The organism is Actinomadura chibensis NBRC 106107 (assembly GCF_001552135.1).
GTDB lineage: Bacteria > Actinomycetota > Actinomycetes > Streptosporangiales > Streptosporangiaceae > Spirillospora > Spirillospora chibensis.
The window spans coordinates 1-57,311 of record NZ_BCQP01000008.1; the positions used below are offsets into that span (position 1 = coordinate 1).

Annotated in this window: 52 protein-coding genes and 1 pseudogene (1 of these 53 running past the window's edge); 29 read left to right on the plus strand and 24 right to left on the minus strand. The window is 72.9% G+C overall.

Translation table 11 applies throughout. The features are described from left to right. Nucleotides 1-277: 277 nt before the first annotated feature. The 6 genes from ACH01S_RS03900 (at nt 278) to ACH01S_RS03925 (ending at nt 6,716) form a co-directional block, all read left to right on the plus strand. Nucleotides 278-1,240, plus strand: coding sequence for a polysaccharide deacetylase family protein (locus ACH01S_RS03900; RefSeq protein ID WP_246236765.1), 963 nt, complete (start codon nt 278-280; stop codon nt 1,238-1,240). 236 nt (nt 1,241-1,476) lie between these two features. Then, nucleotides 1,477-2,964 carry a 30S ribosomal protein S1 gene (gene rpsA / locus ACH01S_RS03905; protein WP_067885424.1) on the plus strand — a complete coding sequence of 496 codons (1,488 nt, stop codon included), beginning with the start codon at nt 1,477-1,479 and terminating at the stop codon, nt 2,962-2,964. A 186-nt stretch (nt 2,965-3,150) separates the two neighbouring features. Next, nucleotides 3,151-5,109 (plus strand): endonuclease/exonuclease/phosphatase family protein, encoded by a 1,959-nt coding sequence (locus ACH01S_RS03910; RefSeq protein WP_067885426.1) that lies wholly within the window; start codon nt 3,151-3,153, stop codon nt 5,107-5,109. Between the two features lie 36 nt (nt 5,110-5,145). Beyond that, entirely contained in the window at nt 5,146-5,637 is a 492-nt protein-coding gene (locus ACH01S_RS03915) for a GNAT family N-acetyltransferase (protein WP_067885428.1), read from the plus strand. Between the two features lie 16 nt (nt 5,638-5,653). Next, nucleotides 5,654-6,247: a dephospho-CoA kinase gene (gene coaE, locus ACH01S_RS03920; protein WP_067885430.1), complete on the plus strand. Its 594-nt coding sequence runs from the start codon at nt 5,654-5,656 to the stop codon at nt 6,245-6,247. Nucleotides 6,248-6,320: 73 nt separating this feature from the next. Beyond that, a complete protein-coding gene (locus ACH01S_RS03925; protein WP_083980301.1) occupies nt 6,321-6,716 on the plus strand; it encodes an SSI family serine proteinase inhibitor in 396 nt (131 codons plus the stop codon). Between the two features lie 9 nt (nt 6,717-6,725). Here the strand turns inward: ACH01S_RS03925 and ACH01S_RS03930 are convergent, their stop codons facing one another. The 4 genes from ACH01S_RS03930 to ACH01S_RS03945 all read right to left on the minus strand — a co-directional run bounded on the left by ACH01S_RS03930 (nt 6,726) and on the right by ACH01S_RS03945 (nt 14,895). Continuing rightward, complete coding sequence (locus ACH01S_RS03930; RefSeq protein ID WP_067885431.1) at nt 6,726-7,322, minus strand: type VII secretion system-associated protein; 597 nt, start codon at nt 7,320-7,322, stop codon at nt 6,726-6,728. Next, a complete protein-coding gene (locus tag ACH01S_RS44280) occupies nt 7,306-7,740 on the minus strand; it encodes a hypothetical protein (RefSeq protein ID WP_067885433.1) in 435 nt (144 codons plus the stop codon). The genes ACH01S_RS03930 and ACH01S_RS44280 overlap by 17 nt, the downstream gene beginning before the upstream one ends. A gap of 1 nt (nt 7,741) precedes the next feature. Then, nucleotides 7,742-8,524, minus strand: a complete 783-nt coding sequence (locus ACH01S_RS43185) for a scabin-related ADP-ribosyltransferase (protein ID WP_148344443.1) — start codon at nt 8,522-8,524, stop codon at nt 7,742-7,744. 506 nt (nt 8,525-9,030) lie between these two features. Then, on the minus strand, nt 9,031-14,895 hold the full coding sequence (locus ACH01S_RS03945) for a WD40 domain-containing protein (RefSeq protein WP_067885437.1): 5,865 nt from the start codon (nt 14,893-14,895) through the stop codon (nt 9,031-9,033). A 67-nt stretch (nt 14,896-14,962) separates the two neighbouring features. On the opposite strand from ACH01S_RS03945, the gene ACH01S_RS03950 reads away from it, so the two are divergent. Next, nucleotides 14,963-16,186 (plus strand): ArsB/NhaD family transporter, encoded by a 1,224-nt coding sequence (locus ACH01S_RS03950; RefSeq protein ID WP_246236767.1) that lies wholly within the window; start codon nt 14,963-14,965, stop codon nt 16,184-16,186. Nucleotides 16,187-16,237: 51 nt separating this feature from the next. On the opposite strand, the pseudogene ACH01S_RS46605 reads toward ACH01S_RS03950, so the two are convergent. Together ACH01S_RS46605 and ACH01S_RS03955 are read right to left on the minus strand one after the other, a co-directional pair. After that, nucleotides 16,238-17,719: pseudogene (locus tag ACH01S_RS46605) on the minus strand (inositol monophosphatase family protein); the annotation flags it as partial. Nucleotides 17,720-17,887: 168 nt separating this feature from the next. Beyond that, entirely contained in the window at nt 17,888-18,901 is a 1,014-nt protein-coding gene (locus ACH01S_RS03955; RefSeq protein ID WP_067885441.1) for a hypothetical protein, read from the minus strand. 252 nt (nt 18,902-19,153) lie between these two features. Between ACH01S_RS03955 and ACH01S_RS03960 the strand changes: the two genes are divergently transcribed. Further along, entirely contained in the window at nt 19,154-20,305 is a 1,152-nt protein-coding gene (locus tag ACH01S_RS03960; RefSeq protein WP_067885581.1) for a sensor histidine kinase, read from the plus strand. 104 nt (nt 20,306-20,409) lie between these two features. After that, nucleotides 20,410-22,527: an excinuclease ABC subunit UvrB gene (gene uvrB / locus ACH01S_RS03965; RefSeq protein WP_067885443.1), complete on the plus strand. Its 2,118-nt coding sequence runs from the start codon at nt 20,410-20,412 to the stop codon at nt 22,525-22,527. Nucleotides 22,528-22,542: 15 nt separating this feature from the next. Here the strand turns inward: uvrB and ACH01S_RS45710 are convergent, their stop codons facing one another. Beyond that, entirely contained in the window at nt 22,543-23,376 is an 834-nt protein-coding gene (locus ACH01S_RS45710; RefSeq protein ID WP_067885445.1) for a GNAT family N-acetyltransferase, read from the minus strand. Nucleotides 23,377-23,590: 214 nt separating this feature from the next. Next, on the minus strand, nt 23,591-24,418 hold the full coding sequence (locus tag ACH01S_RS45715) for a GNAT family N-acetyltransferase (protein WP_067885447.1): 828 nt from the start codon (nt 24,416-24,418) through the stop codon (nt 23,591-23,593). Nucleotides 24,419-24,588: 170 nt separating this feature from the next. Here ACH01S_RS45715 and ACH01S_RS03980 point away from each other — a divergent pair, with 170 nt between their 5' ends. Continuing rightward, nucleotides 24,589-25,095 (plus strand): GNAT family N-acetyltransferase, encoded by a 507-nt coding sequence (locus ACH01S_RS03980; protein WP_067885450.1) that lies wholly within the window; start codon nt 24,589-24,591, stop codon nt 25,093-25,095. A 58-nt stretch (nt 25,096-25,153) separates the two neighbouring features. After that, nucleotides 25,154-26,200 carry an SGNH/GDSL hydrolase family protein gene (locus ACH01S_RS03985; RefSeq protein ID WP_246236769.1) on the plus strand — a complete coding sequence of 349 codons (1,047 nt, stop codon included), beginning with the start codon at nt 25,154-25,156 and terminating at the stop codon, nt 26,198-26,200. A 21-nt stretch (nt 26,201-26,221) separates the two neighbouring features. Here the strand turns inward: ACH01S_RS03985 and ACH01S_RS03990 are convergent, their stop codons facing one another. Continuing rightward, nucleotides 26,222-26,794, minus strand: a complete 573-nt coding sequence (locus tag ACH01S_RS03990; protein ID WP_067885454.1) for a TetR/AcrR family transcriptional regulator — start codon at nt 26,792-26,794, stop codon at nt 26,222-26,224. Nucleotides 26,795-26,867: 73 nt separating this feature from the next. Here ACH01S_RS03990 and ACH01S_RS03995 point away from each other — a divergent pair, with 73 nt between their 5' ends. Both ACH01S_RS03995 and ACH01S_RS04000 read left to right on the plus strand, forming a co-directional pair. Beyond that, on the plus strand, nt 26,868-27,443 hold the full coding sequence (locus ACH01S_RS03995) for a dihydrofolate reductase family protein (RefSeq protein WP_067885456.1): 576 nt from the start codon (nt 26,868-26,870) through the stop codon (nt 27,441-27,443). A gap of 35 nt (nt 27,444-27,478) precedes the next feature. After that, entirely contained in the window at nt 27,479-28,459 is a 981-nt protein-coding gene (locus ACH01S_RS04000; RefSeq protein ID WP_067885458.1) for a CapA family protein, read from the plus strand. Nucleotide 28,460: 1 nt separating this feature from the next. Here the strand turns inward: ACH01S_RS04000 and ACH01S_RS04005 are convergent, their stop codons facing one another. The 14 genes from ACH01S_RS04005 to pip form a co-directional block, all read right to left on the minus strand. After that, nucleotides 28,461-29,360 carry an SDR family oxidoreductase gene (locus ACH01S_RS04005; protein WP_067885460.1) on the minus strand — a complete coding sequence of 300 codons (900 nt, stop codon included), beginning with the start codon at nt 29,358-29,360 and terminating at the stop codon, nt 28,461-28,463. Between the two features lie 10 nt (nt 29,361-29,370). Further along, nucleotides 29,371-29,952, minus strand: coding sequence for a TetR/AcrR family transcriptional regulator (locus tag ACH01S_RS04010; RefSeq protein ID WP_067885462.1), 582 nt, complete (start codon nt 29,950-29,952; stop codon nt 29,371-29,373). Between the two features lie 100 nt (nt 29,953-30,052). Continuing rightward, nucleotides 30,053-31,189, minus strand: a complete 1,137-nt coding sequence (locus tag ACH01S_RS04015) for an NAD(P)H-dependent flavin oxidoreductase (protein WP_067885464.1) — start codon at nt 31,187-31,189, stop codon at nt 30,053-30,055. A gap of 43 nt (nt 31,190-31,232) precedes the next feature. Beyond that, a complete protein-coding gene (locus ACH01S_RS04020) occupies nt 31,233-31,607 on the minus strand; it encodes a Zn-ribbon domain-containing OB-fold protein (protein WP_067885466.1) in 375 nt (124 codons plus the stop codon). Nucleotides 31,608-31,609: 2 nt separating this feature from the next. After that, the gene (locus ACH01S_RS04025) at nt 31,610-32,773 is read right to left on the minus strand and encodes a thiolase family protein (protein ID WP_067885584.1); all 1,164 of its coding nucleotides are present in this window, start codon (nt 32,771-32,773) and stop codon (nt 31,610-31,612) included. Nucleotides 32,774-32,916: 143 nt separating this feature from the next. Continuing rightward, nucleotides 32,917-33,792 (minus strand): ectoine/hydroxyectoine ABC transporter ATP-binding protein EhuA, encoded by an 876-nt coding sequence (gene ehuA / locus ACH01S_RS04030; protein ID WP_083980303.1) that lies wholly within the window; start codon nt 33,790-33,792, stop codon nt 32,917-32,919. Further along, entirely contained in the window at nt 33,779-34,432 is a 654-nt protein-coding gene (gene ehuD, locus ACH01S_RS04035) for an ectoine/hydroxyectoine ABC transporter permease subunit EhuD (RefSeq protein WP_174564855.1), read from the minus strand. The genes ehuA and ehuD overlap by 14 nt, the downstream gene beginning before the upstream one ends. Next, on the minus strand, nt 34,432-35,148 hold the full coding sequence (gene ehuC, locus ACH01S_RS04040) for an ectoine/hydroxyectoine ABC transporter permease subunit EhuC (RefSeq protein WP_067885471.1): 717 nt from the start codon (nt 35,146-35,148) through the stop codon (nt 34,432-34,434). The genes ehuD and ehuC overlap by 1 nt, the downstream gene beginning before the upstream one ends. Nucleotides 35,149-35,151: 3 nt before the next feature. Continuing rightward, nucleotides 35,152-36,045, minus strand: coding sequence for an ectoine/hydroxyectoine ABC transporter substrate-binding protein EhuB (gene ehuB / locus ACH01S_RS04045; protein ID WP_067885588.1), 894 nt, complete (start codon nt 36,043-36,045; stop codon nt 35,152-35,154). Between the two features lie 104 nt (nt 36,046-36,149). After that, nucleotides 36,150-37,115, minus strand: a complete 966-nt coding sequence (thpD, locus tag ACH01S_RS04050; protein ID WP_067885473.1) for an ectoine hydroxylase — start codon at nt 37,113-37,115, stop codon at nt 36,150-36,152. Beyond that, the gene (locus ACH01S_RS04055) at nt 37,112-37,507 is read right to left on the minus strand and encodes an ectoine synthase (protein ID WP_067885475.1); all 396 of its coding nucleotides are present in this window, start codon (nt 37,505-37,507) and stop codon (nt 37,112-37,114) included. The genes thpD and ACH01S_RS04055 overlap by 4 nt, the downstream gene beginning before the upstream one ends. Before the next feature lie 99 nt (nt 37,508-37,606). Continuing rightward, the gene (gene ectB, locus ACH01S_RS04060; protein WP_067885477.1) at nt 37,607-38,869 is read right to left on the minus strand and encodes a diaminobutyrate--2-oxoglutarate transaminase; all 1,263 of its coding nucleotides are present in this window, start codon (nt 38,867-38,869) and stop codon (nt 37,607-37,609) included. Between the two features lie 49 nt (nt 38,870-38,918). Further along, nucleotides 38,919-39,479, minus strand: coding sequence for a diaminobutyrate acetyltransferase (ectA, locus tag ACH01S_RS04065; RefSeq protein WP_083980305.1), 561 nt, complete (start codon nt 39,477-39,479; stop codon nt 38,919-38,921). 661 nt (nt 39,480-40,140) lie between these two features. Next, nucleotides 40,141-41,109 (minus strand): prolyl aminopeptidase, encoded by a 969-nt coding sequence (gene pip / locus ACH01S_RS04070; RefSeq protein WP_067885482.1) that lies wholly within the window; start codon nt 41,107-41,109, stop codon nt 40,141-40,143. A gap of 371 nt (nt 41,110-41,480) precedes the next feature. Here pip and ACH01S_RS04075 point away from each other — a divergent pair, with 371 nt between their 5' ends. The 14 genes from ACH01S_RS04075 (at nt 41,481) to ACH01S_RS04140 (ending at nt 54,978) form a co-directional block, all read left to right on the plus strand. Continuing rightward, nucleotides 41,481-43,217, plus strand: coding sequence for a coiled-coil domain-containing protein (locus ACH01S_RS04075; RefSeq protein WP_067885484.1), 1,737 nt, complete (start codon nt 41,481-41,483; stop codon nt 43,215-43,217). 151 nt (nt 43,218-43,368) lie between these two features. Further along, complete coding sequence (pyrG, locus tag ACH01S_RS04080; protein WP_067885486.1) at nt 43,369-45,060, plus strand: CTP synthase; 1,692 nt, start codon at nt 43,369-43,371, stop codon at nt 45,058-45,060. Then, a complete protein-coding gene (locus ACH01S_RS04085) occupies nt 45,057-45,686 on the plus strand; it encodes an NUDIX domain-containing protein (protein ID WP_067885489.1) in 630 nt (209 codons plus the stop codon). Before pyrG ends, ACH01S_RS04085 begins: the two co-directional genes overlap by 4 nt. A 255-nt stretch (nt 45,687-45,941) precedes the next feature. Next, on the plus strand, nt 45,942-46,856 hold the full coding sequence (locus tag ACH01S_RS04090) for a site-specific tyrosine recombinase XerD (RefSeq protein WP_246236771.1): 915 nt from the start codon (nt 45,942-45,944) through the stop codon (nt 46,854-46,856). A 200-nt stretch (nt 46,857-47,056) separates the two neighbouring features. Then, a complete protein-coding gene (locus tag ACH01S_RS04095) occupies nt 47,057-47,923 on the plus strand; it encodes a ParA family protein (RefSeq protein WP_246236803.1) in 867 nt (288 codons plus the stop codon). Between the two features lie 7 nt (nt 47,924-47,930). Beyond that, a complete protein-coding gene (locus ACH01S_RS04100; RefSeq protein WP_148344444.1) occupies nt 47,931-48,575 on the plus strand; it encodes a hypothetical protein in 645 nt (214 codons plus the stop codon). Nucleotides 48,576-48,687: 112 nt separating this feature from the next. Beyond that, nucleotides 48,688-49,584, plus strand: a complete 897-nt coding sequence (locus ACH01S_RS04105) for a segregation and condensation protein A (protein ID WP_067885589.1) — start codon at nt 48,688-48,690, stop codon at nt 49,582-49,584. Beyond that, nucleotides 49,577-50,191 (plus strand): SMC-Scp complex subunit ScpB, encoded by a 615-nt coding sequence (scpB, locus tag ACH01S_RS04110; RefSeq protein ID WP_083980309.1) that lies wholly within the window; start codon nt 49,577-49,579, stop codon nt 50,189-50,191. Before ACH01S_RS04105 ends, scpB begins: the two co-directional genes overlap by 8 nt. Then, entirely contained in the window at nt 50,188-50,919 is a 732-nt protein-coding gene (locus tag ACH01S_RS04115; protein WP_067885496.1) for a pseudouridine synthase, read from the plus strand. The genes scpB and ACH01S_RS04115 overlap by 4 nt, the downstream gene beginning before the upstream one ends. A 47-nt stretch (nt 50,920-50,966) precedes the next feature. Next, nucleotides 50,967-51,329 (plus strand): chorismate mutase, encoded by a 363-nt coding sequence (aroH, locus tag ACH01S_RS04120; RefSeq protein ID WP_067885498.1) that lies wholly within the window; start codon nt 50,967-50,969, stop codon nt 51,327-51,329. Nucleotides 51,330-51,354: 25 nt separating this feature from the next. Further along, nucleotides 51,355-52,446, plus strand: coding sequence for a prephenate dehydrogenase (locus tag ACH01S_RS04125; RefSeq protein WP_067885593.1), 1,092 nt, complete (start codon nt 51,355-51,357; stop codon nt 52,444-52,446). A gap of 85 nt (nt 52,447-52,531) precedes the next feature. Then, nucleotides 52,532-53,194 carry a (d)CMP kinase gene (gene cmk, locus ACH01S_RS04130; protein WP_067885500.1) on the plus strand — a complete coding sequence of 221 codons (663 nt, stop codon included), beginning with the start codon at nt 52,532-52,534 and terminating at the stop codon, nt 53,192-53,194. A 35-nt stretch (nt 53,195-53,229) separates the two neighbouring features. Further along, nucleotides 53,230-54,615 carry a ribosome biogenesis GTPase Der gene (gene der / locus ACH01S_RS04135; RefSeq protein ID WP_083980311.1) on the plus strand — a complete coding sequence of 462 codons (1,386 nt, stop codon included), beginning with the start codon at nt 53,230-53,232 and terminating at the stop codon, nt 54,613-54,615. 162 nt (nt 54,616-54,777) lie between these two features. Further along, nucleotides 54,778-54,978 (plus strand): hypothetical protein, encoded by a 201-nt coding sequence (locus ACH01S_RS04140; protein ID WP_067885504.1) that lies wholly within the window; start codon nt 54,778-54,780, stop codon nt 54,976-54,978. A 27-nt stretch (nt 54,979-55,005) separates the two neighbouring features. Here the strand turns inward: ACH01S_RS04140 and ACH01S_RS04145 are convergent, their stop codons facing one another. Beyond that, nucleotides 55,006-55,623, minus strand: coding sequence for a hypothetical protein (locus tag ACH01S_RS04145; protein ID WP_148344445.1), 618 nt, complete (start codon nt 55,621-55,623; stop codon nt 55,006-55,008). A 101-nt stretch (nt 55,624-55,724) separates the two neighbouring features. Between ACH01S_RS04145 and ACH01S_RS04150 the strand changes: the two genes are divergently transcribed. Together ACH01S_RS04150 and ACH01S_RS04155 are read left to right on the plus strand one after the other, a co-directional pair. Beyond that, nucleotides 55,725-56,906 carry a nucleoside 2-deoxyribosyltransferase domain-containing protein gene (locus ACH01S_RS04150; RefSeq protein ID WP_067885508.1) on the plus strand — a complete coding sequence of 394 codons (1,182 nt, stop codon included), beginning with the start codon at nt 55,725-55,727 and terminating at the stop codon, nt 56,904-56,906. Nucleotides 56,907-56,965: 59 nt separating this feature from the next. Next, nucleotides 56,966-57,311 carry the 5' portion of a TOBE domain-containing protein gene (locus ACH01S_RS04155; protein ID WP_067885510.1) on the plus strand. The gene runs 65 nt beyond the window's last position, so the window shows 346 of its 411 coding nt (coding positions 1-346); the start codon lies at nt 56,966-56,968; the stop codon falls past the right edge of the window.

A 57,311-nucleotide genomic window follows, 5' to 3' on the forward strand; every position in this document is an offset into this window, starting at 1 on the left:
GGGGGGAAGGGATAAATGCCCTTCTTAGGGGTAGGCGATCGGGTGTCCGTGGATGTCCGGAGGGTCGTACGCTGTCCACCGGGTCCTGTCAGGTCGCACGGCGGGGGGTAGCGTGCCTCTGCTTCACAAGATCGCTGGAGTCGTGGTCGTCTGCGCCGTGATCCTGGGGCTCACCCTTCCGGGGCATAAGCGCGACAGGGAGCAGAACGCTCAGCGGGCCGGAGCGGCCGTGCGGGCGCCGGCCGATGCCCATGCCGCGAAGGCGACGGGGAGGCCCGTGCCGGGCGCCTCAGGGACGCGGGGGAGTCCTTCGCCGTCCGCGACGCCGACCGCGCCGATCCCGGCGGCGGCGCCCGGGGCGGTGGCGGTCAAGGCGAACGAGCTGGGGCAGGTCCCGGTGCTGATGTACCACCGGATCGTCCCGAAGCCGGAGATGTCGCTCGACCGGTCGACGAAGGAGCTGTACGACGAGCTGACGGGGCTGGCCAAGGGCGGGTACGTGCCGGTCACGGCGGCGGAGTTCGTCACCGGGGTGTTCAACGTCCCGGCGGGCAGGCATCCCGTGGTGTTGACCTTCGACGACAGCACGCCGGGGCACTTCGCGCTCGACGCGGCGGGCAACCCGAAGCCGGACACGGCGGTCGCGATCATCCTGCGTGTCGCGCGGGAGAACCCGGGGTTCCGTCCGACGGCGACGTTCTACCTGAACAAGGAGCTGTTCGGGATGGACGACGCGCAGGCGCCGGCGGGGCTGAACTGGCTGCGCCAGCACGGGTTCGAGCTGGGCAACCACACGGTGTCCCATCCGAGCCTCGCCGGGATGCCGGAGAAGCGGGTGCGGGACGAGATCGGCGGCATGGAGGACCGGATCGTCCGGCTGACGGGGGCGCACACGACGACGTTCGCGTACCCGTTCGGGGCCGTCCCGAAGAAGAAGGCGTGGGCCGAGAAGCAGGGCGGCCGGTACGACTTCCAGGGGATCTTCCTCGCCGGGTGGCGGCCGTCCATCTCGCCGTTCGACGAGGACTTCGACCGGTGGAACATCGACCGGGTCCGCTCCGAGGGCAAGATCAAGGAGAACGACTGCACCCGGTACTGCTCTACCGCCTGGTTGGAATATCTGGACAAGAACCCGGATGAGCGGTACACATCTGACGGCGATCCGAACACCGTGACGTTTCCGAGGACGGCCGAGGACCGGCTGGCCACGGCTTACCGCGGCCGGGCGCGCGCCTACTGATCCGGCGCGCTCGGAACCGGATTGACCACGCGCGGCCAGTCCCATATCCTGATCGCTGCGCTGTGGGCCTGCGCGCCTCGGACGGAGCAGGCTCGCGCTCGGTCAGGTCGGCGACCTCGGTTCGGTTCACTGACGCGGCAGCGACCGCGTCCCATTCCGGTCTTCGGCAGGGCGGATACCGGCCCTCCGCGCACAACCCATACGACTTCCATGTCCGTACCGGAGCCAGCCGACACATGACGAGCAGCACCGAGGCCACCTCGACCACCCCGCAGGTAGCGGTCAACGACATCGGGTCCGAGGAAGCCTTCCTCGCCGCGATCGACGAGACCATCAAGTACTTCAACGACGGCGACATTGTCGAAGGCACTGTCGTCAAGGTCGATCGTGACGAGGTCCTCCTCGACATCGGCTACAAGACCGAGGGCGTCATCCCCTCGCGCGAGCTGTCCATCAAGCACGATGTCGACCCCAACGAGGTCGTCTCCGTGGGAGACCACGTCGAGGCGCTCGTCCTCCAGAAGGAGGACAAGGAGGGGCGGCTGATCCTGTCCAAGAAGCGGGCTCAGTACGAGCGCGCCTGGGGCACGATCGAGAAGATCAAGGACGAGGACGGCATCGTCACGGGCACGGTCATCGAGGTCGTCAAGGGCGGCCTCATCCTCGACATCGGGCTGCGCGGCTTCCTGCCGGCGTCCCTGGTCGAGATGCGCCGCGTCCGCGACCTGCAGCCCTACGTGGGCCGCGAGCTCGAAGCCAAGATCATCGAGCTGGACAAGAACCGCAACAACGTGGTCCTGTCCCGCCGCGCCTGGCTGGAGCAGACGCAGAGCGAGGTCCGCCAGACCTTCCTCAACACCCTCCAGAAGGGCCAGGTCCGCAAGGGCGTCGTGTCCTCGATCGTCAACTTCGGCGCGTTCGTCGACCTCGGCGGCGTGGACGGGCTCGTGCACGTCTCCGAGCTGTCCTGGAAGCACATCGACCACCCGTCCGAGGTGGTCGAGGTCGGCCAGGAGGTCACGGTCGAGGTCCTGGACGTCGACATGGAGCGCGAGCGGGTCTCGCTGTCGCTCAAGGCGACGCAGGAAGACCCGTGGCAGCAGTTCGCCCGCACCCACCAGATCGGGCAGGTCGTGCCGGGACGCGTCACCAAGCTGGTGCCGTTCGGCGCGTTCGTCCGCGTCGAGGAGGGCATCGAGGGCCTGGTGCACATCTCCGAGCTGGCCGAGCGGCACGTGGAGATCCCCGAGCAGGTCGTCCAGGTCGGCGACGAGATCTTCGTGAAGATCATCGACATCGACCTCGACCGGCGCCGGATCAGCCTGTCGCTCAAGCAGGCCAACGAGGGCGCCGCCGGGATCGAGGAAGAGGACTTCGACCCGACCCTGTACGGCATGCCCGCCGAGTACGACGAGCAGGGCAACTACAAGTACCCCGAGGGCTTCGACGCCGAGACCGGCGAGTGGCTGCCGGGCTTCGACGAGCAGCGCGAGACCTGGGAGCGGCAGTACGCCGAGGCCCGGTCCCGCTTCGACGCCCACCGGCGGCAGATCGAGGAGGCCCGCAAGGCCGAGGCCGAGGCGGGCGCCGAGCCCGCGTCCGGCGGCGGCGGCGGGGGCGAGACCTCCTACTCCGGCGGCGGGGAGAGCGAGTCCGGCGGCGGCGCCCTCGCCACCGACGAGGCGCTCGCCGCGCTGCGGGAGAAGCTCTCCGGCGGCCAGTGACGGAACCGTCGACCACCGCCGCGCGGAGCCTCCGCGCGGCGGTGGTGACGTTCCGCCGGTGATCCAGCGGACACGGCCGGAGGACGATCCCACCGGATCGCGCTCCGGCCGTGCTCGGCTGCGCCGGGTCCGATAGCTTTGCCGTCGTCCCCGAAGGTCCGCCCGTCCCCCGGAGCTCTCGTTCAATTGGCCAGCACAGACGCCGACGTCGGCACGAGGACCGGCGGCCCCGCCGCGGCCGGGCCGTCCATCGTTCCGCAGGGGCCGGCGCGGCTCGCGCTGATCGCGGTCACCGTCGCGGTCCTCGCGCAGACCCTGCGGTTCTCCCTGCCCCAGTTCGACCACTTCGCCGACGACGCCGGGGTCGGCGCCGCCGGCGCCGCCATTTTCGCGGTGTACCTGGTGGGGTTCGCCGCGCCGCTGATCCGCCGCGCCGCGGGCCCGCGCGGGCTGCTGGCCACCGGGATCGGCGGGCTGCTCGCCGTCCGGCTGCTGGCGCAGGCGATCGACCCGCGCACCTGGCTGGCGTTCGCGGGCACCGCGGTCGGGATGATCGCGATCGCGGCGCTGTACGAGGGCGCCCGCGGCCTGTCCGGCGTCGGGTTCGCCACGGCGACCGTCGCCGGGCTCTCGGTCGACACGGCGGTGCGGATGTGCTTCGCCACCTGGGACCCGGTCTGGCGGGACGGCCTCGGCCCGTGGCTCGCGTGCCTGGCGTTCGTCGGCCTCGGCGCCGCCGCGCTGTACCGCGAGCTCGCGTCCGGCCCGGTCGCCGCGCCCGGGATCTCCTGGCGGGACGCGCTCGGCGCCGCCGCGTTCGGGCCGTTCCTCGCCCTCCAGGTGCTGGTGCTGTCCAGCCCGGCGTTCGTGGCGTCGTCCGGCTGGCAGTCGCTGACCGGGGCGCACGTCGCGATCGTCATCGGGCAGGGGCTCGCGCTGGCGTTCCTCGCGTCCGGGCTCGCCGTCCGCGCCGTCCCGGGCGGGGTGTGCGTGCTCGGCGGGACGGTCCTCGGGGTCGGCGCGGGCGCCGCCGCCGGGACGTACGCGGTGTCCGGCATCGAGATCGTGCCCATCGTGATCGTCGGGCAGGTGCTGGCCGCGTGGCTGCTCGCGGTGGCGTGCCGCGCGCCGCTGCGCCGCGCCGGGACCGGCGGGCCCGTCCGGCGGGTCGACGCGGGCGCCGCGCTCGGCGGCCTGCTGATCGTGGTGGTGCTCATCCCGTACCAGGTCAGCGCCGTGTCGCCGCTGCCGTTCCCGAACAACCTGCTGCCCGGCCTCGCCGGGATCCTGCTCGGCGGGCTCGCCGCGATCGCCGCCGCCCGCGGCGGTCCGCTGCCCGCGCGCGCGCCGGTGCGGGCCGCCGGCGCCGGCGCCGCCTCGCTCCTGCTGCTGTGCGGGACGGTCGTGTTCACCGTGGCCGCGCCGGACGGCAAGGCGCAGGCCGCGCCCGTCCCCGGCCAGGTGCGGGTGCTGAGCTACAACATCCACGACGCGGTCGACCAGTCCGGGCGGCTCGACCCCGAGGGCATAGCGCGGGTGATCGAGGGGCAGCGGGCGCAGGTCGTCCTGCTGCAGGAGGCCGGGCGCGGGTCGCTGCTGTCCGGCACCACCGACGTCGGCGTGTGGCTGTCGCGGCGCCTCGGCATGAAGCTCATCTGGGGCCCGGCCGCCGACGGCCAGTTCGGCAACGCGATCCTCACGTCGCTGCCGGTGCGCAGCTCCGGGACGGGCCGGATGCCGCGCGGCGACTGGTCGCAGATCCGCGGCTACGTGTGGGCGCGGCTCGCGGTCGGCGCCACCACGATGGACGTGTGGTCCACGCACCTGGAGGGCGGCGACGACCAGGCGGACGAGCGCCGCCGCGAGGTGGCGGCGCTGCTGCGCGCCTGGGGCGGCGCGCCGCGCACGCTGATCGGCGGCGACTTCAACGCCGGGCCCGGCAGCCGGGAGTTCGCCGCGCTGACCGACGGCACCGACCTGCGCAGCGTCGCGATCGGCGACGACTCGTCCCCGACCAGGTCGGACGGGGCGCGGGTCGACTGGATCCTCGGCTCGGACGGCGTGCTCGTCACCGACTACGACGTCCCGCGCTCGGACGCGTCCGACCACTATCCGGTGGCCGTGACGGTCCGGATCGGCCGCTGACCGGACCCGCCCCGATTCCGCCGCTAGGGTCGAGCCATGAGCGAACCGACGGTCGCGATAGAGCGCGCCGGACCGGACGACGCCGGTGAACTGCTGACCGTCCAGCGCGCCGCCTACGTCACCGAGGCGCAGCTGTACGGCGACCCGTTCATCCCCCCGCTCGTCGAGTCGGTCGAGCAGCTCCAGAAGGTGCTCGCCGGGGACGCGGTGGTGCTGAAGGCGGTCCAGGGGACGCGGGTGGTCGGGGCCGTCCGCGCCCAGTTCAGCGACCACACGTGCCTGGTGGGGCGGCTGGTCGTCGTCCCGGACATGCAGCGCCGCGGGATCGGCGGGCGGCTCCTCGCCGCGCTGGAGGCCGAGGTCGCCGGCCGCGCCGACGCGTGCGTGCTGTTCACCGGCCACCTGAGCGACTCGAACCTGGGCCTGTACCGCAAGCTCGGGTACGCCGAGACGCACCGGGAGCGGGTCGCGGCGCACCTGACCCTCGTCCACATGCGCAAACCCCTCGTCCCTGCGGAGACGGCCTGACGGCTAGGGTGAGGCCGTGCTGAAAGTGGGACTGACCGGCGGGATCGGTTCGGGCAAGAGCGAGGTGTCGGCTCTGCTGCGCGCGCGCGGGGCCGTGGTCATCGACGCTGACAGGATCGCCCGCGAGGTGGTGGAGCCGGGCACGCCGGGCCTCGCCGCCGTCGTCGCGGAGTTCGGCGAGGACGTGCTGCTGCCGTCCGGGGGGCTCGACCGGGAGAAGGTCGGCCGGGTCGTGTTCGCCGACCCCGAGCGGCTCGCGGCGCTGAACGCGATCGTCCATCCGCTGGTGGGGGAGCGGATGGAGGAGCTGATGGACGCCGCCCCCGCCGACGCCGTCGTGGTCTACGACGTGCCCCTGCTCGCCGAGAACGGGCTCGCGTCCATGTACGACGAGGTCGTGGTCGTGGACGCGCCCGAGGAGGCGCGGCTCGACCGGCTGGTGGCGCGGCGCGGCATGACCGAGGAGGACGCCCGCGCCCGGATGGCGAACCAGGCGTCCCCGGAGGAGCGGCGTGCCGTCGCGACCCGCGTCATCGACAACTCCGGCACCCTCGACGACCTGAAGAAGCAGGTCGACGCCCTCTGGGAGGCCCTGACCCGCTCCGCCTGACCGGATCCGGACGTGGCGCGGACGGGCGGCGGTGCTGTAATGAGCTCACTTACTCTCTTGGTGAGGAGCTGTCATGGCACGCGTCATGGTCCGGGTGGTCGTCGGAATGTCGCTGGTCGCGGGGTGTGCCGCCGTGGCTCCGGCGGCGTCGGCGGCCGGTCCGGGGGCGACGATCAGGCTCGGTGTCGTGCCGCGGGAGGGCGGTCCGGCGGCGCGGTTCGCGACGCTGACCTGCGACCCGGTCGGCGGCACCCATCCGGACGCGGCGGCCGCCTGCGCCGAGCTCGCCGAGGTGAACGGGGACGTCGGGCGCGTACCGCCGCAGCGCGGCCGGTTCTGCTCGGCGGTGTGGCTGCCGGTGGACGCGACCGCGTCCGGGACCTGGCAGGGCCGCCCGATCGAGTTCTCCGAGGTCGACAGCAACGACGGCTGCGCGCGAATAGCGCACGGCCACGTCTTCGACTTCTGAGATCCCGGCTCAGGGCCGGGCGGCGGCCCGGAGGCGCTGGGCCGGGACCTTCCAGCGCGCCGGACCGTTGATGTTGACGACGATGTCGACGCCGTCCGGCGCGGAGGACGCGAGTTCGCTCCCGGTGGCCGTCCGCCATGAGCCGCCTTCCAGCAGCGGTTCGCTCGGTAGCCGCTCCTGGGAGGTGAAGACGAAGATTCCCTCGATGCCGTCGATCTCGTGGACCCAGAGGGAGTCGTCGGCCCCCTCGGGCTGGGTCGCGACCAGGACCTCCGAGGACAGCAGCAGCGCGACCGCCTGGTCGTCGGCCCCGTAACCGGCCACGACCAGTTGGACAGCGGCGTCCAGCGCGTCGGCCGGCTCGGGGAAGCCGAGCACCCGCGGCGACGGCCGGTACCCGGGGTTCTTCCTGAAACGGCCCGTGATCTCGCCGGCCTCGTCGATGCGCCACGCCCCGACGATCCCGTACGGCGGGACGTCCTCGCCTGAACCGAAGAACGGGTCGATCTCGTGCAGCCAGGAACCCGGGTTCCGCCTGGCGAATTCACGGGCCGCCGGGGAGTCGGGCGGTGGCAGGGGGCGGTCGTCGTCAGTCAGCGGAACCAACCCATTCGCTGAAGTAGCGGACCTGCTCTTCGACGCTGACCACCGAATCGCACGGGGCCGGGTCGAAGATGTAGAGCGTGTTGCGGGGGTTCGGCCGCTTGAACAGGCTGAGCAGGATGCGCGCGCCTCGCCTGGACGGGAGGTGGTAGAGCATGCGTCCGCCGCCCATGTCCCTCGACATGCCCGAGGGATGCGCGTCGCGCCGGGCGCCGTTCACGCACAGTTTGATGCCCTCGGCATCGGTGGTCCGGCGTATCTCCTGGAACGCGGCGAACAGATCGTCGGCCTCCGCCTCCCACTCGCGCCCGTCGTCGGCCCGCAGCGTCAACCGCCAGGGCGGACCCTTCTCCGAGGCGGACACGCTCCAGTCGCTTCGGTTCCCGTCCGGTGTCAGCACCGGGATCGACTCGGTGTGCATCTCACCTTCCTCGGAAATGCGGGTTCTCGACTACCTTGCCGGTATAGGAGAGGTTCCTGACTTCGCGCGCCCGCCTGATGTGCTCGCGGGGAATGTGGTCGAGGAAGGCCCGCTCCTTTTCTGATTGCCCCCATAACAGGAAGCGGTATCTCCAGCCCAGTGCCTTGTTGACGTCGATGGCGGGCGCCGGGGACTCGATGTCGTAGACCCAGCCGTGGAGTTTCCTGCCGGATCCTTGGGCGTCGACGGTGAACGGCATGGCGGCCTTGTCGGTCGTCGACGTGCCGATGAACCGGGACGCTTCGTTGAGTTCCGCGTACTTCTTGAGGTCGCCGCTCGTGCCGCGAGCGCGGAAGCCGTCACCGCTGAGGAAGATGGCGTCCGGATCGCGGGTGTCGCCCCGAAACACGCGCTTAGAGGTGGTTTTTACTGCGTTCTTGTACTTCTCCAGGGGGTCGTCTTCTCGCGGGTCGGTGCTTTCCCGAGTCTCATCATCCGCTGCGGCGGGTGAATCCGTATCCTGTTCGCCGCGTGTTTTACCGTCGTTTTCATTCCCCGCCCCGGACGGCGCCGTGACGTCGCGCCGCTCCTTGGACCCGCCCTCGGCGCCCTCTTGATCGCCTTTCAGGGCGTCCTGCGATTGCCGTGCCGCGGCCTTGCTCTCCACGCGGGAGGGCTGGCTGGGCGTTCCGGGACGGTCGGGCGGAGGCGGCGACCCGATTCGGGGCCTCTCGATATTCGCGCCGCTCGAATCATTGCCGGTGCCCGGGCGGTCGACACTCATGTCGTCGGCCCCTCTCGGTCGCTGGACAAGGCAACACCTGCGCCAGAAGCGGAGTTCGCGCGGCCGCGGGGATGCCGGCACCGATTCAACGAAGCGAGAGTGCACCAATCCGCGCTTACGCGTCAATGGCCGCGATAGCGGCTACAAGGGCTGACCAGCTAAAAGATCTCCGGACCCGCCGAACCGAAACCGGCGCCGGACGACCGGCCGTCCGTCCCGTGTCGAAAGGGGGCCGTCGCCGGGCACTCGGCGATCGTCGGCGGCGGCGACATGGGGACCTGCCGCTTTGGCCGCCCCCGGCACGCCGTGGGCATGCGGTGGATCACGGCGCCGGTCGAGCGGACCGGTACCGGCACTGTCAAGATCCCTTATTCAGAAGGCATCCGAAACGGTGGAAATGGTGGTCGCCCTTATGGGCGCTCGCCCCACGTCCGGTATCGGACGCGGTGGCCGGGCGGATTGGCGTTCCCGCTCACCGGTTGTGGGAAGGGTTGTCAAGTTCGCCGTTAGAAGGGCGCGTCCAGGGGGAGTTGGTGGACCTCGCGTAGGTAGACGTCGAGTTCGCCTGGTTCGAAGCGGCACATGGCCACGGCGTACCAGAATTCGGCGGTCGCGTTGCCCTCCCATTTGTAGCGGCCGTCGGGTGCGAACGCCGCCCAGCCTTCGGCGAGGCCGAGCAGGGTCGCGCGGCGGACGGGGGCCGCGTGGTCGGTGACGTCCCAGAGGATGATGGCGCCGTCGTCGCCAGCGGTGGCGAGGAGGGTGCCGTCCGGGCTGAACGCGGCCGACCAGACCCGGCGCGTGTGGCCGCCGGTGAGGGTGTGCAGGAGGCGTCCGCTGGTCGGGTCCCAAAGGCGGACGACCGTGTCGTCACCGGCGCTGGCGAGGACCGCGCCGGACGGGTGGAACGCGGTGGTCCAGAGGCGTCCGGAGTGGCCGGTGAGGGTGTGGAGCGCCTCTCCCGTGGACGGGTCCCAGAGCCGGACGGTGCCGTCGTTGCTCGCGCTGGCGAGGGTCTCCCCGGACGGCGAGAACACCACCCGGTATACGCGGTTGCTGTGGCCGCCTAGGACCGACACCAGGTCGCCCGTGCGCGGGTGCCACAACCGGACGAGGCCGTCGTCGCACCCGGTGGCGACCAGGGCGCCGCCCGGGTGGAAGTCGATGGAGCGGACACGGCCCTTGTGGTCGGCCAGGTTGACGATCTCGCGTCCGGTCGTCCAGTACCAGAGCCGGACGGAGTCGTCGTCGTTCGCGGTGGCGAGGACGTCTCCGGCGGGCGCGAACGCCTGCGCCCACACGTGGTCGGTCTCGGCGTTGAGTTCGCGTTCGAAGTCGCCCGTCCCGGCCTGCCAGAGGTGGACGCCGCCGTCGTTGGTGGCGGTGGCGAGCTGGGAGTGGCGGGTGTTGAACGCGGCGGACGTCAGGTTGTCGGCGACGCCGCGCAGTTCGCGGACCATCCGGCCCGAGCGCGGGTCCCACAGCCGGACGAGGCCGTCGTTGCCGCTGCTCGCGAGCATGCCGCCGTCCGGGCTGAAGGTGACGCCGGTGACGCGGCGGCCGTGCCCGCGCAGGACGACGCGGCACTGCCCGGTCTCGGCGTCCCACAGCCGGGCCGTCCCGTCGTTGCTGCTGGTGGCGAGCTGGGCGCCGTCCCGGCGGAACGCGAACGGCCACACCGCGCCGCGGTGCCCGGACAGTTCGAGGCGCTGCCGCCCGGTCGCCGGGTCCCACAGGCGGACGGACCCGGCGCTGTCGGCGGTGGCGAGCCTGCTCCCGTCCGGGCTGAACGCGGCCTGGTAGATGCCGCCTCCGTGGCCGGACAGGGTGCGGCGGTGGAGGCCGTCCTCCCAGATGCGGACGGAACCGTCGGTGTCGCCTGTGACGAGAACGTTGCCGTCTGGGTGGTAGGCGATGGCGTAGACGCGTCCGGTGTGCCCGAGGAGCTCCTGCCTGATCTCGCCCGTGCGGATGTCCCAGAGGCGGACGACGCCCGCCTGGTCCCCGGCGGCGAGGAGGGAGCCGTCTGGGTGGAACACCGCGCGGAACACCGAACCGCGGTGTCCGGTGAGCTCGCGCCTGAGGGAACCGGTGGCGAGGTCCCAGACGCGTAGGGTTCCGCCCGCGTCGCCCGTCACCATGAGCGAGCCCGCCGGGTCGAACACCGCCGTGAACACGGGCGCGGTGTGCCCGGACAATTCGTGCAGCAGCTCGCCGGACACGATGTCCCAGACGCGGATGGTCCCGTCGGCGGCGCCCGCTGCGACGAGGTCCGCGCCGGACGGGGAATGCCCGCCCACGACTACCGGCCAGACCCCCTCGGGGTGGACGGTCAGCGTGTGCGAGGTGTGGCCCGTGGCCAAGTCCCACAACCGGACGGTCCCGTCCGCCGAGCCGCTCGCCAGGATGTTGCCCGGGGAGTCGAACGCCACCGCGTAGGCGCGGTCGGTGTGGCCTTGGAGGGTGCGCAGGGGAGTGCCCGTGATGGCGTCGCACATGAGGACGCCGCCGTCCTCGTTCCCCAACGCGATGACCGATCCGCCCGGGCTGTAGGCGAGCGGCTGGGGGAGGCGGCTGGTCTGGAAGTGGAATCCGTAGGGGACGCCGACCGCGGCCGGGGCGACCTGGATGTCGATGGGGCGTCCGGGCACGATCGCCGCCTCGCGCAGTTCGGGCGCTTCGGCGACGCGCGCGGGCAGGGCGGCGTCGACGAGGGCGGCGCGGGTCCAGTGGCTGCCGTCGACGGTGACGTCGCGCAGGTCGGCGCGGGCGAGCCGGGCCCGCGACAGGTCAGCGCCGCGGAGGTCGGCGCCGGTCAGCTTGGCCTCGTCCAGGCGGGCCCCGGCGAGGGACGCGTCGCGCAGGACGGCCCGCGACAGGTTCGCGCCGACGAGTTGCGCGTCGGTGAGGTCGGCGCCCGTCAGGTCCACTTCCTGGAGGTCGCGGTAGGAGAGGTCTTCGCCCTGGAGCCGCGCGCCGCGCAGATCGGTGTGCGCGGGGGTGCGCAGCCGTGTCGTGATGCGGATCGCGTTGGCGCGCTCGGTGTCGTCCGCGTCGGGGTCCGCGAGGACCCGTGCCGCCCAGTCCTGGCATGTACGGGTGTCGGCGAGGTCGCAGAGGAAGTCGACGGTGAGCTGGGTGAGAGCGCGCCTGCCCAAGGCGGACGGGGCCGCGCCCCCGGCGAACTCGTCCGCGATGTGGCGCGCGACGAGCCACTCCATGACCGACGCGTGGATGAACCCGAACAGGCCCTCGTCGGTGCGGACGAGCAGGCTTCCGGCGCCGACCGCGTGCGTCACCTGGTGCGGTGACATGCGCCCTCCGGCGAGGCCGGTGAGGGTGTCGGCGACGTCCGCCAGCTCGGCGAGGCGCAGGAACTGCTCGTTGCCCTCCCACAGCCGCAGCGCGAGCGTGCCCACGGCGCGCCACATGTCGTCCGCCCGCAGTCCGGACGGCCCGCCCGCCCCGGCGACCCGGTCGGCCTCGTACGCCAGCCAGGACGACAGGATCTCGTGGTAGAGGTCGGCGGGGCTGACCGCGCGGCGGGCCTGCGCGACCGCGCGGAGACGGTCCTCGGGCAGGTCCGCGATGAACGACAGCATCCGCGGGTTGGACGTCAGGGCCAGCAGCTCCTCGATCCCCGTGAGGAGACTCAGGCGCGCCTCGGCCGCGTCCTCGTCGCCGTACCGGTTCACCAGGTACGAGCGGACCTGGAGGGGCGAGAAGTCCTCCAGCCCGAGGACGCGCCGGTGCGGCAGGACGCCGACCTTCTCGCCGAGCGCGGTCAGCACCTGCGCCTGCGACTTGAAGTGCTGCGTCCGGCTCGCCACCACGATCTTCGCCTTGTCCTGGGCGGCCTGGAGCAGCGTGTCGAGGTGGTCGGCCGCCTGGTCGTAGGTGACGCGCGTGACCAGCTCGTCGAAGCCGTCGAACAGCAGGACGATGCGCCCCTGCCGCAGCATGTAGTGGAACGCCTTGAGGTCGATCAGCTCCTCGCCGTGGTTGGCCAGGTGCGCGGCGACGAGGCCGTCCACCGAGTGCGCCTTGTCCAGGGCGCGCAGCTCGATCAGGATCGGGATGACGTGCGGCAGCTCCTCGGGGATGCGGCGGGCGAGCTCGCGCAGCGCGAACGTCTTGCCGCGTCCGAAGTCGCCCAGCAGCAGCAGGAACCGCCCGTGGTCGGCGGCGAGCAGGCGCAGCATCTCGCCCACGACGTCCTCGTGGACGTCCGTGGCCGAACGGCTCTCCTCCCCGGACGGGGTCTCCGCACGGAAGCGGTCGAGTTCCCGGTACCGCTGCGGGACGTACAGGGACGTCGGGTACAGGCCCCCGGCGGAGAGGCGCCCCGTCTGGGCCGTGACGTACTCCGACAGGTCGACCAGCCCCTGGAACTCGGTGAGGCTGCGCACCCGGATGCCGCGCCGCAGGGCGTCGTCGCGGACGGACCGCGCCGGGGCCGGACCCAGGTACACCAGCTCGGACCCGTGGTCGGTCCCGTCGGCGTGCACATGGCGGACGAACGCGTCCACGTCCGCCTCGGTCACCCGCCCCACGTGGGCGCCGATGCGGTACTGGCGGACGAAGCCGTCCTCCATGTGGGTGAGGAGCAGGTGCGGCGGGTCCGACCGGCCGTCCTCGCCCGGCGCCGGGACGATCCGCCGGATGGTCGCGCGCTCGAACCGCGTCTCGCACGCCTCGGTCAGCCGGTCGAGCAGTTGCCCCGTCGGGTCGGGGACGGGGTCGACGGACGCGTTCGCCCCGCCAGGGCCCAGCTCCGGCGAGGGCGCCGCGGGCGGGGTCTCGGCGCGGAGCGCGGGGAACGTTCCCCGGGCGTTCGACCATTCGCGTTCGAGGCGCTCAGGGCCGCGCCGTTCCGCGTCTTCAGGGATCCATCGCTCCAGGCCGTCCCGCCGCAGGACGACGGTCTGGTGGCGGCCAGGGCCGAGCGTCGGAATCGACGGGACGCCGTTGCGGAGCAGGGGAATCGTGCCGTATTCCGATTCCGTCCCTTGGAAGAACAGGTTGACGTGACCGCCGAGCAGGGTCTCCACGGTTTCGGGGTCGCGCAGGGCCCTGGGCTCACCGGGGATGGGGGCGTGTTCGATCGCCGCCAGCCGCAGCCACCCCTCCTCCTCGAAATGGCGCAGCCGCTCGTTGAACCAGGCGGCCTGCGCGCTGCCGACCCGTCCGTACCGGTCGGCCTCGCGGTGGGTCTGCGGCAGGGTCGAGTTCAGCCCGGCGACGACGACGCGCAGGTCGGGGACGGGGAAGAGCGTCCACGGCTGGGCGCTGTCGAAGATGAGCGCGTCGATGCCCTGGTAGAACTCCTTGAACAGTCCCGCGTAGTGGCGCCATTTCGGCCAGTACGGGGGCTGCGGTTCGATGTCGTCCGCCTCGCAGCTGGAGAAGTACGCCTGGCACGCGGCGCGCGTGACGTCGTGCGTGCCGGGGACGACGACGACCCGTTGCGCCTCCAGGCCGAGCAGGGCGCGCAGGCTCGTGAGGAACGACAGCGCCTCGGTGAACTCCTTGCGGCTGCCCGAATGGGTGAGGTTCCCCGACACGACCAGCAGATCGGGACGCGGCACCCCGGAATCGGCGAGCCGCGTGACGTCGCTCCAGATGCGGTCCTGCAGTTCGGTGGCCGTCGTGGGCTCGCCCGGCTCGGCTAGCGTCCGGCCGAACCTGGGCCCGGACACGTGCAGGACGCTGAGCTGACCGCGCGGCGCGTCGGCGCCGTTCGCGGCCGGGTAGGCGGGCGCGGCGACGGGCGCCCGGCGGGCGGGCCGCTCCCCGGTCGGCTCGGGCCGTCCCGCGGATCCCTCTCCGGGCCCCTCAGCGCCCTCCAGGCGGCCGGGCAGCGGGTCGCGGGCCCCGAGGAGGGGGCGGCCCGCACCGGGGAAGCCAGGGCCGTTCTGTGGGCGCGCGTGCCCGGCGAGCGCCTCGCCGATGCGCCGCATCAGCAGGCCGCGCGCCTCGTCCGGGTCGTCGATCCCCACGAGGTCGACGTAGGTGATCGTGGACAGCAGCCCGTCGATCGGGCAGTCCTCGATGCGGACCGTGACGAGCTTGCGGGACGGCTCGTCCGGGTCGGCCCGCAGCGCCGCCATCCACTCCAGCCGCCCGTACCTCGACCGCAGGTAGTTGCGGGACAGCACCGCGACCACCGCCTTGGCCTCCGACAGGCCGCGGTCCATGAAGTCGATGAAGTTGGTGCCGGGGACGAAGTCCCACGCCTGCATCATGGTGCGGTGCCCCGCGGCCTCCAACTGCCAGGCGATCCACGACGCCCACCGCTCGTCCGCGGGCGAATAGCTGATGAAGAAGTCGGTCGGACGCTCCTGCCTGGTCTGGCCGCCGGGGGGTGTCATGCCGCCAGTATCGCGCGGTCCGGCCGGGAGGGCTGCGCGCCGTGCCGCCTATGGGATCATGTCGCGCGTGCCACCCCGGACCGACACGCTGCGCCGAGCGGCACGCTCCCTGGGCGTCCTCGACTGGATCCGCGTCGGCGTCCTCGTCCTCGGCCTCGTGTTCGTCGCGACCGGCCTGCTGCCCGCCGACACGGCGCGGTCCAGCGTGGGACGGATCGCGCCCCTGCTGCTCTTCCTGTTCAGCGTCATCGTCCTCGCCGAGCTGACCAAGGAGGCGGGGGTCTTCGACGCGATCGCGCAGCGGATGGCGCGGGCGGGGCGCGGGAACTACGTCGCGCTGTTCCTGCTCTGCGTCGCGTTCGCGTCTGTCACCACCGTGTTCCTCAACCTGGACACGACCGCGGTACTGCTCACCCCGGTCATGCTCGCGCTGGCGGCGCGCGCGCGGATCGCGACCCTTCCGCTGGCCATGACGACCGTCTGGCTCGCCAACACCGCCAGCCTCCTGCTTCCGGTGTCGAACCTGACCAACCTGCTGGCCGCCGACCGGGTGGCGCTGGAGACACGCGAGTTCGCGGCCCGCATGTGGGCGCCGCAACTGGCCGTCCTCGCCGTCACCATGGCGCTGCTGTGGGCGTTCTACTGGCGGCGGCGGATGCGCGGCGCGGAATCCTACGACCCGCCCGAGCCCGCGCCCGTCCGGGACCGGGTGCTGTTCTCCGCCACCGGGCTCGCCTGCCTGATCTTCATCGGGGCGATCCTCGCGGGCGTGCACACCGGGATCCAGCTCGGCGTCGCGGCGGCCGTCCCCGCCGTGGTGGCGGTCGGCGCGTTCGCCGTCCGCGACAGGGCCGCCCTGCGGCCCGCGCTGATCCCGTGGCAGCTCATGGTGTTCGTCACGGGCCTGTTCCTGGTCGTCCCCACGCTGGAGCGGTTCGGGCTGGACGACGCCATGCACGCGCTGGTGGGCGGCGACGACAGCGTCGCCGGGGCGTACCGGGCCGCGTTCTCCGGCGCCGGGCTGTCGAACGTGCTCAACAACCTTCCCGCCTACGTGGCGGGGGAGTCGGCCGTACCGGTGTCGAACAAGGAGCAGCTTCTGTCACTGCTCGTCGGGACGAACGTGGGCCCGGTCATCACGCCGTGGGGGTCCCTCGCCACGCTGCTGTGGTTCGAATGGTGCCGCCGGTGGGACGTCCGCGTCCCCATCCGCAAGTTCGTGCTCACGGGGACGGTACTGGCCGTCGCGGGCTGCGCGGCCACCGTCCCGGCGCTCCTGCTGACCGGCTGACCCGGCGGGCCGCGGGTCGGGGGCGGCGAACTCCGCCGTGGTCTCCAGGAGGCGGTCGAGCAGTTCCGGGCGCGCGGCCACGAAGCCCAGCTCGGACGGCGTCCGGTCGATGCCGAGCTCGTAGGGGCGCCCGTCCAGGCGGCGCAGCTCCGCGCCCGCCTCGGCGGCCAGCAGCGCGCCCGCCGGGAGGTCGACGATCTCGGGCAGGTAGCCGACGATCCCGTCGATGTCGCCCCGGGCCAGCATCGTCCACGCCACGAGCGGCGCCCAGAGCTGGAGCATCCGCGCGCACCGGCTCTCCAGGGCCGTGCGCAGGCCGCACGCCACCCGGTCGCCCGCGGACACCTGGTGCCCTTGGGTCCATGCCAGGACGGGGTTGTCCTCGCGTCCCGGCCGTGGACGTTCGGCCAGGGTCACCGGGGTTCCGTCCGGGCCCAGGGCGCCCTCACCGCGAACGGCGGACCACGTGCGCCCTGACACGGGGTCGTGGACGACGCCCAAGACGGGCTCTGCGCGCGCGCACAGCGCGAGGCCCACCGCGTAGACGGGCATGCCGATCGCCACGTTGTTGGTGCCGTCCAGCGGGTCGACGAGCCAGACCATCTCCTCGCCTGGAGCGCCGTCCAGGATCCCCGACTCCTCGGCGATGATGCGGTGGCCCGGATACGCCGCGCGGATGCGTCCCAGGATCAGCTCCTCCGCGGCCGTGTCCAGCTCGGTCACGACGTCCCCGCCGGTGCCTTTGGGACGTATCTCCAGCGGTCCGCCCACACCGGCGCTGAGCAGCGCGCCCGCCGCTTCGGCGGCGTCCACCGCGACCCTGCGGGCGGCGGAGAGATCGACGGCGGGGGCCGGTGAGGGGGGCACGGATCTCATCAAGCTCTGCCTTTCCGGGGGCCGACCCCGAGTCCCCCGGGTGGGAGGCCCGAAGATCCTCGCTTCGCCGCGGTCGCCGGACCCGTCCATCGTCGCCGCCCGCGCGTGGGCGGGGGCCGCGTCGGCGATCCGCCGGACGGAGCGCCGCAGGGCCGCCACCATGTCGGCGTCGTCGGAACGAGAACGTCGCACGTGGTGCGTGGGCGTGTCCAGGGGCCCGAGGGACAGATCGCCCCCGCCGGGGGTGTGCCGCCCCAGCGCGACCGTCGCGGCGTCCGGGCCGTCCTCGATGAGCGTGGTGTGGAAGACGCCCGCGGGGAGGGTGTAGGAATCGCCGGTCCGGTGCGTGCTGGACGGGCCGGGCGAGTACCGGACGGCGCGCCCGGTGGCCCGCAACTCGTCCACCTCGCCCCGGCTCACCACCTCGAACACCTGCCCGACGTCCCCGTCCGCTGGGTCGGGGCCCTCCTGGACGTCCATCCGCACGTTCCGGACCGTCCCGTACAGGACGAAGCTGAGCAGGTCCCAGCTGTGGCAGTGGACCGCGGACGTGGTGAACGGGGCCGGGCCCACCTCGGGCGTCCAGATGTGCAGGCACACCCCCAGATCACCGCTTCGCTCCACGGGAAGGCACACGAAGCCCAGGGGGTGGCGCATGGCCGGGACGGAGGAGCGCCCCGCGGCGACGTCGTCGAGGACGCCCCTCGCCCAGGCGGGCAGCGTCCGCGCCGCCGTTCCGGCCCTGATCTCGTGGCGGATCTCCTCGTACCTCACTCGGTCACCAGTCCGGGGGAGCGGTTTCGGTGATCGGCCCGTTCCCGTCGCTCACTCGTAGGGGTCCTTGGGGCGCAGCGCCTTCCGGATGATCTCGATGACGTCGCGGTCGGTGTAGCCGTGCGCGAGGTCGATCCCGATCACCTCGAACAGCTTGCGGACCTCCTCGACGGTGGGCTCGTCGTCCAGCGGGGCCAGCCGCGCCTGCTCCACCGGGACGCGGCGGGCCTGGTCCAGGCTGGTCTGCAGTTCCGCGCTGACCCAGCTGTAGTAGAACTTGTTGTTGTCGATGACCAGCGCCTCGCCGCGCGGGTCGTCCCGCGTGACCACGACCCGCGAGGACGCCAGGTCGTACCGCAGCGTCGTCATCGTGCGGGACAGGCCGATGTCGATGTCGAGCATGGCGAACCGCTGCTTGTGCCAGCACGCCGCGAGGATCGTGGCGTACGCCTCCTTGCGGGTGCGCTCCAGCGTCCAGGGCTCGCCGGTGGCGTCGGGGCCGTCCGACACGGAGCGGCGGTGACGCGCGTACGCCTCGCAGACCTCCACGTTGGTGGGGTCGAGGATCTCCAGGCGGAACAGCAGCGTGCGCCGCTCACGGCGCGCCGTCCCGACGCACTCGGGCAGCGTGCGCGCGCGGATGTAGGTCCCGGTGCCGCCCTTGAAGAACCACCGGTCGGTGTCGCGGCGGGCCTCTTCGAGCACCTGCGCCACCTGTGCGCCGCTGATGACCCGGACCACCGTGGTCTCGTCCAGCGCGCGCTTGGTCTCCGACAGCACGCTCTCGAAGCTCTCGATGTGGGTGAGCTTGCCGCTCAGGTCGTCCAGCGTGGACGAGGACGCGCGGAGCGTGTCGCGCACCTCGGCCTCGACGGGGAGGCGGCGCCCCCGGTCGCGCAGCACGGACGTCGCGAGCAGGCCGATCACCGCGAGGATCGCGCTGTTGGTGATGTCGGTCTCGTTCGGCAGCTTCACCCCGAGGCCGATCACCGCCACGGTGACGGCCAGCACCAGCGCGATCACCGCGTCGGCGTTCTTCGCGAGCCAGTTGGCGAAACGGGTCATGGTCGGCGGCTACCCCGTCCTGTGTCGGCGTCGCCGAGGGCGATCCGGGGGCGCGCGGGGTGACGTCCCCCTTGGAGCACACGATCGGCGCCGTCATCGTAACCACAGGGCGTTGATAGCGGGAAAGCCCCATGGGCAGGGCGATTCGGGTGCCCTGGCAGGGGGGCGCCCGTCACCGTCCCGGACCGGCCCCCGCGGCCTTCCCGATCTGGATGACCATGGGTGTCGGCGGCCCGCTATAGGCTCGTCCGCATGCGCGTGCGGGGCTGGTGGGCGACGGCGTGGCCGACGCGCCGTTCGCGTGCGCTCGACGTGGTCATCGCCCTGTCCCTGGCCGCGGGCGACGGCGTCTTCATGTGGTTCACCGAGCAGGACTTCTGGCTCCCGCCGCCCGTCGTGGCGGCGTGCAGCGTCTTCCTCGGCCTCACCGTGGTCGTGCGGCGCGTCCACCCGGTCGCCCTGGCCCTGTTCACGCTCGTCTTCGGGACGGTCACCGGCGCGGGCGTGTTCGCCGTGCTGGTCATCATGTACTCGCTCGCCGCCTACACCGCGTCCCGCCAGACGGTGGTGACCATCGCGGTGGCCGGCTACATCGCCTCGCTCGCGTTCCCCGGGCCCACCTCCGAGAACGGCTCGTTCCTCGCGCAGGCCATGTTCGGCATCGTGTTCGTGACGGTCCCGGTCCTGCTCGGCCTCTACATGAGGGCGCGCAAGCAGCTCGTGATCTCGCTCCAAGAGCGTGCCGCGCGTTTGGAACGTGAACAGCACCTCCTCGCGGAGCGCGCGCGGGGCGAGGAACGCACCCGCATCGCGCGGGAGATGCACGACGTGGTCGCCAACAGGATCAGCGTCATGGTCGTGCACGCGGGGGCGCTCAAGGCCATCGCCGTCCGCGACCCGGTCCGGGCGGCGGAGACCGCCACCGTGATAGGCGACATGGGGCGGCAGGCGCTGGAGGAGCTCCGCCACGTCATCGGGGTCCTGCGCCAGGGCGAGGAGGCCCTGCCCCAGGAGGCGGTGACGCTGGCGCACGTCCGCGAGCTGGTCGGGCAGTCCGGCGCGGCCGGGCTGAAGGTCGAACTGGCGATCCGCGGCGAGGAGCAGCCCATGCCCGCCGCCGTCGGACGGACGGTCTACCGCCTCGTCCAGGAGGCGCTCACCAACGTGCACAAGCACGCCGGGGCCGCCGACACCCGCGTCGGCCTCGCCCTGCTGCCCGAGGCCGTCGAGGTGGAGGTGGCGAACGAGCCGCCCACCGCCCCGCCCGAGCACCGGCTGCCGAGCGGCGGGAACGGCCTGGTCGGGCTGCGCGAGCGGGTCACCGCCCTCGGCGGCAGCTTCGAGGCGGGGCCGCGCGCGGGCGGCTACGCCGTGCGGGCCAGGATCCCGCTGCCCGCGTCCTGACGGCGGCCGGATACCGGGGCCCGACCTGCGGGGACGCGGAATGTCGGCGGCCTTGCGTACTGTTGTGACGGCAGGGGAGAGAGCCGTACCCAGGGGAGGCGACGATGCGGCCGGTCACTGATCTTCGGCGCCGCGTGGCGCCGTTCGAGGTCGTCACGGAGATGACGCCGTCGGGCGACCAGCCGCAGGCGATCGCCGAGCTCGCCGCCCGCGTCGAGGCGGGCGAGAAGGACTCGGTGCTCCTCGGCGCCACCGGCACCGGCAAGACCGCCACGATCGCGTGGCTGGTCGAGAAGGTGCAGCGGCCCCTGCTGGTCATGCAGCCGAACAAGACCCTGGCCGCGCAGTTCGCCAACGAGCTGCGCGAGATGCTCCCGAACAACGCCGTCGAGTACTTCGTCTCGTACTACGACTACTACCAGCCCGAGGCGTACATCCCGCAGACCGACACCTACATCGAGAAGGACTCCTCGATCAACGACGAGGTCGACCGGCTGCGGCACTCGGCGACCAACTCGCTGCTCACCCGCCGCGACACCGTGGTCGTCGCGTCGGTGTCGTGCATCTACGGCCTCGGCACCCCGCAGGAGTACGTCGACCGCATGGTCCGGCTCAACGTCGGCCAGGAGATCGAGCGCGACGCCCTGCTCCGCCAGCTCGTCGGCATGCAGTACACCCGCAACGACCTCGCCTTCACCCGCGGCACGTTCCGCGTCCGCGGCGACACGATCGAGATCATCCCGCAGTACGAGGAGCTCGCCGTCCGCATCGAGATGTTCGGCGACGAGATCGAGAAGCTCGCCACCCTGCACCCGCTCACCGGCGAGCTCATCACCGAGGACGAGGAGCTCTACGTCTTCCCCGCGTCCCACTACGTCGCCGGGCCGGAGCGCATGGAGCGGGCCATCCGCGACATCGAGGCCGAGCTGGAGGACGTCCTCGCCGTGATGGAGCGGCAGGGCAAGATGCTGGAGGCGCAGCGCCTGCGGATGCGCACCAGCTACGACATCGAGATGATGCGGCAGGTCGGCACCTGCTCCGGCATCGAGAACTACTCCCGCCACATCGACGGCCGCGGCCCCGGCACCGCCCCCAACACCCTCCTCGACTACTTCCCTGAGGACTTCCTCCTCGTCATCGACGAGTCGCACCAGACCGTCCCGCAGATCGGCGCGATGTACGAGGGCGACGCGTCCCGCAAGCGGATGCTGGTCGAGCACGGCTTCCGGCTGCCCTCCGCGATGGACAACCGCCCCCTCAAGTGGGAGGAGTTCCTCGACCGCATCGGCCAGACCGTGTACCTGTCCGCGACGCCCGGCACGTACGAGATGAACCGCGTCAAGGGCGACGTCGTCGAGCAGGTCATCCGGCCCACCGGCCTGGTCGACCCGGAGGTCGTCGTCAAGCCGACCAAGGGCCAGATCGACGACCTCATCCACGAGATCCGCGAGCGCACCGAGCGGGACGAGCGCGTCCTCGTCACCACCCTCACCAAGAAGATGGCCGAGGACCTCACCGACTACCTCCTCGAACTCGGCATCCAGGTCCGCTACCTGCACAGCGAGGTCGACACGCTGCGCCGCGTCGAGCTGCTCCGCGAGCTGCGGGCCGGCGAGTACGACGTGCTGGTCGGCATCAACCTGCTCCGCGAGGGCCTCGACCTGCCCGAGGTGTCGCTCGTCGCGATCCTGGACGCCGACAAGGAGGGCTTCCTGCGCTCGGAGACGTCCCTCATCCAGACGATCGGCCGCGCGGCGCGCAACGTGTCCGGCCAGGTGCACATGTACGCCGACACGGTCACCCCGTCGATGGAGCGCGCGATCGACGAGACGAACCGGCGCCGCGCCAAGCAGGTCGCCTACAACGAGGAGCACGGCATCAAGCCGACGGCGCTGCGCAAGCGCATCGCCGACATCCTCGACTCGCTCGCCCGCGAGGACGCCGACACCGAGACGCTGATCGGCGGCGCGGGCCGCCAGCAGAGCCGCGGCAAGGCGCCCGTCCCCGGCCTCGCGTCCCGCACCAGGGAGGTCGGCCGGCACGCCGCCGACCTGGTCGGCGAGCGCCCGCGCGAGGAGCTTGAGGCCCTCATCGAGGAGATGACCGCCCAGATGCACCAGGCCGCCGCCGACCTCCAGTTCGAGCTGGCCGCCCGCCTCCGCGACGAGACGAAGGAACTGAAACGCGAACTCCGCGAGATGAAGGAGGCAGGCGTCAAGTGACCGCCCCGCGCGGGCTCAGCCGAAGGTGAGGACGACCCGGTCCTCCACCGGGCGGAAGCCGAGGCGCCAGTAGATGGCGTTGCTGGTCGGGTTCGCGAGGTCGGTGAACAGGACGACGTGCTCGGCGCCCGCGTCCTGCGCCTCGCGGGTGATGGCCGCGGTGACGGCGGCACCGTAGCCGCGGCGGCGGTGCGCGGGCGGCGTGTACACGTGCGCGATCCGCGTCATCCCGGCGACGGTCGGCGACCGCCCGGCCATCGCGACGGGACGCCCGTCCTCCTCCCACAGGGTGACGCAGCCCTTGGCGACGCGCCCCTCGACCACGGCCGGGTCGATCGTGGCGTGGCCGCCGTCCCAGCTGAACGCGCCGAACCACGCCAGCACCAGGTCCCGGTCGCCCGGACCGGCGACGCGCGGGCCGCCCGCGGGCGGCGGGTCCGGGGCGGCCAGCCCGTCCAGCCGGTAGAGCCGCTGCCGCATCGCCACGCCGCTCGCGGCCCCGGACCTGCTCGTCCACGCCTCGGCGAACGGCCCGGCGACGGCCCGCGGGCAGTTGGCCTCGGAGACGGCGGCGGCGTGCTCGCGGAGGGCGTCCGCCAGCTCCCGGGCCGCCCGCTCCGGCATCGCGCTCAGCATCGCCGGGTACGGGCCAGTCCGCAGGAACGTGGCGGCGGGCGTCCCGGCGCGGGGCCACCAGCCGAACAGCACGTCACCGCGGCGGTCCGGCTCCTGCCCGAGCAGGGTGTCGACCACGGTGAGCGGCACGGTGTGCGCCACGGGATCGCCGCGGAGCAACTCGTCGGTGTGCGCGCGGAACGCGTCCAGGTCGTCGGTCAGCGTCCAAGCCATGCCCCAGCATGAACCGGCCCGCACCGCGCCCGCACGCGGATTCCCGGCGCCCGCCGACCGCCCCGGGCGATCACGCGGGCGCCGACACCGAGACGCTGATCGGCGGTGCGGGCCACCAGCAGAGCTGTGCCAGCGCCCGTCCCCGGGCTCGCGTCCCATCCGGGGGACCGGTCGACCCGCCGCTGACCTGGGCGGGAGCGCCCGCGCGTGGGGCTTAGGTGAAGTCCAGGACGACGCGGTCTTCGACCTTGCGGTAGCCGAGGCGTCGGTAGACGCCGTTGCTGGTGGGATTGGCGAGGTCGGTGAACAGCACGACGTGCTCGGCGCCCGCCTCCCGCGCCTCGCGGGTGACGGCCGCGGTGACGGCGGCGGCGTAGCCGCGGCGGCGGTTCTCGGGCGGGGTGTACACGGGGGCGATCCGCGCCATCCCCGCGATGATCGGCGTCCGGCCCGCCATCGCCACCGGCCGCCCGCCGACCTCCCAGAGCATGAGCCGTCCCTCGGCGATCCGCCGGTCCAGGGCCGCGGCGTCGACCGGTCCGTGACCGGGGCCGGAGCGGGCGAACGCCCCGTACCAGCGCAGCGCCACCTCGCGGTCGGACGCGGCGGCGACGCGCGGCGCGCCCTCGGGCGGCGGGTCCGGGACGATCAGCCGGTCCAGCCGGTAGAGCCGCTGCTCCATGGAGAGGCTGCTCGCGGTCCCCGTCGCGGCCGTCCACGCCTTCGCGAACGCCTCCGCGTCGGCGAGCGTTCCGTTGACGCCGGGGAGATCCGCGCCGCGTCCGGCCAGCGCGTCCGCGAGGTCGCGGGCCGCCCGCTCCGGCATCGCGCTGAGCATCGGCGGGTACCCGCGGGTCCACAGGACGGCTCCGGCGGGCGGGCCGCCGTCCGTCCACCAGCCGAAGAGCACGTCGCCCGGACCCTGCGCGCGCAGTGCGTCGATCACGGTGAGCGGGACCGTGTTGGCGACCGGATCGGCGCGCAGGAACCCGTCCGCCGCCGCGTGGAAGGTGTCGAGGTCGTCGGTGATCGTCCAAGCCATGCCCCAGCATGACCCCGCCGCACCGCGCCCGCATCCGGATTTTCCGGCCGCGGGACACCGCGCCGATGGACGCCCCGCGCGCGGATCCGCCGATGGAGCTGAGCCGGTGCTCGTCCGCCCGCGGTGCTTATCGGGAGGACGGGTCGCGGTGCGCGGCCTACGATCATGGGGTGGACGACGAGGTGCGGATCGCGCGGTCGCGGGACCTGCCGCTCCTGGCGGCGATCGAGAACTCCGGGGACGCGATGTTCGCCGGCATCGGCATCGTGTTCCCGCCGGGCCCCACCGTGGCCGAGCTGGTGATCGACAAGGGCGGGGAGATCCTGGTGGCGGGCGACCCGCCGGTCGGGTTCGCGGCGCTCGGCGAGGTGGACGGCGCCGTCCACCTGGAGCAGATCTCGGTGCGCGGCGACCTGACCGGGCGCGGCATCGGCGTCCGCCTCCTGGACGCGGTAAAGGCCCATGCGGCCGGTCGCGGAGCGCCCGGGGTGAGCCTGCTGACCTTCCGGGACGTCCCGTGGAACGCCCCCTGGTACGCCGCGCACGGGTTCGCGGAGCTGCCCGAGGAGCGCTGGGGCCCGGGCATCCGCGCCTACTGGGAGGCGGAGGTCGAGGAGGGCCTCCACGCGCTCGGACCCCGGCTCGTCATGTGGGCGCCGACCCCCGCCCGCTCGTGATCTACAACGTAAAGGCGGGAACCCGGACGCCGCCCGGAACGTCTCGCCCATGGAGACCATGAGGAGAACCATGATCAACCCGGGGGCGTGGGCGCGGGACCGGCTCGGCGAGCGGGGGCTCGCGCTCCTCCTGCTGGCGGGCCTGCTCGCGCTGACGGTCGTGCCGCTGGTGGCGCTGCCCGCCACGCGGTGCAAGGTCTTCGGCGCGGGCTGCCCCCGACCGGAGCCCGAGGTGCTCGCCGACCCGGTCGCCGTGAAGAAGGCGCCGACGCCGCTGGAGGCGGCCACGAGCGGGGCGTACGTGGCGCTCGGCGACTCGTACTCGGCGGGCGTCGGCGCGGAGGCGACCGTGTCCGACCGCAACCCGCTCGACCGGTGCCACCGGACGTCCAAGGCGTACTACCACGAGGTCGCGCAGGCGTTCCGGTTCGCGCGGGGCAGCGCGTTCTGGGCCTGCTCGGGCGCGACGATCAAGGACCTGCGCGACGGGCGGGGCGGTGAGCCGTCCCAGCTCGGCCGCCTCGGCGCCGACACGAGCCTGGTCACGCTGAGCATCGGCGGCAACGACGTCGGGTTCGCCAAGGTCCTCGCCGGGTGCGTCATCAAGCTGCCGTGGAGCAAGAGCTGCACCGGGCAGGGCGAGGACGTCGCCGGCCGCCTCGCCGCGCTCCGCCAGACGCTGCCCGGCCTGCTGGACGAGATCCGCGCCAGGGCGCCCCGCGCGCGGGTGATCGTGATGGGCTACCCGAAGGCGTTCTCCGAGGTCGACGGGGTGGGCGGGGACAACATCAGCGTGTCCGACCAGCGCTGGCTGAACGCGCGGGCCTACGACCTCGGCCGGCTCGTCCAGCAGTCGGCGGCGGAGGCGGACGCGCGGATCGCCGCCCGCCACGGCCAGGGCAGCGTCGAGTACGTCGACGCCTACAGCGCGTTCGCCGGGCACGAGGTGGGCAGCGCCGCCCCGTACATGAACGGCCTGCTGCTGAACCTGTCGGCCCTCGAAGCGGAGCCGCGCAGCTACCACCCGACCGTCGCCGGGCAGCACGCGCTCGCCGAACTGTTCATCGAGCAGGTCAAGAAGGGCCCCGGCCGCCCCCTGAACTAGCGCGCTGGTCGAGTGCCGGGGTCAGCGCGGGAGGGCGCGTTCCACGGCGACCGCCACCAGGTCGTCGACGTCCTCGTCGGAGAACACGCCCGGCAGGGTGAGGTGTTCGACGATGAGCCAGTTCAGCGCGAGGTAGAGCAGGCGCACCGAGGTGGCGTCGCCGGGGAGGCCGGAGGCGAGGTGCTGGGCGACGTTGGCCTCGACGTCGGCGCGGACGCGTTCGGTCAGGACGGCGCGCAGGTCGGGACGCCGGGTCGCCTCCAGCCGCAGTTCGAGCAGCGCGAGGTAGCCGGTGCGGAACTCGGAGATCCGGCCGACCGTCTCGCGCAGCACCTCGACGACCTTGGCGGGGTCGCGCGGCCCGGCGGCCATCCCGGCGAGGGCGCGGGCGTCCGGCTGGAGGCGCTCGTAGATCCGGCCGCCGGCCTGGGTGAGCAGGTCGTCCCGGTTGGCGAAGTAGTTGGACGCGGTGCCGACCGGGACGCCCGCCTCGGCGTCCACCGCGCGGAAGGTGAGCCCGCGCGCCCCCTCCCTGGCGAGCACCTCGATCGCGGCGTCGACGAGGGCGGTCCGCCGCTCGGTGTTACGGCGCATGTTGACACCACTCCATCTGTAGTACTACGTTCAAACCACTTCAAGCAGAGTACTACGAACGGAGTGCGAATAGATGCGAAAGCTCGTCTACTACGTCGGCGTCAGCATCGACGGCTACCTCGCCGGCCCCGGCGGCGAGATCGACTTCTATCCGCTCGGGGACGACATGGCTGCCTGGATCAACGAGCGTTACCCGGAGACCCTCCCCACGCACGTCCGCGCCCAGGTCGGCTTGCAGGACGCCCCGAACAAGCGGTTCGACACGCTGGTGATGGGGCTCGGGACCTACCAGCCCGCGCTCGACATCGGCGTGACCAGCCCTTACGTGCACCTCCGGCAGTACGTCGCGTCCACGTCCCTGGACGAGATCGCCGACCCGTCCGTGGAGCTGGTCAGGGACGGGCTCGCCACCGTCCGCGAGCTGAAGGCCGAGGACGGCGGCGAGGACATCTGGCTCTGCGGCGGCGGCAGGCTCGCGGCGGCCGTCCTCCCCGAGATCGACGAGCTGATCGTCAAGAGCTATCCGGTGGTGGCCGGGGCCGGGATCCCCGCGTTCGCGGGCGGGTTCGATCCGACGCCGTTCGCGCCGACCGCGCGCGAGTCGTTCGCGAACGGCGCGCAGGTGACCTGGTTCACGCGCGCTTCGTAGGCTGGAGGACGGTACACCCGCCGATAGGGGGCCCGATGGCCGTCACCATGGCGCTCGCCGGGGACACGATGCTCGGCCGCGGCGTGGCGGACCGGATCGCCGCGTCCGGCACACGCGGGCTGTTCTCCGGCGGCGTGCGCGAGGCGTTCGCGGACGCCGACCTGGCGCTCGTGAACCTGGAATGCTGCGTGTCCGACCGCGGACGGCGCTGGGACGAGTTCGGCAAGGCGTTCCACTTCCGCGCGCCCCCCGCCGCCGCCGACGCGCTCGCGGACCTCGGCGTCGACTGCGTGACCCTCGCCAACAACCACGCCCTCGACTACGGGACGGACGCCCTCACCGACACGCTCGGCCATCTCCGTCGGGCCGGTGTGTCGGCGGTCGGCGCCGGTCAGGACGTCGCCGAGGCGTGGGAGTGCGCCGTCCTCGAAGCCGGGGGAGCGAGGATCGCGGTGGTGGGCGTCACCGACCACCCGTCCGACTTCGCGGCCGGGCGGGGACGGCCGGGCGTCGCGTACGCCGACCTGGGGAAGGGCGTGCCGGGGCACCTGCTGGAGCGGATCGGGCGGCTGCGGGCGGAGCACGACGCCGTGATCGTGCTCCCGCACTGGGGGCCGAACATGACGGGGGAGCCGCTGCGCTACGTCCGGCGGGCCGCCGGGCAGATCGTGGACGCGGGCGCGACGCTCGTCGCGGGCAGCTCCGCGCACGTCTTCCACGGCGTGGACGTGCCCGTCCTGTTCGACATGGGCGACTTCATCGACGACTACGCCGTGGACGAGAGGCTCCGCAACGACCTGGGCCTGCTGTTCCTGGTCACGCTCGACGTCTCCGGGGACGGCGCCCGGCCGTCCCGGATCGAGGCGGTGCCGCTGCGCCTCGACTTCGCGAGCACGCGCCTCGCCGGGGACGCCGACCGCCGCTGGATCGGCGAGCGGTTCACCCGCGCCTGCGCCGCGCTCGGCACGGACGTCGAGCCCCGCGGCGACCGGCTGGTCGTCGACGTCGCGGCCTGACTCAGAGCGGGTCGCCGAGGGGGCCGTGCTCGTCGACCAGGGCCTCCGCCCAGTGGGCGGCGAAGTCGGGCTGGGTGCCGTCCACGTCGGTGAACCCGTACTCCTCGTAGAGGCTCCAGGTGGCGAGGGCGCGTCCGGTTTTACGCATGACGTCCGGGTCGGCGGCGAGGTGCGCGACGGCGCGGCCGAGATACGCCGGGGTCTCGGAGTACGCGAAGTGCGGATCCTGGGCGATCGCGTCGCGCCAGGTGGCCTCGGTGACGCCGAAATGGTCCAGGACGGCCTCCGAGCGCAGGAACCCGGGCGTGATCGCGACGGCGGCGACCCCGTGCGGCCGCAGCTCGGCCGCCTGCGCGACGGCCAGCCTGATCACCGTCGACTTCGCCAGGTCGTAGAAGAACGAGCCGCGGTAGCGGGCGGTGTTGCCGTCGGTCACCTCCACGACGAGGCCGCGCCCGCGGGCGACCAGCAGCGGCAGGACGAACCTGCTGGTGATCACGTGCGTCTCCACCGCCTGGCGCAGCAGCCGCAGTCCGGTGTCGAGGTCCTGCTCCCACAGCGGGTGCTCCCAGTCGGTCAGCGGGTCGCCGCCCCAGACCGAGTCGACCAGGAGGTCGAGCCGCCCGTCCCGCTCGGCGGCGATCCGGTCGGCGAGCGCGCGGACCTCGTCCGGCCTGCTGTGATCGACCTGGACGGCGATCCCGACGCCGCCCGCCTCGGTGACCTGGCTCGCGGTCTCCTCGATGGTCTCCGGGCGGTCGAGCCCGGCGCGCGCGGAGCCGCTGCTGCGGCCCGTCACGTAGACGGTCGCCCCGGCGGCGCCGAGCTGGACGGCGATGCCCCGCCCGCCGCCCCGGGTGGCCCCGGCGACGAGGGCGACGTGTCCGGTCAGGTCCGGCATGGTTCCTCCTTCACGGGACGTGCGGCGACAGGACGGCGTCCAACTCGCGGGCGAGGCGGTCGGCGAGCGCGCCCTCCCGGTCGAGGGCCCAGTTGAGCCCGGCCCCGGCGAGGACGGCCTGGACGGTCCCGGCGAGGGCTTTCGCGTCGGTCCCCGGACGGAGCTCGCCCGTGGCCGCCGCCTCGGAGAGGAGCGCCTCGACCAGCTCCCCGTTCGCCCGGTGGACGGCCAGCGCGCGCTCGTGCAACTCGGGGTCGGTGAGGTCCAGGCACAGGAAGGCCAGGTGGTTCGCGTACCGCTCCGGCGTCGCCATCTCCGCCATCGACTCGACCGCGAACGCGCGCAGCGCCGCCAGCGCGGAGCCGTGTCCGTTCCGCCGCCGGGACGTCGCCGTCTCCCGGACGGACTGGTCCGCCAGCGCGAGCAGCAGCCCCCGCTTGGACCCGAACCGCTGGACGAGCGTCCCCGGCACGACCCCGGCCTCCTCCGCCACCGCGGCGAGGGTGAGCCTCGCGGGCCCGACGCGTCCGATCACCTCGACCGCCGCCCGCAGGATCACGGCGTCGTCCACCCGGCGCGGCCGTCCCGCCATCACGTCCTCCCATTAATAAATGTACAGTCATTTATTAAACCACACGCGAGAAGGCGCGGGTGACGCGCCTCCTCGCGGGTCGCCGCGTCGCCCCGGAGGGTCAGTCCGCTCCGGTGATCGCGTTGAGGCGTTCGACGGCGGTGGCGAAGTCGTCCACCATGTCGTAGACGACCTGGCGGGCGGGCCGGACGGTGTTCATGAGGCCCACGCACTGCCCGACGAAGTAGTTCGCGAGCTCACGCGCGCCCGGGTTGCCGGACTCGGCGACCTTGGTGATCTGCCGCATCGCGCCCTCGGCGACGATCATCTGGAGCGGCATGCCGAGCGGGCCGGGGCCCGCGGGGCCGTCCCACTCGTCCGTCCAGGCGGAGCGGAGCTGGCGGGCGGGCTTGCCGGTGCGGGACCGCGACCTGACCGTGTCCCCGGACGTCGCGGCGAGCATCTTCGCCTTCACCGCCGGGGACGTCTCGGCCTCCTCGGTGGTGAGCCACACCGACCCGCACCACACGCCGGACGCGCCGAGCGCGAGCGCGGCGGCCATCTGCCGCCCGGTGGCGATCCCGCCCGCCGCCAGCACGGGGAGCGGGGCGACCGTGTCGACGACCTCGGGGACGAGCACCATCGTGGAGATCTCGCCGGTGTGCCCGCCCGCCTCGCCGCCCTGCGCGACGATCAGGTCCACCCCCGCCTCGACCTGGCGGCGGGCGTGCTCCGGCGTCCCGACCAGCGCGGCGACGGGGACGCCGCGCTCGCGCGCCAGTTCGGCCATGAGCGGGGGAGGGGTGCCGAGCGCGCTCGCGATGAGGCCGACCGGGTGGGCGAGCGACACCTCGATCAGCTCGGTCGCGCCCGCCGCGGTGACCCGCGCGCCGCCGCGCGCCTCGGCCCGCCGGGCCTGCTCGACGTCGGGGAGCGGGACGCCGTACCTGGCGAACAGGTCGGCGAGGAACGCCCAGTGCTCGTCGGGGATCGCGGCGAGCATGGCGTCCAGCCCGCCGCCGCCCGCCGCCGACTCGTCGATCTTCCCGGGGACGAGGACGTCCACGCCGTAGGGGCGGCCGCCGACATGGTCGTCGATCCAGCGCAGCTCCGCGTCGAGCCGGTCGGGGGAGTGGGCGACGGCGCCGAGGACGCCGAACCCGCCCGCGTTGGTCACGGCGGCGACGACGTCCCGGCAGTGGCTGAAGGCGAACAGCGGGAACTCGATGCCGAACCGGCGGCAGACCTCGGTGTCCATGCGCCGACGCTAACGGCCCGAACGTCATTCGGTCCAGAGGCGGTCACACCGGGCGGAAGAGGACGTACGACTCGCCCTCGTCCGGGTGGACGAACACCGCGCGCAGCGGGAGGCCCTCGCGCAGGACGGCGCGGTCGGCGCCGTCCAGGCGGGCGTGCAGCCACGGCCCCTCCGCCAGCTCGACGAGCGCCAGCACGGCGGGCGGGTCCTTCGGCAGGATCGTCCAGGTCACGAGGGTCGCGTCGCCGCTCGCCTCGGCCCAGGCGAGGTCCTCGTCGCCGCAGCCGGGGCAGGCGGGCGCGTCCGGCGCGAACCAGCGGTCGCACGCCGCGCACCGCCGGACGACGAGCCGCCCGGCGGCGGCGCCGTCGAAGAACGGGTCGGTGCGGCCGTCCCGCCGCAGGATGCCGATCTCCACGGCTAGGCCCCCTTCGGGTGCGGGCTGACGATCAGCGTCGAGTGGTGGTCGAGGATCCCGCCGTTCCCGCTGACCAGGATCACGTCGCTGGACGGGGCCTGCCGCTCGCCGCCGTCCCCGCGCGCCTGGATCACCGCCTCCGACAGCGGCGTCATGCCCCACATGTAGTACGCGGAGAGCTGGCCCCCGCCGGTGTTGGTGGGCAGCGTCCCGCCGGGGCCGAGCGCGCCGGACGCGGCGAACGCGCCGCCCTCGCCCTTGCCGCAGAACCCGTAGTCCTCCAGCGACACGAGGACGGTGTAGGTGTAGCAGTCGTACAGCTCGCACACGTCCACGTCGGCGACGGTGATCCCGGCCATCTTCAGCGCCGCCGCGCCGGACGCCGCCGCGCCCGTCGCCAGGCCGAACTCGCTGCCGCGCTCCCTGCGGTGCCCCGGATGGCCCTGCCCCCACCCCCACACGTGGACGGGCGGACGGGCCAGGTCCCGCGCCCGGTCCGCGCTCGTCACGATGACGGCGATCGCGCCGTTGGAGACGAGGCAGCAGTCCAGCAGGTGCAGCGGCTCGGACACCCAGCGGGAGTTCTGGTGGTCCTCGATCGTGATCGGGTCCCGCAGCTGGGCGCGCGGGTTCCCGGCCGCCCACGCGCGGGTCGCCACGGCGATCGCGCCGAGCTGCTCGCTGGTGGTGCCGTAGCGGGACATGTGCCGCCGCGCGGCGAGCGCGTAGAACGAGGTGACGCTGCGCAGCCCGAGCGCCGCCGTCATCCCGCCGAACCCGTACCACTCGCGGGCGTCGCGGCCGTAGGCCGACCCGGCGGACCGCTCGGGGGTCAGCGGCGCGTCCGCGAACACGCACGCCACCGCGGTCGCGGACCCGCTCAGCACCGCCATCGCCGCGTGGGACACCATCGCCCCGGCGGTCGCGCCGAACGCGTTGACCTGCGACAGCAGCCGAAGGTCGCGCAGGCCGAGGGTCTCGGCCAGTTCGATGCCGGGGGAGCCGCCCGTGCCGTGGCTGACGAGCAGGCCGTCCAGGTCGCCGGGGGACAGGCCCGCGTCGGCGGCGGCGAGCCGCACCGCGTCCGCGGCGAGCCGCCGCGGGCTCCGCCCGTACACCCGGCCGAGCTCGGTCATCCCGAGCCCGGCGATCGCAGCGCCGTCCATCGCCTCGCTCCCCTCACGCCCGGCGCCCACCGTACCGAACGACGTTCGGTACGTTCCAGGGGGGCCGGGACGACGCCGCCCGCGCCCCCGGGGCGACGGGGACGCGGGCGACGGGCGCGGACGCCCCGGGGACGCGCGGCGGCTCAGGTCGCGAGGACCGCCTGCAGGAAGTCCCGGGTGCGCTGCTCGGACGGCTCGCCGAAGATCTGGTCCGGGGGACCCTCCTCGACGATCTGCCCCTGGTCGAACATGAGGACCCGGTTGGAGATGTCCTTGGCGAAGGTCATCTCGTGGGTGACGCACAGCAGCGTGAGGTCGCTCTGCCGGGCGATGTCGCGCAGCAGGTCCTGGACGCCGACGACGAGCTCCGGGTCGAGCGCGGAGGTGACCTCGTCCAGCAGGAGCACCCTCGGCTGCATGGCGAGCGCCCGCGCGATCGCCACCCGCTGCTGCTGGCCGCCCGACAACTGCGTCGGGTGCGCGTTCTCCTTGTCGGCGAGGCCGACCATCTCCAGCAGGCCGCGGGCGCGCTCGACGGCCTCGTCCTTGGACAGGCCGAGGACGCGCACCGGCCCCTCGGTCAGGTTGCGCAGCACGTTCATGTTCGGGAACAGGTTGAACTGCTGGAACACCATGCCGACCTGCTTGCGCATCTCGTGCAGGTGCTTCTGCCCGGCCGGGACGCGCTTGCCGCCCCGCTCCATGTGCCAGAGCGTCTCGTCGCCGATCCAGATCAGGCCGTCGTCGAGCTTCTCCAGCGTCATCAGCAGCCGCAGGATCGTGGTCTTGCCCGACCCGCTCGGCCCGATGAGCGTCACGCGCTCGCCCGGCGCGACGGAGAAGTCGAGCTCGCGGAGCACCACGTTGTGGCCGAACCGCTTGACCACCTTCTCGAAGCGGATGCCCGGCGCCTCGCCGCGCGGCAGCGCGGCCCGCGGCCCCTTCCCCTTCTCCGTGGAGACGCCTCCCGCGCCGGCGGGGGATGCGGACGCGTCTTCGGCGGGACTAGTTGGTGGCATAACGCCTCTCCAAGCGGCGGACGAGTATCGAGGATATGACGCTGACGACGACGAACAACAGCCCGACCATGGTGATCGGCTCCAGGAACTGCAGCGACTTCGACCCCACCTGGTAGGCGGAGAACAGCAGCTCCGAGACGTTGATCGCCAGCAGCATCGGCGAGTCCTTGAACATCGCGATCAGGTAGTTGCCGAGCGTCGGGATCACCCGGCGGATCGCCTGCGGCAGGACGACGTCCAGCCACACCCGCGACCTCGGCAGGTTCAGCGCGGTGCACGCCTCCCACTGCCCCTTCGGGACGTCGGCGATCCCGGCCCGGTATACCTCGGCGGTATAGGTCGAGTAGTGGACGCCGAGCGTGACGATCCCGGCCGTGAGCGACCCGATCGTGATGCCCCACGCGGGCAGGACGAAGAAGACGAAGTACAGCTGCGGGATCAGCGGCGTCGACCGGATGAACTCGGTGATCCACCGGATCGCCTGGTTGAAGACCCGGCTCGGGCTGCGCCGCAGCAGCGTCCACACCAGGCCGAGCACCAGCGCGATCACGTAGCCGGCCAGGGTCGCGATGACGGTGTAGCGCAGGCCGTCCAGCAGGTCGGGGAGGATGTCCCCGGAGTACTGCCAGTCCCAGTCCATCAGCCGCTCACCCCCGCGCCGGGCGCGCCCGCGGCGATCGTGCCGAGCGACGGCTCACTCGGCAGCCGGCGGCCGAGCATGCGGTCCACCCGCCGCTCCGCGTACCGGACGGCGAGCTGCAGCACCTGCGCGATGACGAAGTACAGGACGAGCACCACCGTGAACGCCGCGACGGTCTGGCCCGTGCTGCCCTGGATGTTCTTCGAGACGCGGGTCAGGTCGACCAGGCCGACCAGGGACACGATGGCCGTGCCCTTCATCAGCTCGATGATCAGGTTCCCGAACGGGGGGAGCATCAGCGCGAAGCCCTGCGGCAGCAGGACCCGGCGCATCCGCTGGTACGGCGTGAAGTTCAGCGCGACGGTCGCCTCGTACTGCGCTCTCGGGACCGCCTTGATCGACCCGCGGACGACCTCCGCGCCGTAGGCGCCGATGTTCAGGCCGAGGGCGAGCACCGCCGCGAACATGGTGGTGAACCGGAGCCCGATCAGGGGCAGCGCGTAGAAGAACCAGAACAGCAGCACGAGCGTCGCGTTGCCGCGGAAGAACTCCACGTACAGCCGGTTCAGCCCGCGCACCCAGGCGTGGCGCGAGGTGCCCGCCAGGCCGAAGACCAGGGCGAGGACCAGGGCCAGCGCGCCCCCCAGCAGGGTGAGCCGGACCGTGAGCCACGCTCCGTCCAGCCACTGGTTGTAGCTGTCGAGGACGTCACCCACGGGTCAGCCCTGGCAGAACTTGGCCGCCGTGTCGGCGGCGGTGGGCATCTCCGCCTGGGTGAAGCCGAACGGCTGCAGGACGGGCAGCAGTTTGTTCTGCTGCTTGAGCTTGTCCAGTTCGCCGTTCCAGGCGTTCAGCAGGTCCGCGTCGGCCTTGCGGAAGGCGAACGCGCCGGCGCCGAACTGCTCCTTGCCGTCGATGACCGGGACGAAGGGCTCGGTCACCTCGAACCCCTGCCCCTCGTGTTTGGACAGCAGGTCGGCGAGGGAGATGCGGGTCAGCCAGATGCAGTCGATGCGCCCGGCCTTGAGTCCCTCGAACGCGCTCGGCTGGTCGGCGAACGTCTTGATGTTGCTCTTCTTCACCCCGGACTTCTCGGCGTATCCGGCCTCGACGGCGCCGGTCATGACGCCGACCCGCGCGCCGGTCTTCGCCGGGTCCCCGGCGGCCTTCAGGCCCTTCGGGTTTCCCTGCTTGACCATGAAGGCGCTCTTGGCGACGTATTCGGGATTGGCGAACGCCGCCGACGCGCAGCGTTCCGGCGTGATGAACATCCCGGCGGCGATCGTGTCGAAGCGGCGGGCGTTGAGCCCGGCGATCAGGCCGCCGAAGTCGACCTGGACGCCCTTCACGTCGTCGATTCCGAGCTGTTTGAAGATGACCCTGGCCAGCTCGGGGGCCTCGCCGGTGAGTTTCCCGGACTTGTCGGTGTAGCCGTAGGGCGCCTCGTTGGCGAAGCCGACCGTGATCGACCCGGCGTCCTTGGCCTTCTGCAGCGTGCCCCCGCCCTTCTTCTCCTCCTCCGGGTCCGTCGTGGAGCAGCCCGCCGCGGCCAGCGGCACCGCGGCGGACAGCAGAACGGCGGTGCGGAGGAAGTCGCGTCTCGAAGAGGTCATCATCGAACTCCTGGATGGTGTGACCCCGCGCCCGTGATGGACCACTGCGGGTCCTTCACGGGCGCGGGGTCGAGGTGTCGGGTTTATCGAATCGTTGTGTTCATTCAGCCGCCCGCGACGCCATTCGAGGAGGGCCGGCCCCTCTCGTCACCCGTAGCGGCTCCGGCGCCGACGGGGGTGAAGTCGCGGGCGCCGATGAACTCCGGACGCGGCGCGGGCGCCGAGAACGGCTCGACGCAGGTGTTCTCGACGCTGTTGAACACGATGAACACGTTCGAGCGGGGGAACGGGGTGATGTTCCCATTCGAGCCGTGCATGCAGTTGCAGTCGAACATGGTGGCAGAGCCCGCCGCCCCTGTGAACAGCTCGATACCGTGTTTCTCGGCCAGAATCGACAGGCTGTTCGGATCCGGCGTGCCGATCTCCTGGCCGCGCAGGGACTCCTTGTAGTGGTCCTCCGGAGTCTCTCCGACGCAGGCGACGAAGGTCTTGTGCGAGCCAGGCATGATCATTAGCCCGCCATTGTGCACGAAATTCTCGGTGAGCGCGATGGATATGCTCACCGCGCGCATCCGAGGCATGCCGTCCTCCGCGTGCCAGGTCTCGAAATCGGAGTGCCAGTAGAAGTCCTTGCCGGTGAATCCTGGCTTGTAGTTGACCCGGCTCTGGTGGACGTAAACCTCCGAACCCAGGATCTGCCGGGCGCGTCCGACGACCCGGGGATCGCGGACGAGTCCGGCGAACACCTCACTGATCTTGTGGATCTCGAAGATGGACCGGACCTCGTCCGAGCCGCGCTCGGTGACCGTCCGCTCGTCCGCGAGCACCCGCGGGTCGGCCGACAGCCTGCGCAGCTCGGCGCGGTAGTCCTCGACCTCGTCCGGGGCGAGCAGCTGGTCGACCGTGAGGAAGCCCGTGGCGTCGAAGGAGTCCAGGGTCGCGGCGTCGATCGGGCCGTCCCCCGGACCGCCGTACACCACCGGGTCCTGCCGGTAGAGCAGCGCCGCCTCGGCCGCCTTCCGGGTGGGGTAGGCGTCGTCGATCGTCGGGTGCGACTCGATGATGCTCATGCGTCCTCCTCGGTCAGCAGGGGGTACACGCCGTTCTCGTCATGGACCTCCCGGCCCGTGCAGGGCGGGTTGAACACGCAGACGGTCCGGACGTCCGTGTGAGCGCGCAGGGTGTGGTGCTCGTGGCCGTCCAGCAGGTACATGACGCCCGGCTCGATCTTGTGTTTCTCGCCGGTCTCGTCGTTGGTGAGCTCTCCGTTGCCCTCGATGCAGTAGACGGCCTCGACGTGGTTCGCGTACCACATCTTGGTCTCGGTCCCCGCGTACAGGATCGTCTCGTGCAGCGAGAAGCCGACGCCCTCCTTGGCGAGCACGAACCGGCGGCTGCACCAGGTCGGCGCCTGCACGTCGCGCTCGGTGCCGATGATCTCGTCAAGGGAACGAACGATCATGAATCTCCTCTTTCCGGATATGCCCGAGGCCGGGCCCGCGCGGGGCCCGGAGGCGGCTCGGACGGTGGTCGGGGTCGCTCGGGCCGGTGCCGGCCCCGGTCAGACCGCGACGGTCTGCCGGACGGCCTCCAGCGAGTCCGCGATGATCTCCAGGCCGTGCGCCAGCTCCGACTCGGTCGTGGTCAGCGGCGGCAGCAGCTTGACGACCTCGCCCTCCGGACCGGACGTCTCCATCAGCAGCCCGCGGCCGAACGCCTCCGCGCACACCTTCGGCGCCAGCTCGGCGTCGTTCATCACGAGGCCCCACGCGAGGCCCCGGCCGCGGACGGCGTCGACGGCGCCCGCGTGCGCGAGCGCGATCTCGCCGAGCGCCGCCTCGACCTGCTGGCCCTTGGCGACCGTCTGCTTCTCCATGCCGTCGCCCGCCCAGTAGTCCTCCAGGGCGGCGACGGCGGTGACGAACGCGGGGTTGAAGCCGCGGAAGGTGCCGTTGTGCTCGCCCGGGTCCCACACGTCCAGCTCGCGCTTCATCAGCGTGACCGCGAACGGCAGCCCGTAGCCGCTGAGCGACTTGGACAGGCAGACGATGTCCGGGACGATCCCGGCCTCTTCGAAGCTGAAGAACGGCCCGGTGCGGCCGCAGCCCATCTGCACGTCGTCGACGATGAGCAGGATCTCGTGCCGGCGGCACAGGTCCTGCAGGCCGCGCAGCCACTCCGCGGTGGCGACGTTGATGCCGCCCTCGCCCTGGACGGTCTCGACGATCACGGCGGCGGGCTTGTCCAGGCCGCTGCCGCTGTCGTCCAGCATCGTCTCGAAGAGCAGGAAGTCGGGCGTGCGGCCGTCGAGGTAGTTGTCGTAGGGCATCGCGACGCCGTGCCCGAGCGGGACGCCCGCGCCGGTGCGCTTCATCGAGTTCCCGGTCACCGCGAGCGCGCCGAGCGTCATCCCGTGAAAGGCGTTGGTGAAGCTGACGACCGTCTCGCGGCCGGTGTACTTGCGCGCGAGTTTCAGCGCCGCCTCGACCGAGTTGTTGCCCGCGGGTCCTGGGAACTGGACCTTGTAGTCGAGCCCGCGGGGCCGCAGCACGTACTCGTTGAATCGTTCCAGGAACTCGCGCTTCGCGGTCGTGTACATGTCGAGGCTGTGCACGACCGAGTCACCGGCGAGATAGTCCAGCAGCCGGCGTTTCAGTTGCGGGTTGTTATGCCCGTAGTTCAGCGTCCCCGCGCCGGCGAAGAAATCCAGATACGTTTTCCCGTGCTCGTCGGTCATGTGGCTGCCGTGCGCCGTCGCGAACACCGTGGGCCAGCCGCGGCAGTAGCCGCGGACTTCCGATTCCATGCGGTCGAAAACGTCCATGTGCTGCCTCCTGGCAGTAGGGGTGGGAGCTTGGTGGGGGGTGGACCTGTCAGTTCGCGCCGTCGGTTCGCGTGGCGATCGGGCCGATCCTGAAGAGCACCTCGGGCTCGTGTCCCCCATCGGGGAAGTGCTCCGCGCCGAACAGCGGGCCGCGGACGACCTCGCACCCGCGGTCTCGGGCGAACGATTCGAACATCGCGGTGGAGGCGGTGTTGTCCGGCGTGACCGTCGCCTCCATGAACCGGTGCCCGCGGGGGACGAGCCGGTCGGCGAGGCGGTCGAGCATGCGGCGGGCGAGGCCGCGGCCGCGGTGGCCGCGGTCGACCGCGACCTGCCACACGAAGAACGTGTCGGGTCGCGCCGGGCGGACGTAACCGGTGATGAATCCGCAGGGGACGCCGCCGTCGCGGGCCACGACGGAAGTGTCCGCGAAATCGCGGCACCAAAGGGCGTAGCTGTAAGGCGAGTTGACGTCCAGGACCGAAGAGTCCCGGGCGAGCCGCCATAGCTCCGGGCCGTCGGCGAGGCTCGGCTCCTGGAGTCGCACGTCCGCGTTCGTCTCGTTCGAATCGTGGCGTCGGGTCGGTGTTTCCAGGGGTTGCGCTGCCATGTCCAGGCAACTTAGCGAATCTCGCGACGTGATCGCAGCGGATTGTTATGGGCGGGATGTTTAGCCCGGTACACGCTGGGTAGGGTTAAATGCTTCGCCGAATTCGGTGCAATTCTGCGATTTCCCAAGCGGTCCGCCGCGCGCATTTCCCCGTGCTACGCAGGAGGTACTGCCGCATGCTCCGAGCGCGCCGTCAGGACGTTTCCTGAACGCAACCTTAATGTCGTGTCAGCGCGCGGCGACGAAATTTGTGTATCGGTTGTGTGAGGTAAGTCACTCAGATTCCGTGACAACTGCGCGGGTGCGGCGGGCGTCACGTCGCGTCGCGCGAGGTCGTCCGGGCGCGGTCGTCCTGGGACGCGTGTGGGCCAAGGCGTCGACGTGGGTCCTGAGGGGGCGGACCCACTGTCGGTCAAGCGGTAGAACCGGTAACGGCACGGCAAGGTCTGCCTTGCCGCCAGGTAAGGAACGCGGGGTTTCGGCCGTCCGCGCGGACGGCCGGGGCGCGACGCTAAGCCGCACCCCGCCTCAGTTCCGGTGCAACCGTTGGTCGCATTAGGGCTGGTCCGGATCAACCCCGCCCGCGCCGCCCCCGGCGCGGCGCGGGCGCGGGCCCGAGCGGCGGGCGGTCCAAGGGCCCGACCGCTGGACGGGTTACGGGTCAGGGCTTTCCGGCGAACCGGTCGGTCGCCTCGATCAGCCGGTGCAGGATGCCCGGCTCGCTGTAGGCGTGGCCCGCGTCGTCCACGATGTGGAAGTCGGCCTCCGGCCACGCGCGGTGCAGGTCCCAGGCCGTCGCGACCGGGGTGCACACGTCGTAGCGGCCCTGGACGATCACCGCCGGGATGTGCCGGATCCGGTCGACGTCCCGGATGAGCTGCTCGTCCTCGAAGAACCCGTGGTTCATGAAGTAGTGGTTCTCGATGCGGGCGAACGCCACCGCGTAGTCGGGCTCGGCGAAGTCGGCCGCGAGCTCCCGGTCGGGCCGCAGCGTGATCGTCGACCCCTCCCACGTCGCCCACGCCTTGGCCGCGGCGACCCGCACGTCCCGGTCGGGGGACTCCAGCCGCTCGTGGAACGCGGAGATGAGGTCCTCGCGCTCGTCCTCGGGGATCGGTTCGATGTACTTCTCCCAGAGGTCAGGGAACAGTAGCGACGCGCCCTCTTGGTAGAACCAGTACAGCTCGAACGGGCGCAGCGTGAAGATGCCGCGCAGCACCAGCTCGGTCACCCGCTCCGGATGGGTCTGCGCGTAGGCCAGCGACAGCGCGCTGCCCCAGCTCCCGCCGAACACCAGCCACCGCTCGACGCCGAGGTGCTCGCGCAGCCGCTCGATGTCGGCGACCAGGTTCCAGGTGGTGTTCGCCTCAAGCGACACCTCCGGATCCTTCGCGTGCGGCAGGCTCCGTCCGCAGTTGCGCTGGTCGAACAGCACGATCCGGTACGCCTCGGGGTCGAACTGCCGCCGGTGCGCCGGGGCGCAGCCGCCGCCCGGCCCGCCGTGCAGCATCACCGCGGGCTTCCCGTCGGGGTTCCCGCAGACCTCCCAGTAGATCCGGTCGCCGTCGCCGACGTCGAGCAGCCCGGAGTCGTACGGCTCGATCGGCGGATACAGGGTGCGAAGCTCCATGGGGCGCGATTGTCGCACCCGTCCGGGGCGCGCGCGGGATGTGACCCGCGGCACCGTCGCCGCGGCCGTCCGGGCCCTGAACTGGCGGTCTGCGTGCGGCGATACCTCGCGGGCGCCGAGAAGGCAAACCCCAAACTGGGCAAACGCTCCGCTGGTCGGGACTAGAGTGCCTTCGTGAGCGAAGCGACGAGGCCCCGGGCCGGTGGCGGAGCGAACGGAATGAGCACACCGACCCCCGCGGAGGCGGCCGGGCGCCGCCGGGCGAGGAGACACGTGAGCGAGATGACGAGCCGTCGGGCGAGGGACGGGGCGACCACGATGAGCGGAGCCGCGCCGTCCGCGTGCCGCCCGGCCGTGAGGCGGGCAGAGCAGTGAGCGAGCTGAACGGATCGGGCGCCCGCGGCGTCCCCGACGGCGCGGCGCCCTGGCCCGCGATGGGCCGCGACCCGGGCCGCGCCCCCGAGTCCCCGGTGCCCCCGGCGCAGCTGCCGATCCAGATCGCCAAGCCGGGATCGCACGGCCAGCCGGGATCGCACGGGCAGCCGGGCCAGCCCGGGCAGTCGGGCCAGTCGACCCAGTCCACGCGGCCGGAGCTGGAGCAGAGCGAGGCCCAGCCGTGGGACATCGTCGAGCGCCTCCGCCAGATGGCCGACCTCATCGGCGACGCCCTCGCCGCCGGCGAGCGCAAGGTCAGCGAGGCGCAGAGCGAGATCGCGACGCAGGTCGCGGCCGTCCAGCAGGAGAAGGAGTCGGCGCAGCGCGACGCCGCCGCCGCCTGGGGCGAGGTGCAGCGCGCCCGCGGCCAGGCCGAGCAGGCCGAGCGCCGGGTCGTCGAGGCCGAGCGCCGCGTCGGCGAGGCGCAGAACGAGGCCGCCGCGCAGGTCGCGGCCGTCCAGCAGGAGAAGGAGTCGGCGCAGCGCGACGCCGCCGCCGCGTGGGCCGAGGTGCAGCGCGCTCGCGGCCAGGCCGAGCAGGCCGAGCGCCGCGCGGTCGAGGCCGAGCGGCAGTTCGCCGACGCCGACCGCCGCGCCGCCGAGGTCCAGAAGGAGGCGGTCGCCCAGATCGCCGCGCTCCAGACCGAGAAGGAGAACGCCCAGCGCGACGCCGCCGCCGCGTGGAACCAGGCCCAGCAGGGCCGCGTCCAGGCCGACCAGGCGCGGGCCCAGGCCGACCAGGCGCGCGCGCAGGTCGAGCAGATCCAGGCCCAGGTCGAGGCGGCGGAACGGCGGGTCGCCGAGGCGGAGGCGACCGTCCGGCAGGCGATCCAGCAGCGCGACGCGATGAGCGAGGCCCGCGACGACGCCCTGCGCGCCGTCGAGGACGCCGTGGCCGGCCGCCGCTCCGCCGAGGCCGAGCGCGACCGGGTCGCCGAGCAGGCCGCGGAGCTGTCGCGGGGGCTGGAGGCCGCGCACGCCGAGCTGTCCGCGCTGCGCGCCAAGGTCACCGACGCCGAGATGACGGCGCAGAACCTCCAGCACGCCGTGGTCGCGGCGGGCAAGGAGGCCGACGAGTCCCGCCGCCGCGCCGAGGTCGCCGAGCGCCGGGCGCAGGAGAACGAGCGCCGTGCCCAGGACGCCGACCGCCGCGCGCAGGACGCCGAGCGCCGCGCCCAGGAGGCCGCGAAGCGGACCGAGACCGCCGAGGCCGAGCGCGACCAGTCGCTCGGCACCGCGTCGCAGGCGCTGGAGGCGGCGAAGAAGGCCGAGCGCGAGCGCGACGGCAACGCCAAGGCGCGGGAGGCCGCCGAGCGGGCCCGCGAGGCCGCCGTCCAGGCGCAGGCGCGCGCCGAGTCGGAGCTGACCCTGGCCCGCGGCCGCGCCGACCAGGCGGGCCGCGAGCGCGACAAGACCGTCGCCGCGATGCGCCAGATGGCCGCCGAGCGCGACGCCGTCGCCGAGAAGCTCGCCGAACGCGACCAGTGGGTCGACCAGCTGGCGCAGGCCGTCACCGAGCAGCGCGCGCAGATAGCCGAGCTGTCCCAGGAACGGGACGCCGCCCGCAACGCGGCGGACCAGGCCCGCTCCCTGATCGACGAGCTGACGCGCCAGCTCCGCACGATCATGCCCGCCGCGAGCACCAACGCGCTGCCGTCGTCCTTCGGCCCCTGACGGGCCCTCCGCCGCGGGGCGACGCGCGTCGTCCGCGGTAGGGGGCCTGGTGGGGGACGCTCGGTAAACGGACCGGTGGTCACGGCTGTTATCCTGGTGGCCCGTGGACAGTGAGACTCGTCCGCCTCGCAACGACCACGGGAGTGCCTTCTTGCCTTCGGCAGCCACTGGTAGACCACGTCCTACCAAGCATCTGTTCGTCACCGGCGGCGTCGCGTCCAGCCTCGGCAAGGGGCTGACGGCGTCGAGCCTGGGACGGCTTCTCACCCTCCGCGGCCTCCGGGTCACCATGCAGAAGCTCGACCCCTACCTGAACGTCGACCCCGGGACGATGAACCCGTTCCAGCACGGCGAGGTGTTCGTCACCGACGACGGCGCCGAGACCGACCTGGACATCGGGCACTACGAGCGGTTCCTCGACACCGAGCTGCACGGGTCGGCGAACGTCACGACCGGCCAGGTGTACTCCAACGTGATCGCCAAGGAGCGGCGCGGCGAGTACCTCGGCGACACCGTGCAGGTCATCCCGCACATCACCAACGAGATCAAGGACCGGATCCGCGGCATGGCGGACGACACCGAGGTCGACGTCGTCATCACCGAGGTCGGCGGGACGGTCGGCGACATCGAGTCGCTGCCGTTCCTCGAGTCGGTCCGCCAGATCCGGCACGAGATCGGCCGCGACAACTGCTTCTTCCTGCACGTGTCGCTGCTGCCCTACATCGGCCCGTCCGGGGAGCTGAAGACCAAGCCGACGCAGCACTCGGTGGCGGCGCTGCGTTCCATCGGCATCCAGCCCGACGCGATCGTGTGCCGGTCGGACCGGCCGATCACCGACGGGCTCAAGCACAAGATCAGCCTGATGTGCGACGTGGACCGCGAGGCCGTCGTCTCGGCGGTCGACGCCGCGAGCATCTACGACATCCCGAAGGTGCTGCACTCCGAGGGCCTGGACGCCTACGTCGTCCGCCGCCTCGGCCTGCCGTTCCGCGACGTCGACTGGGGCGCCTGGGACGAGCTGCTCCGCCGCGTCCACAAGCCGGCGCGCGAGGTCACGATCGCGCTGGTCGGCAAGTACATCGACCTGCCCGACGCCTACCTGTCGGTGACCGAGGCGCTGCGGCACGGCGGGTTCGGCAACGACGCCAAGGTCCACATCCGCTGGGTGAAGTCCGACGACTGCGAGTCGCCGGAGGGCGCGAAGCGGGAGCTGGACGGCGTCGACGGCGTGCTGATCCCCGGCGGGTTCGGCGTCCGCGGCATCGAGGGGAAGATCGGCGCGGTCCGGCACGCCCGGCAGAACCGGCTGCCGCTGCTCGGCATCTGCCTCGGCCTCCAGTGCATGGTCATCGAGGCGGCGCGGACGCTCGGCGGGCTCGACGACGCCGACAGCGCCGAGTTCGACGCCACCGCCGCCGACCCCGTGATCGCGACGATGGCCGACCAGGTCGACGTCGTCGCCGGGGAGCGGGACATGGGCGGCACGATGCGCCTCGGCCTCTACCCCGCCGACCTGGCCGACGGGTCGGTCGTCCGGGGGCTGTACGGGGAGGCGAAGGTGTCCGAGCGGCACCGGCACCGGTACGAGGTCAACAACGCCTACCGCGACCGGCTTGAGAAGGCGGGCCTGCGGTTCTCGGGCCTGTCCCCGGACGGGCGGCTGGTCGAGTACGTCGAACTTCCCGTCGACCAGCACCCGTTCTTCGTCGGGACGCAGGCGCACCCGGAGTTCCGGTCGCGGCCGACGCGCCCGCACCCGCTGTTCACCGGGCTCGTCTCCGCCGCCCTCGACTACGCCGCCGCCCGCGCGGGCGGCGCCGACGCCGGGAACGTGACCGCGTGACGCCGGACGACGTCCGCGACCGCCCGGAGCGGTGGCCGGTCGTGGAGCAGGACACCGTGTACCGGGGGCGGGTGTTCGGCGTCCGCACCGACCGGGTCGAGATGCCGCGCGGCGACGGCACCGAGGTCGTCGCCCGCGACGTCGTCGAGCACATCGGCTCGGTCGGCGTCCTCGCCCTCGACGACCGCGACCGCGTCCTGCTGCTGCGGCAGTACCGGCACCCGGTGTCGCGGCTGCTGTGGGAGCCGCCCGCCGGGCTGCGCGACGTCACCGGCGAGCCGCTGCACAAGCTCGCTGAGCGGGAGCTGCTGGAGGAGGCCGGGTACCGCGCCGAGCGCTGGGACACCCTGGTCGACGTGTTCCCCTCGCCGGGGATGGCGGACGAGCGCGTCCGGGTCTTCCTCGCCCGCGGCCTCACCGAGGTGCCCGCCGACGAGATCGACTTCGAGCGCGTCCACGAGGAGGCCGACATGCCGGTCGTGTGGGTGCCGCTGGACGACGCGGTCCGCAAGGTCCTCGCGGGCGAGGTGCACAACATGATCGCCTGCGTGGGCGTCCTCGCCGCGCGGGCGGCCCGCGACTCCGGCTTCGCCGACCTGCGCCCGGTCGACGCCCCGGAGGACTGACCCGCCCCCGAGGATCGACCGCCCCGACGGCCGGGCGCGCGGGCGCGCCGCGGACTCGGCGGGGCGACGCGCCGGGGCGGCGCGGATGATGTCCCCCTCCCCGGCGGGAGGGGGCATGATGGGCGGGTCCGCACCGGCCGGGGCCGCCCGGCCGGAGGCCCGACCGCCGCCGGAAGAGGTGCCGCACTGTCCCCGCCCCCGACCCCCCGGACCGCCGCGCCGCCGGGCGCCGCCACCGGTTCCGCGCTCGCCTCCGTGGTCCGCGCCTACCTGGGGCACCTCGCCGTCGAACGGGGCCTCGCCGCGAACACGCTCAGCTCCTACCACCGCGACCTGCGCCGCTACGTCGAGGTCCAGGACGGCCGGGGCCGCGCCTCGGTCGCCGACATCACCGAGGACGACGTCCGCGCGTTCCTCGTCGGCCTGCGGGAGGGCGACGACGACCATCCGCCGCTGTCGGCCGGGTCGGCGGCGCGGGCGCTGGTCGCCGTCCGCGGGCTGCACCGGTTCGCGCTCCGCGAGGGCCACGCGTCCGGCGACCCCGCGCACGACGTGAAGCCGCCGACGCCGCCGCGCCGCCTGCCGAAGGCGATCTCCCTGGACGAGGTCGAGCGCCTCCTCGCCGCCGCCGCGCCGTCCGGCGGCGGCCCCGACACCGCCCGCGGCCTGCGCGACCGCGCCCTGCTGGAACTGCTGTACGGGTCAGGCGCGCGGATCTCCGAGGCCGTCGGCCTGGACGTCGACGACCTCGACCTGCGCGACGGGTTCGCCCGCGTCGCCGGGAAGGGCGGCAAGGCCAGGGTCGTGCCGATCGGCGACTACGCCCGCGCGGCCGTGGACGCCTACCTGGTGCGGGCCCGTCCCGAGCTCGCCGCCGCCGGGCGCGGCGGCCCCGCCCTGTTCCTGAACGCGCGCGGCGGGCGGCTGTCGCGGCAGGGCGCGTGGATGGTGCTGCGCGCCGCCGCCGACCGCGCGCAGCTCTCCGAGGTGTCCCCGCACACGCTGCGGCACTCGTTCGCGACGCACCTGCTGGACGGCGGCGCCGACGTCCGGGTCGTGCAGGAGCTGCTCGGGCACGCGTCGGTGACCACGACGCAGGTGTACACGCTGGTCACCGTCCAGTTGCTGCGCGAGGTGTACGCGACGTCCCATCCCCGCGCGCGGAGCTGACGGGCCCGCGGCGCGGGGTTGACCGAACCTGACAGGGCCCGCGCACGGGGGCTGACAAATCGCTACGATCGGCGCGCGTCGGCTTGAGCCATGGAGGGGACGGCCCTAGAGTCCCCGTTCTGGATGGCATTTCCGGGCCGCCGGGGAGGGATCTGGTGACCAGCACTAACGGTGGAGGAGGGGTCCTTTCCTCCGCCACCATAGAGACCGATCCGAGCCGCGCCCTCGGGCCAACTCAGCGTCCCGTGCCGGAGTTTCCGGACCCGGAGCCGCTGGCCGAGCACGGGCCCGCACGGATCGTGGCCGTCTGCAACCAGAAGGGCGGCGTCGGCAAGACCACCACGACGATCAACCTGGGCGCCGCGCTCGCCGAGTACGGACGCCGCGTCCTGCTCGTCGACTTCGACCCGCAGGGCGCCCTGTCGGTCGGCCTCGGCAAGGGCGACCCGCGCCAGCTCGACGTGACGATCCACAACCTGCTGCTCGAACGCGACACCGAGTGGGAGGACGTCGTCATCGAGACCGGCGTCGACGGGATGGACCTGCTGCCGAGCAACATCGACCTGTCCGGCGCGGAGGTCCAGCTCGTCCACGAGGTCGGGCGCGAGTACATCCTGCAGGGCGCGCTGAAGTCCGCCGTCCCGCACTACGACTACATCCTGATCGACTGCCAGCCGTCGCTCGGCCTGCTCACGGTGAACGCGCTCGCCGCCAGCGAGGGCGTGCTGATCCCGCTGGAGTGCGAGTACTTCGCGATGCGCGGCGTCGCGCTGCTGATGGAGACCATCGAGAAGGTGCAGGGCCGGATCAACCCGGGCCTCGTCATCGACGGCGTCCTCGGCACCATGTACGACTCGCGCACGCTGCACACCCGCGAGGTCCTCGGACGCATCGTCGAGGCGTTCGGCGACAAGGTCTTCCACACCGTCATCAACCGCACGGTCCGGTTCCCGGACGCGACGGTCGCCGGGGAGCCGATCACGTTCTTCGACCCCAACTCGATGGGCGCGAACGCCTACCGCGGCCTCGCGCGGGAGGTGCTCCTCAGGTGGGCGCAGGTGGGGTAGGGCCCCGTTGAGCGGTCCCCCCGAACCCCCGTACGGGCCGCCGCCCTTCCCGCCGCCGCCCGCCGCTCCGCCGCCGCGCGCGGGAGGCGCCGGGGCGCTCGTGTTCGTGCTGATCGCCGCGGTCGTCGTCGTGCTCGTCGCGATCGGCGGGGTCGCGGCCTGGCTGCTGCGGGACGACGGCCACGGCGCCGCCGCCCCGGCCTCGTTCGGTCCCGTCGACCTGCGCGAGCCGCTGACGTTCCGGCTCGTCGCGCAGGCGACCCGCCCGCCCTGCCAGGGCGGCGCGCTCCCCGCGCCGGACGGGTCCGCCTGCTACGCCTTCGGCGCGGACGCGCTGACCGTCCGCCGCCTGGAGGTGGTGCGGGCCGTCCCGCCGGACCCGGCGACCGGCCGCCCGGCCTGGCGGGTCGAGATGACGCTGACGTCCGCCGACACGGCCCGCTTCGCCGCCCTCACCGGCAAGGCGGCGCAGGCCGGCGGCGCCCAGTCGCCCGCCGGGCAGATGGGGATGCTCGTCGGCGGGTCGCTCGTGTCCGAGCCCGCGCAGGTGCTGCAGCCGATCACCGGGGGCCGGGTGGAGATCAACGGGCCGTCGGAGCGGTTCACCCGCGCGTACGTTGAAGGCGTCGTCCACCGCATGACGGGCCGCTGACCCGCGCCCCGTCACCGGTGGTGACCGGCCGTGGTGCGAGCACGCCTTGCCGCGTGGGACGATGTGGCCGGTGAGCACAGCGCGGGAGCCGTCCTCCGCTACCGTGAGCGACGTGGACGAGACGTCGCCGGGCCCGGAGCCGGGCCCGGAGCGGGGAGCCGAGCGGGAAGCCGGGGACGAGCACGGCTTCCGCGTCCACCTGGACAACTTCGAGGGCCCGTTCGACCTGCTGCTCGGCCTGATCTCCAAGCACAAGCTCGACATCACCGAGGTGTCGCTGCACAAGGTCACCGACGACTTCATCGCGCACATCCACGCCCACGGCCGGGACTGGGACCTCGACCAGGCCAGCCACTTCCTCCTCGTCGCCGCGACCCTGCTCGACCTGAAGGCGGCGCGGCTGCTGCCGTCCGGCGAGGTCGACGACGAGGACGACCTCGCCCTGCTGGAGGCCCGCGACCTGCTGTTCGCGCGGCTGCTGCAGTACCGCGCCTACAAGGAGGTCGCGCGGGTGATCGCCGCGCGGATCGCGGACGCGAGCCGCCGGTACCCGCGGATCGTGCCGATGGAGCCGCGGTTCGCCAACGTCCTGCCGGAGGTGCTGCTCGGCCTCGGCCCGGACCAGTTCGCCCGGCTCGCCGCGAAGGCGCTCACCCCGAAGGAGCCGCCGTCGGTCTCGGTCGAGCACATCTACCAGCCGAAGGCGAGCGTCAAGGAGCAGGCGTCGATCGTGGTGGAGCGGCTGCGGCGGCTGCGCAGGACGACGTTCCGCGTCCTCGCGTCCGACGCGCAGGGCACCTACGAGGTCGTCGCCCGCTTCCTGGCCCTGCTGGAGCTGTACCGCGACCGGAACGTCACGTTCGAGCAGGACCAGCCCCTCGCCGAGCTGCACGTCGCCTGGACCGGCGCCGACGACGGCGACGTGGAGGTCGGCGACGACTACGACGGCGCTCCGCAGAAGGACGAGGCCGCCCGCAAGCCCGAGAAGGACGAGGGAGACGATGACTGACGACCCCGCCCCCGGCCCCGCCCCCGAGGCCGCCGAGGCGCCGGAGACCGCGGAGGCGCCGGAGCTTCCGGGCCTGCGCGCCTCGATCGAGGCGATCCTGCTGGTGGTGGACGAGCCGGTCACCGAGATGACGCTCGCGCAGCTGCTGGAGCGTCCCCGCGGCGAGGTCGCGGCGACGCTGCGCGAGCTGGCCGCGGAATACACCGAGCAGGGCCGCGGGTTCGACCTCAGGGAGGTCGCCGGCGGCTGGCGGTTCTACACCCGGGACGTGTGCGCCCCGGTCGTGGAGCGGTTCGTCACCGACGGGCAGCAGGCGCGGCTCACCCAGGCCGCGCTGGAGACGCTCGCCGTCGTCGCGTACCGGCAGCCGGTGAGCCGGGCCCGCGTGTCGGCGATCCGCGGCGTCAACAGCGACGGCGTGATCCGCACCCTGACGCTGCGCGGCCTCATCGAGACCGCCGGCCAGGACCCGGAGTCCCAGGCGCACCTGTACCGCACCACCGGGTACTTCCTGGAGCGGCTCGGCCTGCGCGACCTCGACGAGCTCCCCGAGCTCGCCCCCTACCTCCCAGACGACCTGCCAGACGAGATAGTTGAGGACACGTGAGCGACAACGAAGGCGTGCGGCTCCAGAAGGTCCTGGCCGACGCCGGGATCGGCAGCCGCCGGCACTGCGAGGAACTGATCGGCGAAGGCCGCGTCACCGTCGACGGCAAGCGGGTGTTCCGCTTCGGCGAGCGCGTCGACCCCGAGCGCGCGATCATCCACGTCGACGGCAAGCGGGTCGAGACCCGCGCGGAGACCCGCTACTACGCGATCAACAAGCCGCGCGGCGTGGTGTCCACGATGTCGGACGAGCGGGGCCGCAAGTCCCTCGCCGACTACGTGGAGGTGCCCGAGCGGCTGTTCCACGTCGGGCGGCTCGACACCGACACCGAGGGGCTCATCCTCCTCACCAACGACGGCGAGCTGTCGCACCGGCTGACCCACCCGTCCTACGGGGTGGCGAAGACGTACCTGGCGGAGATCCACGGGCCGATCCCGCGCGATCTCGGCAAGCGGCTCCGGGCGGGCGTGACGCTGGACGACGGCCCCGCCAAGGCCGACAAGTTCCGCGTGTTCGACCAGGTCGGCAAGCGCGTCCTGGTGGAGATCACGCTGCACGAGGGGCGCAAGCACATCGTCCGGCGGCTGCTGAAGGAGGTCGGGTTCCCCGTCCAGCAGCTCGCCCGGACCGAGTTCGGCCCGATCAAGCTCGGCAACCTGAGCCCGGGCGGGATGCGGGCGCTGACCGTCCGCGAGATCGGCGAACTGTACAAGGCCGTCGGCCTGTAGGACGGCCTGGAGAAACGGCCCGGAGACGACACAGGAGGGAGCTGGCTGTGGCGGTACGCGCGGTCCGCGGGGCGACGCAGGTCGAGGCCGACGACCGGGACCAGATCCTGGAGGCGACGACCGAGCTCGTCGCCGCGGTGATGGCCCGCAACGAGCTGCACACCGACGACGTCATCAGCGTGATCTTCACGGTGACGCCGGACCTGACCGCGGAGTTCCCGGCGCTCGCCGCCCGCAAGCTCGGCTTCCACGAGGTGCCGCTGCTGTGCGCGACGGAGATCGGCGTGCCGGGCGCGCTGCCGCGGGTGATCCGGCTGATGGCGCACATCGAGACCGAACGTCCGCGGTCGGACGTCCAGCACGTCTACCTGCGGGGCGCGACCGCGCTCCGGCTCGACATCGCCCAGTGACGGCCGTGCAAGTAGGGTGACCGGCGTGAGCGAGGACGCGGCGCCGCGGCGCATCATCGTGGTCGGGACGGGCCTGATCGGCACGTCGATCGCCCTTGCCATGCGCGAGCGCGGGGCGCGGGTCATGCTGACCGACCGGGACGCGGCGGCGCTGCGGCTCGCGGTCGAGCTCGGCGCCGGGGACGCGCTGCCGGACGGCGCGGACGCCGAACCCGCCGACCTCGCGGTCCTCGCGGTGCCGCCCGCGGCCGTCGCGGTGACGCTGCTGGACGCGCAGAAGCGCGGCCTCGCCGCCGCCTACACCGACGTGGCCAGCGTGAAGGCGCTGCCGCTCCAGCAGGCCGCCGACCTCGGCTGCGACCTGACCGCGTTCGTGGCGGGGCACCCGCTCGCGGGCAGCGAGCGGTCGGGGCCGAGCGCGGCCCGCGCCGACCTGTTCCTCGGCCGCCCGTGGGCGCTGTGCGCGACCCCGGACGCGGCGCCGGAGGCGGTCGCGGCCGTCCGGGGCCTCGCGCGGGCGTGCGGCGCGATGCCCGTCGAGGTGGACGCGGCCGAGCACGACCGGGCCGTCGCGCTCGTCTCGCACGCACCGCACGTCGTGTCCGCCGCCGTCGCGGCCCGGCTGACCGGCGCGGACGACGTGGCGCTCGGCCTGTCCGGGCAGGGCGTCCGGGACGTCACCCGCATCGCGGCGAGCGACCCCCGGCTGTGGATCGGGATCCTGTCGGCGAACTCCGCGCCCGTCGCGGAGGTGCTGGAGGCCGTCGCCACCGACCTCGCGGTCGCCGCGTCGCTGCTGCGCGACGGCAGCGACGAGGCCGCCCAGCACGTCGCCGACCTGCTGCTGCGCGGGAACGCCGGCCGGTCCAGGATCCCCGGCAAGCACGGCGGCGACCAGCCCGCGTACGCGACCGTCCAGGTCGTCATCCCGGACCGTCCCGGCGAGCTCGCGATGATCTTCCAGGCGGCGGGGATCGCGGGCGTCAACATCGAGGACGTGACGATCGAGCACTCGCCGGGCCGCCCGCTCGGCGTGCTGGAGCTCGCGGTGGTGCCGGAGGCCGCCGAGCGGCTGGCGGCGGAGCTGCGCGCCCGCGGCTGGTCCGTCCCCGGCTAGGACGGTCCGCGTCCGCTCGGGCGGTCCGCGGGGTGCCGGGGGACCGGTAGCCTGGGCTGACGCCCGCCCAACGAGAGAGGGACCGATCGTGCTCGTCATCGCCATGGACGGACCCTCCGGCTCGGGCAAGTCCAGCGCCGCCAAGGGCGTCGCCCGGGCGCTCGGGCTCCGCTACCTGGACACGGGCGCGATGTACCGTGCCATGACCTGGTGGATGCTCGGCCACGGCGTCCCGGTCGAGGACGCGGCGGCCGTCGCGGCGCGGGCCGCGGAGCCGGTGATCGTGTCCGGCACCGACCCCGACGCCCCGGCGATCACCGTGGACGGGGAGGACGTGTCCGCCCCCATCCGCACCCGCGAGGTGACGAACGCGGTCAGCGCGGTCAGCTCCGTCCCGGCCGTGCGGGCCCGGATGGTCGAGCTGCAGCGCGAGATCATCGGCGCGGGCGGGATCGTGGTGGAGGGCCGCGACATCGGCACGGTCGTCGCGCCGGACGCCCCGGTCAAGGTGTTCCTCACGGCGAGCGAGGAGGCGCGGGCGATGCGCCGCGCGAAGGACCTCGCGGCCGACCCGGGCGCGTCGGTGACCGTGACGCGGGCCGAGCAGGCCCGCCGCGACCGGCTCGACTCGACCCGGGCGGCGTCCCCGCTGACGCGGGCGGGCGGCGCGCACGAGATCGACTCGACGGAGCTGAGCCTCGCCGAGGTCATCGAGGCGGTCGTCCGCCTCGCCAAAGAGCATGAGTGAGCGGGCGGCCTGACGGTCCCCGCGAGGAAACGACAGTGAGCGATTACGAGATCGAGACGGTGGACGCCGACCCCGGCGTCGCCGCCGACGAGGGGCCCGCGCCGGTGGTGGCGGTGGTCGGGCGCCCGAACGTCGGCAAGTCCACCCTGGTGAACCGGATCCTGGGGCGCCGCGAGGCGGTCGTCGAGGACGTCCCCGGCGTGACCCGCGACCGGGTCGCCTACGACGCGGCGTGGAGCGGCCGCCGCTTCACCGTGGTCGACACCGGCGGCTGGCTGCCGGACTCCTCCGGCCTGACAGCGGCGATCGCCGAGCAGGCGCGGCTGGCGGTCGACCTCGCCGACGTGGTGATGTTCGTGGTCGATGCGACGGTCGGCGCGACCGACGTCGACGAGGCCGTGGTGGAGATCCTGCGCCGGTCCGGCAAGCCGGTGGTGCTGACCGCGAACAAGGTCGACAACGCGGGCACCGAGGCCGACGCGGCGCTGCTGTGGTCGCTCGGCATCGGCGAGCCGCACCCGGTCAGCGCGCTGCACGGGCGCGGCAGCGGCGACCTGCTCGACGCCGTCCTCGCGGCGCTGCCCGCCGAGGCCCCGCCGGAGACGTTCGGCGAGGTCGGCGGCCCCCGCCGGATCGCGCTGCTCGGCCGTCCGAACGTCGGCAAGTCGAGCCTGCTGAACAAGCTCGCGGGGGAGAACCGCGCGGTCGTCGACTCGGTGGCCGGCACGACCCGCGACCCGGTCGACGAGATGATCGAGCTCGGCGGGAAGACCTGGCGGTTCATCGACACGGCGGGCATCAGGCGGCGGCACCGGGAGAACCAGGGCGCCGACTTCTACGCGACGCTGCGCACCCAGTCGGCGCTGGAGCGCGCCGAGGTCGCGGTGGTGCTGGTCGACGCGTCCCAGCCGCTCGCCGAGCAGGACCTGCGGATCATCTCGATGGTGATCGACTCGGGCCGGTCCCTCGTCATCGCCTACAACAAGTGGGACCTGCTGGACGAGGAGCGCCGCCACTACCTCGACCGCGAGATCGACCGGCAGCTGCACAGCGCGCGCTGGGCGCCGCGGGTGAACGTCTCGGCGAAGACCGGGCGGCACATGGAGAAGCTGGTGCCCGCCATCGAGACGGCGCTGGAGGGGTGGGGCACCCGCGTCCCGACGTCCAAGCTCAACCAGTTCTTCGCCGACCTGGTCAGCTCGCACCCGCACCCGATCCGGGGCGGCAAGCAGCCGCGCGTGCTGTTCGCGACGCAGGCGGGCGTGCGCCCGCCGCGGTTCGTGCTGTTCACGACCGGGTTCCTGGAGGAGGGGTACCGGCGGTTCATCGAGCGGCGGCTGCGCGAGGAGTTCGGCTTCCCCGGCACCCCGCTCGACGTGACGATGAAGATCCGCGAGAAGCGCGGCAAGGCGAAGAGGTAGCGCCGCCGAGCGCGCGGAGTGGCCGACCCGACCGGCACACGGCCCGTCCTGGGATCTTCCCGGACGGGCCGCGGCATGTCAGGATGCTTCCTACGGGCGGCGAGTAAGTCTTCCATTACTCGGTGGTCCGGTGCCGGTGCGCGTGCGGTCGAGGGGTGCGACGTGAAGCTCTTGCTGCTCATCTGCTGTGCCGCGGTCTGCGTGGCGCTCAGCTTCGTCTGGCGGGAGCCGTGGATCGGCGGCGTCGGCCTGCTCATCGGCTTCGTCGCGATGTTCACCGACCGCGACGACGTCCGGCTGGACGACGAGCGGCGCAGCCCCGAGACGACCAAGGCCGTCCGCGACATGCGCCGCCACCGCTAGAACACGCCACCGCTAGACCCGGTGCCGCTAGGTGTCGTAGCGCTCTCCCGCGACGTGGCGGTCGTCCGGCGCCCCGGTCGTGCTCGCGGGGGGCCGCTGGTTCTCCCGGGCGTACCGCCCGTACACGAGCGGCTGCGTCGTGCCCGACCCGGACTTCCCGGCCTCGGCGTCGGCGGCCGCCGCGTCCGCGTCGCGGGCGCCGACGACGGCGAACCGTCCGAGCGCCAGCGCGGCGAGGAACACGGCGGCGACGCCGAGGCCGGTGAACCCGGCGAGCTGCTCGGCGAGCCGCCGTCCCTCCTCGGCGCCGAGCGGGGCGCCGACGCCGTCGACGTCCCACAGCGCGGCCACCGGCGGCCCCACGGCGAACCAGGCGCCGCCGAGCGCGGCGAGCCAGCCGCCGGCCATCCCGAACGCCCGGTTCGCGGCGGCGAGCACGATCAGCCCGCCGAGGACGACGGCCACCGCGGGCGCGACGCTGAGCTGGAGCCGGTCGGTGTCGTAGACCCAGGGGTCGTCGGGGGCGAAGCCGAAGTCGAAGTAGGGGCCGACGAAGGGCAGCAGACCGCCCCAGAGGCCGAGCAGCACCAGTAGCGTCCCGGACAGGCCGCCCCGGGAACGCGGTGCGCGCATGGTCCCAGTCATGATCATTCCTCCTGACCGGGCGTGTGATTCTGAATGTGATTTGAGTCCCCCTTTACCCCCACCGGACCACTCCACACGGGCCGGAGGAGAGGAGCCGCCGCATGGGAACCGGATTCGGCGCGAGTGCCGAGGTCGCCGTCGTGTACGCGCGGGAGGAGCCGCCGGACCGCTGGGACGCCGCCGTCTTCCTCGCCGGGCCGACGCCCCGGTCGCCGGACGTGGCGTCCTGGCGCCCGGACGCGGTCGCCGCGCTGCGCGAGCGCTGGCGCGGCCCCGGGCGGCTGGCGGTGTTCGTCCCCGAGCACCGGCACGGCGTCCACGACGACTACACGGGGCAGGTCGACTGGGAGGAGCGCTGCCTGCACCTGTCCGACGAGGTGGTGTTCTATGTCCCGCGCGATCTGGACACGTTGCCCGCGTTCACCACGAACGTGGAGTGGGGGATGTGGCACGACAGCGGACGCGCCGTCTTCGGCGCCCCGCCGGACGCGCCGAAGAACCGCTACCTGCTGCACTACGCGGCCAAGTCGGGGGTGCCGACGGCGCCCGACGTCGCCGGGACGGTCGCGGCGGCCCTCGACCGGATCGGCGCCGGGGCGCCGCGGGCGGGCGGCGAGCGGGAGGTCCCGCTGCTGCTGTGGCGGGACGCGTCGTTCCAGAGCTGGTACGCGGGCCAGCGGAGCGCGGGGAACGCGCTGGTCGGCGCGCGGGTGGTGTTCCGGTTCGGCATGCTCTGGGGGCTGCACGTCCGGATGCACGTCGCCTCGGAGGACCGCGTCAAGGACAACGAGGTCGTCATCGGGCGGGCGGACGTCTCCGCCGTCGTCCTGCACCGCCCGGGCCGGACGTTCGACGAGACGGAGGTCGTGCTCGTCCGGGAGTTCCGCAGCCCGTGCGTGAACGGGTTCGTCCACGAGCTGCCGGGCGGGTCCGGGACGGGCGCGCCGGCCGAGGTCGCGCTCGCCGAGGTCGCGGAGGAGACCGGCCTGCTCCTGGACGCGGCGCGGCTGCGCGGGCACGGGCCCCGGCAGGTGAACGCGACGCTGTCCGCGCACCGGGCGCACCTGTTCTCCGCCGAGGTCACCGGCGCGGAGCTGGCGGCGCTGCGGTCGTCGGGCCCGCACGGGGTCGCGGCGGACGGCGAACGCACCTACGTCGAGGTGTCGGCGTTCGGCCGGATCAGGCGGGAGCGGCTCGTCGACCACGCCGCCCTCGGCATGATCGCCGAGGTGCTGCTCGACGGGGATGTCGCGACTGCGAGAGGTATCGATCCCATCGGCTAGCACTTTCTCCACCTGCACCGGTCTTCTCCTGGTATCTGCGGGTCGATACCCTGGGCGGCGTGACGACGTTCAAGATCAGTGAGGCGGCGGCGCTGCTCGGGGTCAGCGCGGACACCGTCCGGCGCTGGGTGGACGGCGGGCGCCTGCCCGCGTCCCGCGACGAGCTCGGGCACCGCCTCGTGCCGGGCGCCGAGCTGGCCGCGTTCGTCCGCGACCAGGCGCGCGGGACCGGCCCGTCCGGCGCGTCCGACCAGGGCGCGCGGTTCTCCTCGGCGCGCAACCGGATGCGGGGGATCGTGACCGACGTCGTCCGCGACGGCGTGATGGCCCAGGTGGAGATCCAGGCGGGCCCGTTCCGCGTCGTGTCGCTGATGAGCCGGGAGGCGGCGGACGATCTCGGCCTGC

Excerpts from the sequence above, each read along its gene's own strand:
- rpsA (WP_067885424.1), top strand. The coding sequence starts at position 1,477 with ATGACGAGCAGCACCGAGGCCACCTCGACCACCCCGCAGGTAGCGGTC.
- ACH01S_RS03915 (WP_067885428.1), top strand. The coding sequence starts at position 5,146 with ATGAGCGAACCGACGGTCGCGATAGAGCGCGCCGGACCGGACGACGCC.
- ACH01S_RS03925 (WP_083980301.1), top strand. The coding sequence starts at position 6,321 with ATGGCACGCGTCATGGTCCGGGTGGTCGTCGGAATGTCGCTGGTCGCG.
- ACH01S_RS44280 (WP_067885433.1), bottom strand. The coding sequence starts at position 7,740 with ATGCACACCGAGTCGATCCCGGTGCTGACACCGGACGGGAACCGAAGC.
- ACH01S_RS43185 (WP_148344443.1), bottom strand. The coding sequence starts at position 8,524 with ATGAGTGTCGACCGCCCGGGCACCGGCAATGATTCGAGCGGCGCGAAT.
- ACH01S_RS03945 (WP_067885437.1), bottom strand. The coding sequence starts at position 14,895 with ATGACACCCCCCGGCGGCCAGACCAGGCAGGAGCGTCCGACCGACTTC.
- ACH01S_RS03955 (WP_067885441.1), bottom strand. The coding sequence starts at position 18,901 with ATGACCCGTTTCGCCAACTGGCTCGCGAAGAACGCCGACGCGGTGATC.
- ACH01S_RS03960 (WP_067885581.1), top strand. The coding sequence starts at position 19,154 with ATGCGCGTGCGGGGCTGGTGGGCGACGGCGTGGCCGACGCGCCGTTCG.
- uvrB (WP_067885443.1), top strand. The coding sequence starts at position 20,410 with ATGCGGCCGGTCACTGATCTTCGGCGCCGCGTGGCGCCGTTCGAGGTC.
- ACH01S_RS45710 (WP_067885445.1), bottom strand. The coding sequence starts at position 23,376 with ATGGCTTGGACGCTGACCGACGACCTGGACGCGTTCCGCGCGCACACC.
- ACH01S_RS45715 (WP_067885447.1), bottom strand. The coding sequence starts at position 24,418 with ATGGCTTGGACGATCACCGACGACCTCGACACCTTCCACGCGGCGGCG.
- ACH01S_RS03985 (WP_246236769.1), top strand. The coding sequence starts at position 25,154 with ATGAGGAGAACCATGATCAACCCGGGGGCGTGGGCGCGGGACCGGCTC.
- ACH01S_RS03990 (WP_067885454.1), bottom strand. The coding sequence starts at position 26,794 with ATGCGCCGTAACACCGAGCGGCGGACCGCCCTCGTCGACGCCGCGATC.
- ACH01S_RS03995 (WP_067885456.1), top strand. The coding sequence starts at position 26,868 with ATGCGAAAGCTCGTCTACTACGTCGGCGTCAGCATCGACGGCTACCTC.
- ACH01S_RS04000 (WP_067885458.1), top strand. The coding sequence starts at position 27,479 with ATGGCCGTCACCATGGCGCTCGCCGGGGACACGATGCTCGGCCGCGGC.
- ACH01S_RS04005 (WP_067885460.1), bottom strand. The coding sequence starts at position 29,360 with ATGCCGGACCTGACCGGACACGTCGCCCTCGTCGCCGGGGCCACCCGG.
- ACH01S_RS04010 (WP_067885462.1), bottom strand. The coding sequence starts at position 29,952 with ATGGCGGGACGGCCGCGCCGGGTGGACGACGCCGTGATCCTGCGGGCG.
- ACH01S_RS04015 (WP_067885464.1), bottom strand. The coding sequence starts at position 31,189 with ATGGACACCGAGGTCTGCCGCCGGTTCGGCATCGAGTTCCCGCTGTTC.
- ACH01S_RS04025 (WP_067885584.1), bottom strand. The coding sequence starts at position 32,773 with ATGGACGGCGCTGCGATCGCCGGGCTCGGGATGACCGAGCTCGGCCGG.
- ehuA (WP_083980303.1), bottom strand. The coding sequence starts at position 33,792 with ATGCCACCAACTAGTCCCGCCGAAGACGCGTCCGCATCCCCCGCCGGC.
- ehuD (WP_174564855.1), bottom strand. The coding sequence starts at position 34,432 with ATGGACTGGGACTGGCAGTACTCCGGGGACATCCTCCCCGACCTGCTG.
- ehuB (WP_067885588.1), bottom strand. The coding sequence starts at position 36,045 with ATGACCTCTTCGAGACGCGACTTCCTCCGCACCGCCGTTCTGCTGTCC.
- thpD (WP_067885473.1), bottom strand. The coding sequence starts at position 37,115 with ATGAGCATCATCGAGTCGCACCCGACGATCGACGACGCCTACCCCACC.
- ACH01S_RS04055 (WP_067885475.1), bottom strand. The coding sequence starts at position 37,507 with ATGATCGTTCGTTCCCTTGACGAGATCATCGGCACCGAGCGCGACGTG.
- ectB (WP_067885477.1), bottom strand. The coding sequence starts at position 38,869 with ATGGACGTTTTCGACCGCATGGAATCGGAAGTCCGCGGCTACTGCCGC.
- ectA (WP_083980305.1), bottom strand. The coding sequence starts at position 39,479 with ATGGCAGCGCAACCCCTGGAAACACCGACCCGACGCCACGATTCGAAC.
- pip (WP_067885482.1), bottom strand. The coding sequence starts at position 41,109 with ATGGAGCTTCGCACCCTGTATCCGCCGATCGAGCCGTACGACTCCGGG.
- scpB (WP_083980309.1), top strand. The coding sequence starts at position 49,577 with ATGACTGACGACCCCGCCCCCGGCCCCGCCCCCGAGGCCGCCGAGGCG.
- ACH01S_RS04145 (WP_148344445.1), bottom strand. The coding sequence starts at position 55,623 with ATGACTGGGACCATGCGCGCACCGCGTTCCCGGGGCGGCCTGTCCGGG.
- ACH01S_RS04150 (WP_067885508.1), top strand. The coding sequence starts at position 55,725 with ATGGGAACCGGATTCGGCGCGAGTGCCGAGGTCGCCGTCGTGTACGCG.